At 70.4% G+C, this 54,282-nt stretch carries 66 protein-coding genes (2 of these 66 running past the window's edge); 54 read left to right on the forward strand and 12 right to left on the reverse strand.

Going from position 1 to position 54,282, the window contains the following annotated elements; all coding sequences use genetic code 11:
• From WFI00_RS03995 to map, 30 genes are all read left to right on the forward strand, one after another.
• Positions 1-218: the final stretch of a DUF58 domain-containing protein gene (locus tag WFI00_RS03995; RefSeq protein WP_336630692.1), read on the forward strand. The gene continues 1,156 nt to the left of window position 1, outside the view; 218 of the gene's 1,374 nt are visible here — the last part of the coding sequence; its start codon lies off the left edge, out of view; its stop codon occupies positions 216-218.
• Positions 215-4,135 carry a transglutaminase domain-containing protein gene (locus WFI00_RS04000; protein ID WP_336630693.1) on the forward strand — a complete coding sequence of 1,307 codons (3,921 nt, stop codon included), beginning with the start codon at positions 215-217 and terminating at the stop codon, positions 4,133-4,135. Before WFI00_RS03995 ends, WFI00_RS04000 begins: the two co-directional genes overlap by 4 nt.
• A 273-nt stretch (positions 4,136-4,408) precedes the next feature.
• Complete coding sequence (rpsL, locus tag WFI00_RS04005; RefSeq protein ID WP_018187369.1) at positions 4,409-4,777, forward strand: 30S ribosomal protein S12; 369 nt, start codon at positions 4,409-4,411, stop codon at positions 4,775-4,777.
• A 5-nt stretch (positions 4,778-4,782) separates the two neighbouring features.
• Positions 4,783-5,253, forward strand: coding sequence for a 30S ribosomal protein S7 (gene rpsG / locus WFI00_RS04010; protein ID WP_018187368.1), 471 nt, complete (start codon positions 4,783-4,785; stop codon positions 5,251-5,253).
• A 78-nt stretch (positions 5,254-5,331) separates the two neighbouring features.
• Positions 5,332-7,446, forward strand: a complete 2,115-nt coding sequence (gene fusA / locus WFI00_RS04015) for an elongation factor G (RefSeq protein ID WP_336630694.1) — start codon at positions 5,332-5,334, stop codon at positions 7,444-7,446.
• A gap of 135 nt (positions 7,447-7,581) precedes the next feature.
• Positions 7,582-8,775 carry an elongation factor Tu gene (gene tuf / locus WFI00_RS04020; protein ID WP_204962786.1) on the forward strand — a complete coding sequence of 398 codons (1,194 nt, stop codon included), beginning with the start codon at positions 7,582-7,584 and terminating at the stop codon, positions 8,773-8,775.
• 135 nt (positions 8,776-8,910) lie between these two features.
• Positions 8,911-9,126 (forward strand): Rv0909 family putative TA system antitoxin, encoded by a 216-nt coding sequence (locus tag WFI00_RS04025; protein WP_336630695.1) that lies wholly within the window; start codon positions 8,911-8,913, stop codon positions 9,124-9,126.
• Positions 9,127-9,587: 461 nt separating this feature from the next.
• Positions 9,588-9,896, forward strand: a complete 309-nt coding sequence (gene rpsJ, locus WFI00_RS04030) for a 30S ribosomal protein S10 (RefSeq protein WP_005050520.1) — start codon at positions 9,588-9,590, stop codon at positions 9,894-9,896.
• 10 nt (positions 9,897-9,906) lie between these two features.
• Complete coding sequence (rplC, locus tag WFI00_RS04035) at positions 9,907-10,566, forward strand: 50S ribosomal protein L3 (protein WP_336630696.1); 660 nt, start codon at positions 9,907-9,909, stop codon at positions 10,564-10,566.
• 2 nt (positions 10,567-10,568) lie between these two features.
• Positions 10,569-11,231 (forward strand): 50S ribosomal protein L4, encoded by a 663-nt coding sequence (gene rplD / locus WFI00_RS04040; RefSeq protein WP_336630697.1) that lies wholly within the window; start codon positions 10,569-10,571, stop codon positions 11,229-11,231.
• The gene (rplW, locus tag WFI00_RS04045; protein WP_336630698.1) at positions 11,228-11,539 is read left to right on the forward strand and encodes a 50S ribosomal protein L23; all 312 of its coding nucleotides are present in this window, start codon (positions 11,228-11,230) and stop codon (positions 11,537-11,539) included. The genes rplD and rplW overlap by 4 nt, the downstream gene beginning before the upstream one ends.
• A gap of 25 nt (positions 11,540-11,564) precedes the next feature.
• Positions 11,565-12,404 carry a 50S ribosomal protein L2 gene (rplB, locus tag WFI00_RS04050; RefSeq protein WP_336630699.1) on the forward strand — a complete coding sequence of 280 codons (840 nt, stop codon included), beginning with the start codon at positions 11,565-11,567 and terminating at the stop codon, positions 12,402-12,404.
• A gap of 12 nt (positions 12,405-12,416) precedes the next feature.
• Positions 12,417-12,698, forward strand: coding sequence for a 30S ribosomal protein S19 (gene rpsS, locus WFI00_RS04055; RefSeq protein ID WP_336630700.1), 282 nt, complete (start codon positions 12,417-12,419; stop codon positions 12,696-12,698).
• A 39-nt stretch (positions 12,699-12,737) separates the two neighbouring features.
• Entirely contained in the window at positions 12,738-13,133 is a 396-nt protein-coding gene (gene rplV, locus WFI00_RS04060) for a 50S ribosomal protein L22 (protein ID WP_336630701.1), read from the forward strand.
• On the forward strand, positions 13,133-13,894 hold the full coding sequence (rpsC, locus tag WFI00_RS04065) for a 30S ribosomal protein S3 (RefSeq protein WP_292862949.1): 762 nt from the start codon (positions 13,133-13,135) through the stop codon (positions 13,892-13,894). The genes rplV and rpsC overlap by 1 nt, the downstream gene beginning before the upstream one ends.
• Positions 13,894-14,313, forward strand: a complete 420-nt coding sequence (rplP, locus tag WFI00_RS04070) for a 50S ribosomal protein L16 (protein WP_018171451.1) — start codon at positions 13,894-13,896, stop codon at positions 14,311-14,313. The genes rpsC and rplP overlap by 1 nt, the downstream gene beginning before the upstream one ends.
• Positions 14,313-14,627 (forward strand): 50S ribosomal protein L29, encoded by a 315-nt coding sequence (gene rpmC, locus WFI00_RS04075; RefSeq protein WP_336630702.1) that lies wholly within the window; start codon positions 14,313-14,315, stop codon positions 14,625-14,627. Before rplP ends, rpmC begins: the two co-directional genes overlap by 1 nt.
• Positions 14,627-14,971, forward strand: coding sequence for a 30S ribosomal protein S17 (rpsQ, locus tag WFI00_RS04080; protein ID WP_336630703.1), 345 nt, complete (start codon positions 14,627-14,629; stop codon positions 14,969-14,971). Before rpmC ends, rpsQ begins: the two co-directional genes overlap by 1 nt.
• A gap of 34 nt (positions 14,972-15,005) precedes the next feature.
• Positions 15,006-15,374, forward strand: coding sequence for a 50S ribosomal protein L14 (rplN, locus tag WFI00_RS04085; RefSeq protein WP_336630704.1), 369 nt, complete (start codon positions 15,006-15,008; stop codon positions 15,372-15,374).
• A 4-nt stretch (positions 15,375-15,378) separates the two neighbouring features.
• Positions 15,379-15,738, forward strand: coding sequence for a 50S ribosomal protein L24 (gene rplX / locus WFI00_RS04090; RefSeq protein WP_204962805.1), 360 nt, complete (start codon positions 15,379-15,381; stop codon positions 15,736-15,738).
• On the forward strand, positions 15,738-16,328 hold the full coding sequence (gene rplE, locus WFI00_RS04095) for a 50S ribosomal protein L5 (protein ID WP_336630705.1): 591 nt from the start codon (positions 15,738-15,740) through the stop codon (positions 16,326-16,328). Before rplX ends, rplE begins: the two co-directional genes overlap by 1 nt.
• 65 nt (positions 16,329-16,393) lie before the next feature.
• Positions 16,394-16,792 (forward strand): 30S ribosomal protein S8, encoded by a 399-nt coding sequence (gene rpsH, locus WFI00_RS04100; protein WP_336626668.1) that lies wholly within the window; start codon positions 16,394-16,396, stop codon positions 16,790-16,792.
• 6 nt (positions 16,793-16,798) lie between these two features.
• Positions 16,799-17,335 (forward strand): 50S ribosomal protein L6, encoded by a 537-nt coding sequence (gene rplF, locus WFI00_RS04105; protein WP_336630706.1) that lies wholly within the window; start codon positions 16,799-16,801, stop codon positions 17,333-17,335.
• 2 nt (positions 17,336-17,337) lie between these two features.
• A complete protein-coding gene (rplR, locus tag WFI00_RS04110; RefSeq protein WP_336630707.1) occupies positions 17,338-17,697 on the forward strand; it encodes a 50S ribosomal protein L18 in 360 nt (119 codons plus the stop codon).
• 32 nt (positions 17,698-17,729) lie between these two features.
• Positions 17,730-18,389 (forward strand): 30S ribosomal protein S5, encoded by a 660-nt coding sequence (rpsE, locus tag WFI00_RS04115; protein ID WP_336630708.1) that lies wholly within the window; start codon positions 17,730-17,732, stop codon positions 18,387-18,389.
• A complete protein-coding gene (gene rpmD, locus WFI00_RS04120; protein ID WP_023954062.1) occupies positions 18,389-18,574 on the forward strand; it encodes a 50S ribosomal protein L30 in 186 nt (61 codons plus the stop codon). Before rpsE ends, rpmD begins: the two co-directional genes overlap by 1 nt.
• Positions 18,574-19,119, forward strand: a complete 546-nt coding sequence (gene rplO, locus WFI00_RS04125; protein WP_336630709.1) for a 50S ribosomal protein L15 — start codon at positions 18,574-18,576, stop codon at positions 19,117-19,119. Before rpmD ends, rplO begins: the two co-directional genes overlap by 1 nt.
• Positions 19,120-19,229: 110 nt before the next feature.
• On the forward strand, positions 19,230-20,558 hold the full coding sequence (gene secY / locus WFI00_RS04130; protein WP_336630710.1) for a preprotein translocase subunit SecY: 1,329 nt from the start codon (positions 19,230-19,232) through the stop codon (positions 20,556-20,558).
• Complete coding sequence (locus tag WFI00_RS04135; protein WP_336630711.1) at positions 20,555-21,178, forward strand: adenylate kinase; 624 nt, start codon at positions 20,555-20,557, stop codon at positions 21,176-21,178. Before secY ends, WFI00_RS04135 begins: the two co-directional genes overlap by 4 nt.
• Before the next feature lie 16 nt (positions 21,179-21,194).
• Entirely contained in the window at positions 21,195-22,040 is an 846-nt protein-coding gene (map, locus tag WFI00_RS04140) for a type I methionyl aminopeptidase (RefSeq protein ID WP_336630712.1), read from the forward strand.
• A gap of 138 nt (positions 22,041-22,178) precedes the next feature.
• On the opposite strand, the gene WFI00_RS04145 is transcribed toward map, so the two are convergent.
• Positions 22,179-23,135, reverse strand: a complete 957-nt coding sequence (locus tag WFI00_RS04145) for a hypothetical protein (RefSeq protein WP_336630713.1) — start codon at positions 23,133-23,135, stop codon at positions 22,179-22,181.
• A gap of 275 nt (positions 23,136-23,410) precedes the next feature.
• Here WFI00_RS04145 and WFI00_RS04150 point away from each other — a divergent pair, with 275 nt between their 5' ends.
• From WFI00_RS04150 to WFI00_RS04185, 8 genes are all read left to right on the forward strand, one after another.
• Positions 23,411-24,097: a DsbA family protein gene (locus WFI00_RS04150; RefSeq protein WP_336630714.1), complete on the forward strand. Its 687-nt coding sequence runs from the start codon at positions 23,411-23,413 to the stop codon at positions 24,095-24,097.
• Positions 24,098-24,254: 157 nt separating this feature from the next.
• On the forward strand, positions 24,255-24,476 hold the full coding sequence (gene infA, locus WFI00_RS04155; RefSeq protein WP_028496510.1) for a translation initiation factor IF-1: 222 nt from the start codon (positions 24,255-24,257) through the stop codon (positions 24,474-24,476).
• A gap of 76 nt (positions 24,477-24,552) precedes the next feature.
• Positions 24,553-24,669, forward strand: a complete 117-nt coding sequence (gene rpmJ / locus WFI00_RS04160; RefSeq protein WP_005050492.1) for a 50S ribosomal protein L36 — start codon at positions 24,553-24,555, stop codon at positions 24,667-24,669.
• Between the two features lie 163 nt (positions 24,670-24,832).
• Positions 24,833-25,207 (forward strand): 30S ribosomal protein S13, encoded by a 375-nt coding sequence (gene rpsM / locus WFI00_RS04165; protein ID WP_045249906.1) that lies wholly within the window; start codon positions 24,833-24,835, stop codon positions 25,205-25,207.
• A 30-nt stretch (positions 25,208-25,237) separates the two neighbouring features.
• Positions 25,238-25,636 (forward strand): 30S ribosomal protein S11, encoded by a 399-nt coding sequence (gene rpsK / locus WFI00_RS04170; protein ID WP_204962817.1) that lies wholly within the window; start codon positions 25,238-25,240, stop codon positions 25,634-25,636.
• 129 nt (positions 25,637-25,765) lie between these two features.
• Entirely contained in the window at positions 25,766-26,755 is a 990-nt protein-coding gene (locus tag WFI00_RS04175) for a DNA-directed RNA polymerase subunit alpha (RefSeq protein WP_204962818.1), read from the forward strand.
• Between the two features lie 47 nt (positions 26,756-26,802).
• Positions 26,803-27,360 (forward strand): 50S ribosomal protein L17, encoded by a 558-nt coding sequence (rplQ, locus tag WFI00_RS04180; protein ID WP_336630715.1) that lies wholly within the window; start codon positions 26,803-26,805, stop codon positions 27,358-27,360.
• Between the two features lie 105 nt (positions 27,361-27,465).
• On the forward strand, positions 27,466-28,632 hold the full coding sequence (locus WFI00_RS04185; RefSeq protein ID WP_336630716.1) for a DUF998 domain-containing protein: 1,167 nt from the start codon (positions 27,466-27,468) through the stop codon (positions 28,630-28,632).
• Here WFI00_RS04185 and WFI00_RS04190 read toward each other — a convergent pair.
• On the reverse strand, positions 28,605-29,828 hold the full coding sequence (locus tag WFI00_RS04190; protein ID WP_336630717.1) for an ROK family protein: 1,224 nt from the start codon (positions 29,826-29,828) through the stop codon (positions 28,605-28,607). The genes WFI00_RS04185 and WFI00_RS04190 overlap by 28 nt on opposite strands.
• A 109-nt stretch (positions 29,829-29,937) precedes the next feature.
• On the opposite strand from WFI00_RS04190, the gene WFI00_RS04195 reads away from it, so the two are divergent.
• The 4 genes from WFI00_RS04195 (at position 29,938) to WFI00_RS04210 (ending at position 34,821) form a co-directional block, all read left to right on the forward strand.
• Positions 29,938-31,254, forward strand: coding sequence for an ABC transporter substrate-binding protein (locus WFI00_RS04195; RefSeq protein WP_336642274.1), 1,317 nt, complete (start codon positions 29,938-29,940; stop codon positions 31,252-31,254).
• The gene (locus WFI00_RS04200) at positions 31,251-32,159 is read left to right on the forward strand and encodes a carbohydrate ABC transporter permease (protein WP_336630719.1); all 909 of its coding nucleotides are present in this window, start codon (positions 31,251-31,253) and stop codon (positions 32,157-32,159) included. The genes WFI00_RS04195 and WFI00_RS04200 overlap by 4 nt, the downstream gene beginning before the upstream one ends.
• Positions 32,159-33,067 (forward strand): carbohydrate ABC transporter permease, encoded by a 909-nt coding sequence (locus tag WFI00_RS04205; protein WP_336630720.1) that lies wholly within the window; start codon positions 32,159-32,161, stop codon positions 33,065-33,067. Before WFI00_RS04200 ends, WFI00_RS04205 begins: the two co-directional genes overlap by 1 nt.
• A gap of 74 nt (positions 33,068-33,141) precedes the next feature.
• On the forward strand, positions 33,142-34,821 hold the full coding sequence (locus WFI00_RS04210; protein WP_336630721.1) for a glycoside hydrolase family 13 protein: 1,680 nt from the start codon (positions 33,142-33,144) through the stop codon (positions 34,819-34,821).
• 22 nt (positions 34,822-34,843) lie between these two features.
• Here the strand turns inward: WFI00_RS04210 and WFI00_RS04215 are convergent, their stop codons facing one another.
• Positions 34,844-37,363 carry an MMPL family transporter gene (locus WFI00_RS04215; RefSeq protein ID WP_336630722.1) on the reverse strand — a complete coding sequence of 840 codons (2,520 nt, stop codon included), beginning with the start codon at positions 37,361-37,363 and terminating at the stop codon, positions 34,844-34,846.
• Positions 37,364-37,473: 110 nt separating this feature from the next.
• On the opposite strand from WFI00_RS04215, the gene WFI00_RS04220 reads away from it, so the two are divergent.
• Entirely contained in the window at positions 37,474-38,046 is a 573-nt protein-coding gene (locus WFI00_RS04220; RefSeq protein WP_336630723.1) for a TetR/AcrR family transcriptional regulator, read from the forward strand.
• Between the two features lie 11 nt (positions 38,047-38,057).
• Here the strand turns inward: WFI00_RS04220 and WFI00_RS04225 are convergent, their stop codons facing one another.
• From WFI00_RS04225 to WFI00_RS04235, 3 genes are read right to left on the reverse strand one after another with little or no spacing between them, the layout of a single operon-like run.
• Entirely contained in the window at positions 38,058-38,936 is an 879-nt protein-coding gene (locus WFI00_RS04225; RefSeq protein ID WP_336630724.1) for a PhzF family phenazine biosynthesis protein, read from the reverse strand.
• 20 nt (positions 38,937-38,956) lie between these two features.
• Complete coding sequence (locus WFI00_RS04230) at positions 38,957-39,901, reverse strand: PDR/VanB family oxidoreductase (RefSeq protein ID WP_336630725.1); 945 nt, start codon at positions 39,899-39,901, stop codon at positions 38,957-38,959.
• 40 nt (positions 39,902-39,941) lie between these two features.
• Positions 39,942-41,033 carry an aromatic ring-hydroxylating dioxygenase subunit alpha gene (locus WFI00_RS04235; protein WP_336630726.1) on the reverse strand — a complete coding sequence of 364 codons (1,092 nt, stop codon included), beginning with the start codon at positions 41,031-41,033 and terminating at the stop codon, positions 39,942-39,944.
• A gap of 101 nt (positions 41,034-41,134) precedes the next feature.
• On the opposite strand from WFI00_RS04235, the gene WFI00_RS04240 reads away from it, so the two are divergent.
• Positions 41,135-41,725: a PadR family transcriptional regulator gene (locus WFI00_RS04240; protein WP_336630727.1), complete on the forward strand. Its 591-nt coding sequence runs from the start codon at positions 41,135-41,137 to the stop codon at positions 41,723-41,725.
• 6 nt (positions 41,726-41,731) lie between these two features.
• Here WFI00_RS04240 and WFI00_RS04245 read toward each other — a convergent pair whose 3' ends face one another.
• The gene (locus WFI00_RS04245) at positions 41,732-42,151 is read right to left on the reverse strand and encodes a MarR family winged helix-turn-helix transcriptional regulator (protein ID WP_336630728.1); all 420 of its coding nucleotides are present in this window, start codon (positions 42,149-42,151) and stop codon (positions 41,732-41,734) included.
• Between the two features lie 90 nt (positions 42,152-42,241).
• Between WFI00_RS04245 and WFI00_RS04250 the strand changes: the two genes are divergently transcribed.
• The 5 genes from WFI00_RS04250 to WFI00_RS04270 all read left to right on the forward strand — a co-directional run bounded on the left by WFI00_RS04250 (position 42,242) and on the right by WFI00_RS04270 (position 47,333).
• Positions 42,242-43,183 carry an SDR family NAD(P)-dependent oxidoreductase gene (locus WFI00_RS04250; protein ID WP_336630729.1) on the forward strand — a complete coding sequence of 314 codons (942 nt, stop codon included), beginning with the start codon at positions 42,242-42,244 and terminating at the stop codon, positions 43,181-43,183.
• Positions 43,180-44,070, forward strand: a complete 891-nt coding sequence (locus WFI00_RS04255) for an amidohydrolase family protein (RefSeq protein ID WP_336630730.1) — start codon at positions 43,180-43,182, stop codon at positions 44,068-44,070. The genes WFI00_RS04250 and WFI00_RS04255 overlap by 4 nt, the downstream gene beginning before the upstream one ends.
• A gap of 4 nt (positions 44,071-44,074) precedes the next feature.
• Positions 44,075-45,259: an acyl-CoA dehydrogenase family protein gene (locus tag WFI00_RS04260; protein WP_442928291.1), complete on the forward strand. Its 1,185-nt coding sequence runs from the start codon at positions 44,075-44,077 to the stop codon at positions 45,257-45,259.
• Positions 45,260-45,292: 33 nt separating this feature from the next.
• Positions 45,293-45,745, forward strand: a complete 453-nt coding sequence (locus tag WFI00_RS04265; RefSeq protein ID WP_336630731.1) for a MaoC family dehydratase — start codon at positions 45,293-45,295, stop codon at positions 45,743-45,745.
• A 61-nt stretch (positions 45,746-45,806) separates the two neighbouring features.
• Positions 45,807-47,333: an acyl-CoA synthetase gene (locus WFI00_RS04270; RefSeq protein ID WP_336630732.1), complete on the forward strand. Its 1,527-nt coding sequence runs from the start codon at positions 45,807-45,809 to the stop codon at positions 47,331-47,333.
• A gap of 20 nt (positions 47,334-47,353) precedes the next feature.
• On the opposite strand, the gene WFI00_RS04275 is transcribed toward WFI00_RS04270, so the two are convergent.
• A complete protein-coding gene (locus WFI00_RS04275; RefSeq protein ID WP_336630733.1) occupies positions 47,354-47,953 on the reverse strand; it encodes a short chain dehydrogenase in 600 nt (199 codons plus the stop codon).
• An 8-nt stretch (positions 47,954-47,961) separates the two neighbouring features.
• Positions 47,962-48,879, reverse strand: coding sequence for an ROK family protein (locus WFI00_RS04280; RefSeq protein WP_336630734.1), 918 nt, complete (start codon positions 48,877-48,879; stop codon positions 47,962-47,964).
• Positions 48,880-49,021: 142 nt separating this feature from the next.
• Between WFI00_RS04280 and WFI00_RS04285 the strand changes: the two genes are divergently transcribed.
• Complete coding sequence (locus WFI00_RS04285) at positions 49,022-50,125, forward strand: fatty acid desaturase family protein (RefSeq protein WP_336630735.1); 1,104 nt, start codon at positions 49,022-49,024, stop codon at positions 50,123-50,125.
• An 8-nt stretch (positions 50,126-50,133) separates the two neighbouring features.
• Here WFI00_RS04285 and WFI00_RS04290 read toward each other — a convergent pair whose 3' ends face one another.
• Entirely contained in the window at positions 50,134-50,289 is a 156-nt protein-coding gene (locus tag WFI00_RS04290) for a hypothetical protein (RefSeq protein WP_336630736.1), read from the reverse strand.
• A gap of 137 nt (positions 50,290-50,426) precedes the next feature.
• On the opposite strand from WFI00_RS04290, the gene WFI00_RS04295 reads away from it, so the two are divergent.
• Together WFI00_RS04295 and WFI00_RS04300 are read left to right on the forward strand one after the other, a co-directional pair.
• Positions 50,427-50,702, forward strand: a complete 276-nt coding sequence (locus tag WFI00_RS04295) for a hypothetical protein (protein WP_336630737.1) — start codon at positions 50,427-50,429, stop codon at positions 50,700-50,702.
• 4 nt (positions 50,703-50,706) lie between these two features.
• On the forward strand, positions 50,707-51,033 hold the full coding sequence (locus WFI00_RS04300) for a DUF7882 family protein (protein WP_336630738.1): 327 nt from the start codon (positions 50,707-50,709) through the stop codon (positions 51,031-51,033).
• Between the two features lie 6 nt (positions 51,034-51,039).
• On the opposite strand, the gene WFI00_RS04305 is transcribed toward WFI00_RS04300, so the two are convergent.
• Positions 51,040-51,396 carry a DUF7882 family protein gene (locus tag WFI00_RS04305; protein WP_336630739.1) on the reverse strand — a complete coding sequence of 119 codons (357 nt, stop codon included), beginning with the start codon at positions 51,394-51,396 and terminating at the stop codon, positions 51,040-51,042.
• Positions 51,397-51,449: 53 nt separating this feature from the next.
• Entirely contained in the window at positions 51,450-52,028 is a 579-nt protein-coding gene (locus WFI00_RS04310) for a flavin reductase family protein (RefSeq protein ID WP_336630740.1), read from the reverse strand.
• A 99-nt stretch (positions 52,029-52,127) separates the two neighbouring features.
• On the opposite strand from WFI00_RS04310, the gene WFI00_RS04315 reads away from it, so the two are divergent.
• Positions 52,128-53,462, forward strand: coding sequence for an O-acetylhomoserine aminocarboxypropyltransferase/cysteine synthase family protein (locus tag WFI00_RS04315; protein ID WP_336630741.1), 1,335 nt, complete (start codon positions 52,128-52,130; stop codon positions 53,460-53,462).
• Positions 53,463-53,613: 151 nt separating this feature from the next.
• Positions 53,614-54,282: the 5' portion of a PLP-dependent cysteine synthase family protein gene (locus WFI00_RS04320; protein WP_336630742.1), read on the forward strand. 318 nt of this gene lie beyond the right edge of the window; 669 of the gene's 987 nt are visible here — the first part of the coding sequence; its start codon is at positions 53,614-53,616; its stop codon lies off the right edge, out of view.

A 54,282-nucleotide genomic window follows, 5' to 3' on the forward strand; every position in this document is an offset into this window, starting at 1 on the left:
ACCGGCTCTCCGTCGCCGTGCTCGTGACCGGCTCGCACACGGGCATCGCCCGGTTGCGGCAGGCCGCGCTCGCCTTCCCCGCCGACGTCGCCGTGGTCGCCGTGGTGTGCGACGAGCGCGCGCACCCGCGGACCCGGGTGCTGGGTGGCCTCGCCGTCGTGACGGTCGGCACGCTCGAGGATCTGTCCGGACTGATGCTGCGCGGAGCCGCCGAGTGAGCAGGACGATCGCGGGCTCCCTCTACGTCGCGGTGAGCGTCGCGCTCGCCGCGCTCGCGGCGTGGCCGATCTACCGCTCGGCGGAGTTCCTCCTGCTCGTTGCGGCGTCGACCGCCCTCGGCGCGGCGATCGCCGGCCTCGTCGCGTGGCGGCGGGGCGGCGGGTGGATGGCGGCCGGACTCCTGACCGCGGTCATCCTGCTCGCCGGGCCGCCTCTCGCCGTGCCGTCCCGCGGGGACGCCGTCACCGTCGACGGGATCGTCCGCGGTCTCGGCGAGCTCGCCGCCGGTCTCGTCGTCGGGTGGAAGGACCTCCTGACGGTCTCGCTCCCCGTCGGGACCTATCGGAACCTCCTCGTCCCCGCGCTCGTCGTCTTCCTCGTCGGCACGACGAGCGCCCTCCTGCTGACGTGGCGCCGCGGCGGCGCGTCCGCGTGGGCGGTCGCGGTGGGGGTCGCGATGACGGGCTTCGGTCTGCTGTTCGGTCGCACCGCGGTCAGCGCCCCCCTCCCGATCGGCCCGGCGGGATCCGGCCTCGCCCTGTCCGCGCCGGTCGAGACCGCGGTCGGCCTCGGGACCCTCGCCGCCGGCGTGCTGTGGTTGTCGTGGCGAACGCGTCAGTCGCGGCGCGAGGCCCTGCGAGCCGCGGCGGACGCCAGCGGCGTGCGCCTGCGCCGGCGCCGCGGGATGGATGTGCGCCGCGCCGGCATCGGCGTCGGCATGGTCGTCGTCGCCGCCCTGGCGGCCCTCGCCGTCGTGCCCGCGGCGGCGTCCGCGCCGCGCACGGTGCTGCGGGAGGCGACCGGGCCCCGTGTCGAGATCTCCCGGGCGGTCAGCCCGCTCGCGGCCTATCGGGCGTCCTTCACGGACGCGCGACACGACCGGGTGCTGTTCCGCCTCGACGGCGACCGCGTGCCCGAACGGATCCGCCTGGCCGTGCTCGACGACTACGACGGCGCCGTGTATCGCACCGCGTCGGGATCGGCCGCGTCGGGGTTCGTGCGCCTCGCGGCTCCCCGTGCCCCGGGACCGGGTGCGCGTGTCGACGTCCTGGTGAGCATCGACGCCCTGGACGGGATATGGATGCCCTCGGCGGGGACGATCGCCGCGGTGGCCTTCGAGGGAGCCCGCGCCGCGGCGCTCGCCGACGGGTTCTACGTCGACGACACCCGGTCGGCGGCGGTGCAGACGACGCCCTGGACGGCGGGGGACGCGTACCGGCTCGAGGCGTCCGAGGCGCAGGCCCCCGCGCTCGGGGAGGCCGAGGCGCCGGGAGTGCCGGACCGCTCGCCCGAGGCGCCGGCGAGCCTGCGCGCGTGGATGGGTGCGCACACCACCGGCTCGGGCGGCGCGGCCCTCGCGCAGCTGGTGACGCTGCTGCGCGAGCGGGGATACCTCAGCCACGCCCTCACCGACGCGCAGTCCGCCTGGATGGCGGATGCCGGCGTCCCGGTGTTCGCGCCGAGTCCCGCCGGTCACTCCCTCGCCCGCATCGACCGGATGTTCGCGGCGCTCCTCGAGCGCGAGCAGGACCCGCGGGCCGCGGCCACGGGAGACGTCGTCGCGGCCGTGGGCGACGACGAGCAGTTCGCCGTCGCGACGGCGCTGATGGCGCGGGAGCTCGGATTCCCCGCCCGGATCGTCGTGGGGATGCGCACCCGGGCGGCGGACGCCGATCTCTCCCGGTGCTCCGACGGCGTCTGCCGTGCGGGCGATCTGTCCGCCTGGGTGGAGGTGCAGGCGTCGACGGGTGCCTGGATCCCGGTCGACGTCACGCCGCAGCACCTCGAGCCGCCGAGCCGCGACGTGACGGCGCAGCCCGACCCGACGATCGGCACCGGGGTCGACCCGCGCGGGGTGGACGAGGTCGATCCGCCGCGCCCCGCCCAGGAGGACACCGCCGACACGCCGGACCGGCCCGGCCCCGTGGACCTCTCCTGGCTGTGGGCGGCGCTGCGCGGGGGCGCCCTCTCGCTGGGCGTGCTGCTCGCGCTCGCCGGACCGTTCCTGTCCGTCGCGCTGGTCAAGGCGCTCCGCCGGCGCCGGCGTCGCGAGCGCGGGGAGCCCCGGGACCGCGTCGCGGCGGGGTGGGAGGAGTACCTGGACGCCGCCGCCGACGCGGGGCGCGACCGGACACCGCGCGCGACCCGCCTCGAGATCGCCGGCCGGCTGGGCGCCCCGGGTGCCGCGGAGCTCGCCCGCGCCGCCGATGAGGCCGTCTTCTCGCCGGCGACCGTCACGGACGACGACGCGCTCGCGTTCTGGCGCATCGTCGACGCCGAGCGCGGCGCGCTCACGCCGACCCTCTGGCGGCGACTGCGTGCGGCCGTATCGTTGAGATCGTTCGTCCCGGGGCGTCGTCGCCGGCCCCCGTCCCGTACCGAGAGGGGGAGCCGCGACCGGCGAGGCGCGGCGCACCGCATGAGCACAGCAGCCGTCGACGAGTCTCTGGCGTCCCTCGTGTCCCTCATGGGACTGATCTCCGCGATCCTCGGGGTCGTCCTCTACGTCTGGACCGCGCTCGCCCTCTCGGCGGTGTTCCGCAAGATGGGCGAGGAGCAGTGGAAGGCCTGGGTGCCGTTCGTGAACCTCGCCACCCTGCTGCGCTGGGGCGGCTTCAGCCCGTGGCTCGTGCTGCTCGTGGTCGTCCCGATCGCCCAGATCGTCGTCTTCGTGCTGCTGATCGTGTCTGCGCACCGGATCAACGCCGGGTTCGGCTACGGGACGGGGATGACGGTGCTCGCCGCCCTCGTGTTCGTCGTGTGGGCGAGTGTGCTCGGCTTCGGGCCCGCGCGCTGGCTCGGGGCGCGTCCCGTCGGCTCTCGTGCGCGCGGCTCGGCCGGACCCGGCGGTGCGGCGACGCCGGAGGACACCGTCGCGGCGCCGCCGACCGTCTCCCTCGCCGTCTCTCCCGACGCGGAGGGACCCTTCCAGGCCGAGGCGGCCGCGGCGGGGATGCCGCTGGCACCGGATCCGGACGGCGCGGCGCCCGAGGCGGACGCGACGAGCTTCGCCCCGCCCGCCGGAGTCGCCGCGCCGTGGACGCCTCCCGACACGTCGCCGCCGGCCGGCGCGTGGCCGGAGATCGACGACGTGTCGGCCATCCACCCCTCGCCCTTCCCGCCGAGTTCGGCGGGCGGGAGGCCCTACGTGCCGCCGCTCACCGAGGGCGTGGGAGCGTCGGTCGAGTCGTCCGACGGGCGGCGCCGTGCCGCGGGGGAGGCCGGCCCGATCGCCGCGGTGCCCGGCGTGCGGCACGAGCCCGACGGTCCGCTCCCGGCCGCGCGCGTGACCCGCGTCCCCGCGGCGTCCGAGCATCCGACGGACCCCGATGCGCGGCGCGTGGACACCGACGACGCGGATGTGTTCCCGGAGCTGTCCGGGGAGGTCTCGGCGGTCGTCGGCGCCCCCCGCGCCGGCGCACCGAGATCGGCCGGGGGCGCCGTTCCCGCCCAGCACCGCCGCATCGAGGACCCCGAGGAGGACCCCGGCGTGCGCCGGGGTCGCGCGCGGGCCGCCGACGAGGCCGCCGAGGACGACGACGACGTGGCCGACATGACCGTCGTCGCGCGGCGGACCCACCGCCCGACATGGGAGCTGGTGCCGGCGACGGGTGCGCCCGTCGCCCTCTCCTCGCCCGTCGTCATCCTGGGCCGGCGCCCGTCGGGCGATGCGGCCTATCCGACCGCGCAGCTGGTCGCCGTCCCGGATCGGGCGCGCACCGTCTCGAAGACCCACGCCCGTCTGGAGCTGCGGGGCGACGCGTGGACCGTGACCGATCTGGGCTCGACGAACGGTGTCCTGGTGCGCACGCTCCTGGGCGACGAGGTCGAGGTCGAGCCCGGAGCACGGCTGGATGCGGGGGAGAGGTTCTTCCTCGGCGACGAGGAGTTCCACCTGCGCCGGACCGCACCCTGACGAGGGGCGTCCCCGTTTGCCCGGCTTCGTCATACGGCGTATCATTGACCGGGTGTGCGCTCTCGCGCGCCTTGCGTCGTGCCTCGGCACGCCGGAGGGCGAGCCGGGCGCCGCATCCGGATTCGATCTGCGAACAGGTCGCCCCCACGGCATATCCACCACCCCAAGCCCGACGGTTCGTCGTGCGGTGGATCTGTGGTGAAACCACGAACGCTGTCACCGTGCAGCACCTGTGCGGCCCGAGAGGATCGCACAGCACGACAAGGAGAGAACGTGCCAACCATTCAGCAGTTGGTTCGCAAGGGTCGCTCGCCCAAGGTCACCAAGACCAAGGCGCCCGCCCTGAAGGCGAACCCGCAGCAGGCGGGTGTCTGCACCCGCGTGTACACCACCACGCCCAAGAAGCCGAACTCGGCGATGCGCAAGGTCGCCCGTGTGAAGCTCCGCAACGGCACCGAGGTCACCGCCTACATCCCCGGCGAGGGTCACAACCTGCAGGAGCACTCGCTCGTGCTCGTCCGTGGAGGCCGTGTCAAGGACCTCCCCGGTGTCCGTTACAAGATCGTTCGCGGCGCCCTGGACACCCAGGCCGTCAAGAACCGCAAGCAGGCCCGTAGTCGCTACGGCGCCAAGAAGGGCTGAGTGAGATGCCTCGCAAGGGACCCGCACCCCGCCGCGTCGTCGTCAACGACCCGGTCTACGGTGCTCCGATCGTCACCCAGCTGGTGAACAAGATCCTCGTCGACGGCAAGAAGTCGATCGCCGAGGCCATCGTCTACAACGCCCTCAAGGGCGTCGAGGCCAAGAACGGCCAGGACGCCGTCGCGACGCTCAAGAAGGCGCTCGACAACGTCCGCCCGACCCTCGAGGTCAAGAGCCGCCGCGTCGGCGGCTCGACCTACCAGGTTCCCGTCGAGGTCAAGCCGCACCGCGCCAACACGCTCGCGCTGCGCTGGCTCGTCTCCTACGCGAAGGGCCGTCGTGAGAAGACGATGACCGAGCGTCTGCAGAACGAGATCCTGGACGCGTCGAACGGCCTGGGCGCCGCGGTCAAGCGCCGCGAGGACACCCACAAGATGGCCGAGTCCAACCGCGCCTTCGCGCACTACCGCTGGTAAACAGCGTCTCGGCGACCGGCCGGGCACACCCCGGCCGGTCGCCCCGCGACATCCGTCACTACACGTAAAGGACACCCCGTGGCACAAGAAGTGCTCACCGACCTCAACAAGGTCCGCAACATCGGCATCATGGCGCACATCGATGCCGGCAAGACGACGACGACCGAGCGCATCCTCTTCTACACGGGTGTCAACCACAAGCTCGGCGAGACGCACGACGGTGCGTCCACGACCGACTGGATGGAGCAGGAGAAGGAGCGCGGCATCACGATCACGTCCGCCGCCGTGACCTGCTTCTGGAACAAGCACCAGATCAACATCATCGACACCCCCGGGCACGTCGACTTCACGGTCGAGGTCGAGCGGTCGCTCCGCGTCCTCGACGGCGCGGTGGCCGTGTTCGACGGCAAGGAGGGCGTCGAGCCCCAGTCCGAGACCGTCTGGCGTCAGGCCGACAAGTACGACGTCCCCCGCATCTGCTTCGTCAACAAGATGGACAAGCTGGGTGCCGACTTCTACTTCACCGTCGACACGATCGTGAACCGCCTGGGCGCGAAGCCCCTCGTGCTGCAGCTGCCCATCGGCGCCGAGAACGACTTCATCGGCGTCATCGACCTCGTCGAGATGCGCGCGCTCGTGTGGCCCGGCGACGCCAAGGGTGATGTCACCATGGGCGCCAAGTACGAGGTCCAGGAGATCCCCGCCGACCTCGCCGACCTCGCGGCCGAGTACCGCGAGAAGCTCCTCGAGACGGTCGCCGAGACCGACGAGGCGCTGCTCGAGAAGTACTTCGGCGGCGAGGAGCTCACTCTCGCCGAGATCAAGGGCGCGATCCGCAAGCTCACCGTCGGCGGCGAGCTGTACCCCGTGCTCTGCGGCTCGGCGTTCAAGAACCGCGGCGTGCAGCCCATGCTGGACGCGGTCGTCGACTACCTCCCCTCGCCCCTGGACGTCCCCGCCATCGAGGCGCACGACCCCAAGGACGAAGAGGTCGTCATCGAGCGTCACCCCGACGCCAACGACCCGTTCGCCGCGCTCGCCTTCAAGGTCGCGGTCCACCCGTTCTTCGGTCGCCTGACCTACATCCGCGTCTACTCGGGTCACCTCGACTCCGGCGCGCAGGTCATCAACTCGACCAAGGGCAAGAAGGAGCGCATCGGGAAGATCTTCCAGATGCACGCCAACAAGGAGAACCCGGTCGACTCGGTCACCGCGGGCAACATCTACGCGGTCATCGGCCTGAAGGACACCACCACCGGTGACACCCTCGCCGACCCGAACGAGCCCGTCGTCCTCGAGTCGATGACCTTCCCCGAGCCCGTCATCGAGGTCGCCATCGAGCCGAAGACCAAGGCCGACCAGGAGAAGCTGGGCACCGCGATCCAGAAGCTCGCCGAAGAGGACCCGACCTTCCGCACCGAGCTCAACCCCGAGACCGGCCAGACGGTCATCAAGGGCATGGGCGAGCTGCACCTCGACATCCTCGTGGACCGCATGAAGCGCGAGTTCAAGGTCGAGGCCAACGTCGGCAAGCCCCAGGTGGCGTACCGCGAGACGATCAAGAAGGCCGTCGAGCGTCACGACTACACCCACAAGAAGCAGACCGGTGGTTCGGGTCAGTTCGCGAAGATCCAGTTCGCGCTCGAGCCCCTCGAGGTCACGGCCGACAAGACGTACGAGTTCGAGAACAAGGTCACCGGTGGCCGCATCCCGCGCGAGTACATCGAGCCGACCAACCAGGGCTTCCAGGACGCCATGAACGTCGGCGTGCTCGCCGGCTACCCCATCGTGGGCGTCAAGGCGATCCTGCTCGACGGTGCGAGCCACGACGTGGACTCCTCCGAGATGGCGTTCAAGATCGCCGGATCGATGGGCTTCAAGGAGGCCGTCCGCAAGGCGAGCCCCGCGATCCTCGAGCCGCTCATGGCGGTCGAGGTGCGCACGCCCGAGGAGTACATGGGCGACGTCATCGGCGACCTGAACTCGCGTCGCGGTCAGATCCAGTCGATGGAGGACGGGTCGGGCATCAAGATCGTCCGCGCCCTCGTTCCCCTGTCGGAGATGTTCGGCTACATCGGCGACCTGCGCTCGAAGACCTCGGGCCGGGCCGTGTACTCGATGGAGTTCGACTCGTACGCCGAGGTCCCGCGGGCCGTCGCCGACGAGATCGTCCAGAAGAACAAGGGCGAGTGATCGTCCTCCGGGATGCCGCTGCTGCGGCATCCCGGTGACACACAACTTCATACGCATAGACTAGAAACATCCCCGTAGAGACTCGGTCGCAATCCAGCGCCCGAACCCCTACACGAATGTCCTGAGGAGGACCCAGTGGCCAAGGCCAAGTTCGAGCGGACCAAGCCGCACGTCAACATCGGAACCATCGGGCACGTCGACCACGGTAAGACGACGCTCACCGCCGCGATCTCGAAGGTGCTCGCCGACAAGTACCCGTCGGCCACCAACGTGCAGCGTGACTTCGCGTCGATCGACTCGGCTCCCGAAGAGCGCCAGCGTGGTATCACGATCAACATCTCGCATGTCGAGTACGAGACCCCGAAGCGCCACTACGCGCACGTCGACGCCCCGGGTCACGCCGACTACATCAAGAACATGATCACCGGTGCCGCCCAGATGGACGGCGCGATCCTCGTGGTCGCCGCGACCGACGGTCCCATGGCGCAGACGCGTGAGCACGTGCTCCTCGCCAAGCAGGTCGGCGTGCCGTACCTGCTCGTCGCCCTCAACAAGAGCGACATGGTCGACGACGAGGAGATCCTGGAGCTCGTCGAGCTCGAGGTCCGCGAGCTGCTCTCGTCGCAGGACTTCGACGGCGACAACGCGCCCGTCGTCCGCGTCTCGGGCCTCAAGGCTCTCGAGGGCGACGCCGAGTGGGTCGAGAAGATCGTCGAGCTGATGGACGCGGTCGACGAGTCGATCCCGGACCCGGTGCGCGACAAGGACAAGCCGTTCCTCATGCCCATCGAGGACGTCTTCACCATCACCGGTCGTGGCACGGTCGTCACGGGCCGCGCCGAGCGCGGTACCCTCGCGATCAACTCCGAGGTCGAGATCGTCGGCATCCGCCCGACGCAGAAGACCACGGTCACGGGTATCGAGATGTTCCACAAGCAGCTCGACGAGGCCTGGGCCGGCGAGAACTGTGGTCTGCTCCTGCGCGGCACCAAGCGTGACGACGTCGAGCGCGGCCAGGTCGTCGTCAAGCCCGGCTCCGTGACCCCGCACACCAACTTCGAGGGCACGGCGTACATCCTGTCCAAGGAGGAGGGTGGCCGTCACAACCCGTTCTTCACGAACTACCGCCCGCAGTTCTACTTCCGCACCACCGACGTCACCGGCGTCATCACGCTGCCCGAGGGCACCGAGATGGTCATGCCCGGCGACACCACGGAGATGTCGGTCGAGCTCATCCAGCCGATCGCCATGGAAGAGGGCCTCGGCTTCGCGATCCGTGAGGGTGGCCGCACCGTCGGTGCCGGTACCGTCACCAAGATCCTGAAGTAATCTCGCTTCACCACGAAGGCCCCTCGGCTCCGCCGGGGGGCCTTCGTCATGCCGGCCGCAGATCCGGTGGCGCGCCGGCGGGGGCACCGCCACAATGGAGGGGATTCGCCCACGGGGGGCGACGAAGGAGGCGGTATGGGCATCGAGGATCTCGTGAACCAGGGCAAGCAGTTCCTGGAGCAGAACAAGGACAAGATCGACGAGGCGCTGCACAGCGAGCAGGCCGAGCAGGTCAGCGACACGGTGCTCGACGCCGCCGCCGACTTCGTCAAGAAGGTCGCGCCGGAGAGCGCGCACGGACAGGTCGACAGCGTCCGCGACAACATCGACAAGGCCGTCGGCACCGAGTGAGCTGAGCCCCGCCGCGAGACCGCGCAGATGTCCGCTTCTCACGCCGTGAGCGCGACATCTGCGCGGTCTCGCGCTGTGGGCTGGGTGTCGGCTGAGCGCGACACGCCGCGCGACACGCCCGGGTTTGCGACACGCCCGGGCGACACGTAGACTAGTCAGGTTCCACATTCCTGCGCGGCTTCGGCGTGCGCGGGATCACTGCCAGGGCAGTGCATAGGCGGCGCCACCCCGAGGGGTCCGGTGCAGGGTCCTAGGCCGCGGGCAGCAGAACGACACAATCCACCCCTTCCGCCTGGACTCAGGTGTCGCGCGTGCGCGACGAGGTGGGCTTGACATCAGAACAGTGGTGCAAGTCCCTCGAAGGCCTGGCGACAGGTTCGAGGAGGAAGTGCCCCGGCGCCACAAGCGCCCCGTGCGTCCAATGCCCGCGAGGTATGACGCGAGAAGAGAGAGAGCAGACAATGGCGGGACAGAAGATCCGCATTCGCCTGAAGTCGTACGACCACGAGGTCATCGACACGTCGGCGCGCAAGATCGTCGACACGGTGACCCGCGCGGGCGCCACGGTCGTCGGCCCCGTGCCGCTTCCGACCGAGAAGAACGTCGTGTGCGTCATCCGGTCGCCCCACAAGTACAAGGACAGCCGCGAGCACTTCGAGATGCGCACCCACAAGCGCCTCATCGACATCATCGACCCGACGCCCAAGGCCGTCGACTCGCTGATGCGCCTCGACCTCCCGGCCGACGTCAACATCGAGATCAAGCTCTGAGGTCCCGGTCATGGCACACATCAACGACAAGGTTTCCAAGGGCCTGCTCGGCACGAAGCTCGGCATGACCCAGGTCTGGGACGAGAACGGCAAGCTCGTTCCCGTCACCGTGATCGAGGTCGCGCCGAACGTCGTGACCCAGGTCCGCACCCCCGAGCGCGACGGCTACAACGCCGTGCAGATCGGCTACGGCCAGATCGACCCGCGCAAGGTCAACCAGCCCCTCACGGCCCACTTCGAGGCCGCCGGAGTCACCCCGCGCCGCCACCTCACCGAGGTGCGCACCGCGGACGCCTCCGACTACACGCTCGGCCAGGAGCTCACGGTCGACGCGACCTTCGAGGCCGGCCAGCTGGTCGACGTCGTCGGCACCAGCAAGGGCAAGGGCACCGCGGGTGTCATGAAGCGCCACAACTTCAAGGGCGTCTCCGCCTCGCACGGTGCGCACCGCAACCACCGCAAGCCCGGCTCCATCGGTGCCTCCTCGACGCCCAGCCGCGTCTTCAAGGGCATGCGCATGGCCGGTCGCATGGGTGGCGAGCGCGTCACCGTCCTCAACCTCACGGTGCACGCCGTCGACGCCGAGAAGGGTCTGCTGCTCGTCAAGGGCGCCGTCCCCGGTGCGCGCGGCCGCATCGTCTATGTCCGCAACGCAGTGAAGGGTGCCTGATCATGGCTGACGCCACTCTCGCGCTCGACGTCGTGAAGGCCGACGGCAAGAAGGCCGGCTCCGTGGAGCTGCCCGCCGCGATCTTCGACGTCAAGACGAACATCCCGCTCATCCACCAGGTCGTCGTCGCGCAGCTCGCCGCGGCTCGCCAGGGCACCCACTCGACCAAGCGTCGCGGTGAGGTCTCCGGCGCCGGCCGCAAGCCCTTCAAGCAGAAGGGCACCGGTAACGCCCGCCAGGGCTCGATCCGCGCGCCGCACATGACCGGCGGTGGCATCGTCCACGGCCCGAAGCCGCGCGACTACTCGCAGCGCACCCCCAAGAAGATGATCGCCGCCGCGCTCCTCGGAGCCCTCAGCGACCGCGCCCGGGGTGCACGTCTGCACGTCGTCGACTCGTTCGGCATCGAGGGCGCGCCCTCGACCAAGGCCGCCGCGGCGGTCCTCGCCCAGCTCGCGCCGACCAAGAACGTCCTGGTCGTCATCGAGCGCGGCGACGAGCTGACCCTCAAGAGCGTCCGCAACCTGGGGTACGTCCACGTGCTCGAGGTCGGCCAGCTCAACGCCTACGACGTGCTCGTCTCCGACGACATCGTCTTCACCAAGGCCGCCTACGACGCGTTCGTCGCTGCGAAGGCCGGCGCCACCGAGGAGGTCTCGGCATGACCACTGCGAACGTCTCCCTGAACAAGGACCCGCGCGACATCATCCTGAAGCCGGTGGTTTCGGAGAAGAGCTACGGTCTGATCGACGAGGGCAAGTACACCTTCCTCGTGGACCCGCGCGCCTCGAAGACGGAGATCAAGCTCGCCATCGAGAAGATCTTCGGCGTCAAGGTCGCCGCGGTCAACACGCTCAACCGCGCCGGCAAGGCCCGTCGCACCCGCTTCGGGATGGGCAAGCGCAAGGACACCAAGCGCGCCATCGTCACGCTGCGCTCGGGCACCATCGACATCTTCACGGCCGTCGGCTGACAGCTGGGATAGAGGACAACACACCATGGCTATTCGCAAGTACAAGCCCACGACCCCGGGTCGCCGCGGTTCGTCGGTGGCCGACTTCGCCGAGATCACGCGATCGACGCCCGAGAAGTCGCTGCTGCGCCCGCTGTCCAAGACCGGTGGTCGCAACAACCAGGGCCGCATCACCACCCGCCACATCGGCGGCGGTCACAAGCGCCAGTACCGTCTGATCGACTTCCGTCGCAACGACAAGGACGGCGTGGACGCCAAGGTCGCTCACATCGAGTACGACCCCAACCGCACGGCGCGCATCGCGCTGCTGCACTACGTCGACGGCGAGAAGCGCTACATCCTGGCGCCGAACAAGCTGCAGCAGGGCGACATCGTCGAGTCCGGTCCCTCGGCCGACATCAAGCCCGGCAACAACCTGCCGCTGAAGAACATCCCGACGGGTACCGTCATCCACGCCATCGAGCTCCGCCCCGGCGGCGGCGCGAAGATGGCGCGTTCGGCGGGCGCCTCGGTGCGCCTCGTCGCCAAGGACGGCCCCTACGCCCAGCTGCGTCTGCCCTCTGGCGAGATCCGCAACGTCGATGCGCGCTGCCGCGCGACCATCGGCGAGGTCGGCAACGCCGAGCAGTCGAACATCAACTGGGGCAAGGCCGGCCGCAAGCGCTGGAAGGGCGTGCGCCCGACGGTCCGTGGTGTCGCCATGAACCCGGTCGACCACCCGCACGGTGGTGGTGAGGGCAAGACGTCCGGTGGACGTCACCCCGTCACTCCTTGGGGTCAGGCGGAGGGTCGTACCCGCCACCCCAACAAGGAGAGCGACAAGTACATCGTCCGTCGTCGCAACGCCGGCAAGAAGCGCAAGTAGGAGTAGAGGAAGATGCCTCGCAGCCTGAAGAAGGGCCCCTTCGTCGACGAGCACCTGTTCCGCAAGGTCGCCTCGCAGAACGAAGCCGGCACGAAGAACGTCATCAAGACCTGGTCGCGCCGCTCGATGATCATCCCGGCGATGCTGGGTCACACGATCGCCGTGCACGACGGACGCAAGCACATCCCCGTGTTCGTGTCCGAGACCATGGTCGGCCACAAGCTGGGCGAGTTCGCGCCCACCCGCACCTTCCGCGGCCACGTGAAGGACGACAAGAAGGGCCGCCGCCGCTGACGCGGTGGTGATCCTGGAGAGGACTAGAGGAGGAGAGACATGGTGGATTCCATCGCACGCGTCAAGCACATTCGCGTGACCCCTCAGAAGGCTCGTCGTGTCGTCGCGCTGATCAAGGGCAAGCAGGCTCAGGAGGCACTCGCCATCCTGAAGTTCGCCCCGCAGAGCGCCAGCGAGCCGATCTACAAGCTCGTCGAGTCGGCCGTCGCCAACGCCCGCGTGAAGGCGGACAAGGACGGCGAGTACCTGGACGAGCAGGACCTGTACGTGCGCAACGCGTACGTCGATGAGGGGACCACGCTCAAGCGTTTCCGTCCCCGTGCTCAGGGTCGCGCGTTCCAGATCAAGAAGCGCACGAGCCACATCACCGTCGAGCTCGCGACCCCCGAGGTCGAGGGCGCAACCGGCAGCACCAGCAAGAAGGCGAGCAAGTAATGGGACAGAAGGTCAACCCGTACGGCTTCCGCCTCGGCATCACCACGGACCACGTGTCGCGTTGGTTCTCGGACTCCACGAAGCCCGGCCAGCGTTACGCCGACTACGTGGCCGAGGACATCAAGATCCGCAAGCTCCTGCAGACGCAGCTCGACCGCGCCGGCGTGTCCGGCATCGAGATCGAGCGCACCCGTGACCGCGTCCGCGTCGACATCCACACCGCCCGCCCGGGCATCGTGATCGGTCGCCGTGGCGCCGAGGCCGAGCGTATCCGCGCCGACCTCGAGAAGCTCACCGGCAAGCAGATCCAGCTGAACATCCTCGAGGTGAAGAACCCCGAGGCCGACGCCCAGCTGGTCGCGCAGGGCATCGCCGAGCAGCTCTCCGCACGTGTGGCGTTCCGCCGCGCGATGCGCAAGGGTCTGCAGGGCGCGCAGCGCGCCGGCGCCAAGGGCATCCGGATCCAGGTCTCGGGCCGCCTCGGCGGCGCGGAGATGAGCCGGTCGGAGTTCTACCGCGACGGTCGTGTGCCCCTGCACACGCTGCGCGCGAACATCGACTACGGCTTCTACGAGGCCAAGACCACCTTCGGCCGCATCGGCGTGAAGGTGTGGATCTACAAGGGCGACCTGACGGCCAAGGAGCTCGCGCGCGAGCAGGCCAACGCCCCCAAGCCGCCCCGTGGTCGTGACGACCGTGGTGGCGACCGTCGTCGTGGCCCCCGCAACGAGGCCCCCGTCGCAGAAGGAGCGTCTGCCTGATGCTTATCCCCCGCAAGGTCAAGTACCGCAAGCAGCACCACCCCGGCCGTTCCGGCCAGGCGACCGGTGGCACGAAGGTCTCCTTCGGCGAGTTCGGCATCCAGGCCCTGACGCCCGCGTACGTGACGAACCGTCAGATCGAGTCCGCTCGTATCGCCATGACCCGTCACATCAAGCGTGGCGGCAAGGTGTGGATCAACATCTACCCCGACCGTCCGCTCACCAAGAAGCCGGCCGAGACCCGCATGGGTTCCGGTAAGGGCTCGCCGGAGTGGTGGGTCGCCAACGTCAAGCCGGGTCGCGTCCTCTTCGAGGTCGCGGGCGTCAACGAGGAGCTCGCTCGCGAGGCCCTCACCCGGGCAATCCACAAGCTGCCGCTGAAGGCACGCATCATCAAGCGCGAGGAGGGCGACGCGTAATGGCCGTCGGTACCAAGACGCTCGCCCCGAGCGAGCTCGACACGTTCGAGGACCAGCGCCTCGTCGAGGAGCTGCGCAAGGCCAAGGAGGAGCTGTTCAACCTGCGCTTCCAGTCGGCCACCGGCCAGCTCGAGAGCCACGGCCGCATCCGTGCGGTCAAGCGCGACATCGCGCGGCTCTACACCGTGATCCGTGAGCGCGAGCTCGGCATCCGTGCCACGCCCGCGCCCGTCGAGGTCCAGGCGAAGGCGAAGAAGACGAAGGCCAAGAAGGCGGATGCCGCCGACGAGGCCGTGAAGGAAGAGGCTGAGTAATGGCCACCACGAAGAAGACCGCCGAGGCGGTCGTCGAGGCGACCGAGCAGGCCGGTCACGAGCACGGCGCGCACGACGTGCGCGACGAGAACGCCCGTGGCTACCGCAAGGCCCGTCGCGGCTACGTCGTCAGCGACAAGATGGACAAGACCATCGTCGTCGAGGTCGAGGACCGCGTGAAGCACCCGCTGTACGGCAAGGTCATCCGTCGTACGTCGAAGGTGAAGGCCCACGACGAGCAGAACTCCGCCGGCATCGGCGACCTCGTGCTCATCAACGAGACCCGCCCGCTGAGCGCCACCAAGCGCTGGCGTCTGGTCGAGATCCTCGAGAAGGCCAAGTAAGGCCTCGGCCTTCTTGGAACCCAAGGAGTAACAAGTGATTCAGACAGAGTCCCGCCTCAAGGTCGCCGACAACACCGGCGCCAAGGAGCTGCTCACGATCCGCGTGCTCGGTGGCTCGAACCGCCGCTACGCGGGCCTGGGCGACATCATCGTGGCGACCGTCAAGGACGCGATCCCCGGCGGCAACGTCAAGAAGGGCGACGTGGTCAAGGCCGTCGTCGTCCGCACCGTCAAGCAGACCCGTCGTGCCGACGGGTCCTACATCAAGTTCGACGAGAACGCCGCCGTCATCCTGAAGGGCGACGGGGAGCCGCGTGGCACCCGCATCTTCGGACCGGTCGGCCGTGAGCTTCGCGACAAGAAGTTCATGAAGATCGTCTCGCTCGCCCCGGAGGTGATCTGACCGCATGGCCAAGATCAAGAAGGGTGACCTCGTTCAGGTCATCACTGGCAAGAAGCAGGACAAGGGCGGCGACCGCGGCAAGCAGGGCAAGGTCCTCGACGTTCTCGTCGAGCAGAACCGTGTCATCGTCGAGGGCGTCAACTACGTCACCAAGCACACCCGTGTGGGCCAGACCCAGCGCGGGACCAAGACGGGCGGCATCGAGACGATGGAAGCCCCGATCCACATCTCCAACGTCGCCGTCGTCGACCCCTCGACCAAGAAGCCGACCCGCGTCGGTCACCGTGTCGAGGAGCAGACGAAGGACGGCGTGAAGCGCACCGTCCGCGTGCGCTACGCGAAGAAGAGCGGTAAGGACCTCTGATGAGCACCACCACTGCCGCGCCCGCTGGCAAAATCCAGCCGCGCCTGAAGCAGAAGTACCAGGCCGAGATCCGCAAGGCCCTGCAGGACGAGTTCGGCTACGAGAACGTCATGCAGATCCCGGGGATCCTCAAGGTCGTCGTCAACACCGGTGTCGGTGAGGCGGCTCGCGACTCCAAGGTGATCGATGGTGCGGTCGACGACCTCACCAAGATCACGGGTCAGAAGCCGATCGTCACCAAGGCCCGCAAGTCCATCGCGCAGTTCAAGCTGCGCGAGGGCCAGCCCATCGGTGCGCACGTCACCCTCCGCGGCGACCGTGCCTGGGAGTTCCTCGACCGTCTCGTGACGCTCGCGCTGCCCCGCATCCGCGACTTCCGCGGCCTGTCGCCCAAGCAGTTCGACGGCAACGGCAACTACACGTTCGGTCTCCAGGAGCAGTCCGTGTTCCACGAGATCAACCAGGACAAGATCGACCGCGTCCGCGGTTTCGACATCACCGTCGTCACGACGGCGAAGTCGGACGCCGAGGGCCGCTCGCTCCTGCGCCAGATCGGATTCCCCTTCCAGTCCGAGGACGCGAAGGCGTAATCACCTCAAGAAGGTCGGATGTCGCGTAACGGCATCCGAAACCACGTGAACAAAGGAAACATCACATGACGATGACAGACCCGGTCGCAGACATGCTGACCCGTCTGCGCAACGCGAACTCGGCGCACCACGACACCGTCGCGCTGCCGAGCTCCAAGCTCAAGACCAACATCGCCGAGATCCTCAAGCAGGAGGGCTACATCTCCTCCTGGGAGGTCTCGGACGCCCGCGTCGGCCAGACGCTCACCCTGACGCTGAAGTACGGCCCGAACCGCGAGCGGTCGATCGCCGGCATCAAGCGCGTCTCCAAGCCGGGTCTGCGCGTGTACGCGCGCTCGACCGAGATCCCCACCGTCCTCGGTGGCCTCGGCGTCGCGATCCTGTCCACCTCCTCCGGTCTTCTCACCGACCGTCAGGCCGAGCAGAAGGGCGTGGGTGGGGAAGTCCTCGCCTACGTGTGGTGATCTGACATGTCGCGTATCGGACGCCTTCCCATCGACATCCCCGCCGGCGTCACCGTCTCGGTGGACGGCCAGGATGTCTCCGTCACGGGCCCCAAGGGCGAGCTCGCGCTCACCGTGGCCAAGCCCATCGAGGTCACGGTCGAGGAGGGCCAGGTCCTGGTCTCCCGCCCCGACGACGAGCGCGAGTCGCGCTCGCTGCACGGTCTCACCCGCACCCTGATCAGCAACAACATCATCGGGGTCACCCAGGGCTACACCAAGGGCCTCGAGGTCGTCGGCACCGGCTACCGCGTCGCCCAGAAGGGCGCTGCCGTCGAGTTCGCGCTCGGCTTCTCGCACCCGGTGCTCGTCGAGCCCCCGGCCGGCATCACGCTGACCGTCGAGGGCAACAACAAGGTCACCGTCAGCGGTATCTCGAAGCAGGCGGTCGGCGAGGCCGCCGCCAACATCCGCAAGATCCGCAAGCCCGAGCCCTACAAGGGCAAGGGTGTGCGGTACGCCGGCGAGGTCGTTCGCCGCAAGGCCGGAAAGAGTGGTAAGTGATCATGGCTGTCACATCGAAGAGCGACGCCCGTACGCGTCGTCACCTGCGCCTGCGCAAGAAGATCGTGGGCACCGAGGCGCGTCCGCGCCTGGTCGTCACCCGCTCGGCCCGCCACGTGTTCGTGCAGCTCGTGGACGACAGCAAGGGCCACACCGTGGCCTCTGCCTCGACCCTCGAGGCCGACCTGCGCGGCTTCGACGGCGACAAGACCGCCAAGGCCCGCAAGGTCGGCGAGCTCGTCGCTGAGCGTGCGAAGGCGGCCGGCGTGTCCGACGTCGTGTTCGACCGCGGCGGCAACCGCTACGCGGGTCGTGTCGCGGCGATCGCCGAGGGCGCCCGCGAAGGAGGTCTGAACCTGTGAGCGATGCAACTACTCAGAATGTGGAGAACGAAGTGACCGGAGAGACGGCAGCCGCCGAGGCGCCTGCTGCCGAGGCGCAGCAGGAGCGCGAGCGCGAGCCCCGTCGGGGCGGCCGCGAGCGCAGCCAGACGCGCGACCGCGGTGGTCGCGACGCCGAGAAGAGCCAGTTCCTCGAGCGCGTCGTCACCATCAACCGCGTGTCGAAGGTCGTCAAGGGCGGTCGCCGGTTCAGCTTCACGGCGCTCGTCGTCGTGGGCGACGGCAACGGTCTCGTCGGTGTCGGCTACGGCAAGGCGCGTGAGGTCCCCCTCGCCATCTCGAAGGGTGTCGAAGAGGCCAAGCGCAACTTCTTCCGCGTGCCCCGCTCCGGCTCGACCATCCCGCACCCCGTGCAGGGTGAGGCGGCCGCCGGTGTCGTGCTGCTGCGTCCCGCCGCTGCCGGTACCGGTGTCATCGCCGGTGGTCCCGTCCGCGCCGTGCTCGAGTGCGCCGGCATCCACGACGTCCTGTCGAAGTCCCTCGGCTCGTCGAACACGATCAACATCGTGCACGCGACCGTCGAGGCGCTGAAGCAGCTCGAGGAGCCCCGTGCCGTCGCCGCCCGTCGTGGTCTCGACTTCGACCAGGTGGCTCCGGCCCGTCTGATCCGTGCCGAGGCCGACGCCCTGGCCGCTGCAAAGGGAGGTGCCTGATGGCCGCGCGCCTCAAGGTGACCCAGGTCAAGTCCAAGGTGAGCGAGAAGCAGAACCAGCGCGACACGCTGCGTTCGCTCGGTCTGAAGCGGATCGGCGACTCCGTCGTCCGTCCCGACGACGCGCAGACGCGCGGCTACGTCAAGACCGTCGCGCACCTCGTCAAGGTTGAGGAGATCGACTGATGGCCGAGAAGGCTGAGAAGGCGACCGACGAGGTCGTCGACACGAAGAAGGCCGCCAAGCCGGCCGCCAAGAAGCCCGCCGCGAAGAAGGCGGAGTCCGCCACGCGTCCCGGCGTGCTGAAGGTGCACCACCTGCGTCCGGTCCCCGGCGCCAACACCGCGAAGACCCGTGTCGGTCGCGGTGAGGGCTCCAAGGGCAAGACCGCTGGTCGCGGCACCAAGGGCACGAAGGCCCGCTACCAGGTCAAGATCGGCTTCGAGGGCGGGCAGATGCCCCTCCACATGCGGACGCCGAAGCTGCGCGGGTTCAAGAACCCGTTCCGCGTCGAGTACCAGGTGGTCAACCTCGACAAGCTCGCGGAGCTCTACCCGAACGGCGGTGACGTCACCGTCGGCGACCTCGTCGCGAAGGGCGCCGTGCGCAAGAACGAGAAGGTCAAGGTGCTCGGCACCGGCGACATCTCGGTCAAGCTCACGGTCGACGTCGACAAGGTCTCGGGTTCGGCCGAGCAGAAGATCGTCGCCGCTGGCGGGTCGATCAAGTAAGTCCACGGCAGGGGCCGGAGGGGAACCTCCGGCCCCTCTTGCCGTACTCTGGGAGACGGTGTCCCCGGTCCCGATCGGCTGGAACCGTCCGACCACTGGAGGAAATCCCTTTGTTCAGCGCCATCGCGCGGGTCTTCCGCACTCCGGATCTCCGGAGGAAGATCGCCTTCACCCTCGGCATCATCGCCATCTACCGCCTCGGTGCGCACGTCCCGACGCCGTTCGTGAACTATCCGAACGTCCAGAGCTGTCTGCGTGAGACCGGGTCGGCCAGCGAGGGTCTGCTGTCGCTCGTGAACCTCTTCTCCGGCGGCGCGCTGCTGCAGCTGTCGATCTTCGCGCTCGGCGTCATGCCGTACATCACGGCGACCATCATCGTGCAGCTGCTGCGCGTGGTCATCCCGCACTTCGAGACCCTCTACAAGGAGGGCCAGGCCGGCCAGGCCAAGCTGACGCAGTACACGCGCTACCTGACGATCGCGCTCGCGCTCCTCCAGTCGACGACCCTCGTCACGGTCGCCCGCTCCGGCCAGCTCTTCGGCACCACCTCGATCGCATCCTGCAACAGCCTGCTGACCAACGACGCCTGGTGGGCGCAGCTGCTGATGATCATCACGCTGACCGCCGGCACCGGCCTCATCATGTGGTTCGCCGAGCTCGTCACCGAGCGCGGCGTGGGCAACGGCATGTCGATCCTGATCTTCACCTCGATCGCGGCGACCTTCCCGGTCGCGATGTGGTCGATCGCGCAGTCGCGCGGCTTCGAGGTCTTCCTCCTCGTCCTCGCCGTCGGCATCGTGGTGATGGGGCTCGTCGTCTTCGTCGAGCAGTCGCAGCGACGCATCCCCGTGCAGTACGCCAAGCGGATGGTCGGGCGGCGCACGCTCGGCGGCACCAACACCTACATCCCGATCAAGGTGAACATGGCGGGCGTCGTGCCGGTCATCTTCGCCTCGTCGCTGCTGTACATCCCGGCGCTCGTCGCGCAGTTCAACCAGACGCCGGATGCCAACGGGAACGTGCCCGGCTGGGTGACCTGGATCCAGTCCTACCTCACCAAGGGCGACCACCCGCTGTACATGCTGCTGTACTTCCTGCTGATCGTCGGGTTCACGTACTTCTACGTCGCCATCACGTTCAACCCCGTCGAGGTCGCCGACAACATGAAGAAGTACGGCGGCTTCATCCCGGGCATCCGTGCCGGCCGTCCGACCGCCGAGTACCTCGACTACGTGCTCACCCGCATCACGCTGCCCGGTGCGATCTATCTCGGTCTGATCGCGCTGCTCCCGCTGATCGCGCTCGCCACGGTCAGCGCGAACCAGAACTTCCCGTTCGGCGGCGCCTCGATCCTCATCATCGTCGGCGTCGGCCTCGAGACGGTCAAGCAGATCGACGCGCAGCTGCAGCAGCGACACTACGAAGGGCTCCTGAGATGACGAATCCCGCTTCGCACGACGACGCGCCGGTCGCCCCGCGTCTGCTGATCGTCGGGCCCCAGGGCTCCGGCAAGGGGACGCAGGGTGCGCGCATCGCGGAGGCGTTCGGCATCCCCGCGATCTCCACCGGCGACGTGTTCCGCTCGCACATCAAGAACCAGACCGAGCTGGGCGCCCAGGTCAAGAGCGTCATCGACGCGGGCGACCTGGTCTCCGACGAGCTGACGTTCGCGCTGCTGCGCGACCGCCTGAACGAGGGCGACACGGGCGCGGGATTCCTCATCGACGGCTTCCCCCGCAACATCGCGCAGGTCGGGCTCCTCGACGGGTTCCTGGCGCCCCGCGACGAGGCGCTGACCGCGGTGATCGCGCTCGACGTGCCGCGCGAGGTGAGCATCAGCCGCATCGCGGAGCGTGCCCGGCTCGAGGGTCGCTCGGACGACACGGACGAGGCCATCTCCCGCCGGCTGGAGATCTACGAGCGCGAGACCGCGCCGCTGCTGCAGGTCTACCGCGACCACGGGATCGTCGCCGACGTCGACGGCGTCGGCTCGCTCGACACCGTGACCCACCGCATCCTCGCCGCTCTCGCCGAGCGCGGGATCGCCGCCGCATCCTGACCGTGGGCGGTCGGGCGTGAGAGGGCTGCGGCGTTCCCTGTACAAGTCGCCGGCGCAGCTGCGGGCGATGGTCGAGCCCGGCGCGATCACGGCGGCGGCGCTCGACGCGGTGCGGGCGCTGGTGGCGCCGGGCGTGACGACGGCGGCGCTGGATGCCGCGGCGTCCGCCGTGATCACGGCGCGCGGGGCCGAGTCGAACTTCCAGCTGGTGCGCGGCTACCGCCACACCACGTGCATCTCGGTCAACGACCAGGTCGTGCACGGCATCCCCGGCGAGCGGGTGCTCGAGCCGGGCGACATCGTCTCGATCGACGCGGGCGCGCAGTACGAGGGATGGAACGGCGACTCGGCGATCACCCTGGTCGTCCCGGGCGGGGATCCGGCCGTCGCCGCGGCGCGGACGCGGCTGTCCGAGGTGACCGAGGGGTCGCTGTGGGCGGGGATCGCGGCGCTGGCCTCTGCCCGCCGCGTCGGCGAGGTCGGTGATGCGGTGCAGGGCTTCATCGAGCGGGCCGCCGCCGAGGACGGCGGCGAGTACGGCATCCTGCGCGACTACGTCGGGCACGGCATCGGGCGGAAGATGCACGAGGGGCCCACGGTCTTCAACTACCGCGTCTCCGATCTCGGGCCCGAGGTGCGGCCGGGGCTGTGCCTCGCGATCGAGCCGATGGTGACCGCGGGGTCGGATGCCACGTTCGTGGAGGACGACGACTGGACCGTCACGACCGTCGACGGCTCCGACGGGGCGCACTGGGAGCACAGCGTCGCCGTGCACGAGGGCGGCATCTGGGTGCTGACCTCCGCCGACGGTGGCGCCGCCGCCCTCGCCCCCTGGGGCGTGACGCCCGTTCCCGTCGCGTAGCCCGCGCGCTCGCCCCCGGGTGGCGCGCCGGCCTGCCCCGGAAGTGTGGCGCAATCCGTCGCTGCGCGTGGGTGATTCCGACGGTTGCTGACACATCTGCGCGGGGGATGGTGGCGCGGATGCCCGCGGGCGGGGGAGTCAAGGCGTGCGGAGGGCGGCGCGGACGCGCGCGACGGCGAGGGAGGCGTCGGGGTACAGCTCGCGACGGGTGATCTCGACCACGGTGTAGCCCGCCTCACGCGCGCGCTGACGCTTCGCGATGTCGCGCGCCCAGGCATCCGGAGACAGGCGGTGGTAGTCGCCCTGGTACTCCGCCAGCACGCGGCGCTCGGGGAAGGCGAGGTCGAAGATGCCGATGAGGTGCCCCGCCGCGTCGCGGACGGGCAGATCGAATACCGGCTCCGGGAGCCCCGCGCGGACGAGCGCGAGCCACAGATGCACCTCGGTGCGGCTGCGCGCGCCGGGGCGGACGAGCTCCACGGCCCGCCGCGCGGCGGCGACGCCGGTCCGCGGTGCGACGGTCGACGCGCGCAGCTCCTCCACGGTGGCGAGCGGGGGACCGGCCGGCCGACCGCCGGGCCCGCGCGGAGGGGTGACCAGGAGCGCGCCGACGGCGACGAGATCTCGGAAGGGGAGCACGGGGGCGAGCACGACCCAGGTGGATGCGGGCGAGCTCACCCGCACGCCGTCGTGCGCGCGGACCGACACCAGGTGGGGCGCGAACTGACGCCCGCGCACGCCGGCACCGCGCGGAGCCCGATGGGGGAGCAGGGTGCCGACCTCGACCCGGTGCGCGGGCACCGGCAGCATCCCGCACCAGACGACGAGGGCCGACAGGCCGGTGAAGAAGCGGTGCTCGGGCATCCGCTCGGCGTAGGCGTCGACGAGGGCGCGGTGTGCGAGGGCATCCCGGTCCTGCAGTCCGTCGTGCTCGGCCGCCTCCTCCGCGACGGAGGCGCGCGAGCGGACGCCCCAGAAGGGGGCCCCGAGGTCCGAGGCCCGAAGCCGTCGCTCGGTCGCGCCCGCGTCGAGAGCCGCGCCGACCGAGAACGCCGCTCCGAGCTTCCCGGGGAGAGGGGCGGGCCGCCGTGTCATCCCCCGAGGATGCCGTGTGTGCCGCCCCCGCCGCGCCGATACCCCCCCAATCCGTGGACAGTCACCCGCATCCGCCCCCTGTGCAGGCGTGGGCGCCTCGACATCCGTGGCGCATTCCGACGTTCTCGGGGCTGCTGAGCGACGGATTGCGCCATGTTTGCGGCGGGGGGGTGCAGGGCGCGCAGGGCAGCGGGGCTCACGGGGAATGCAAAGGGCGGGTGCGGGAGGATGGAAGGCGGTGCGGCGGAGGCCGTGTCCACAGAGAGGCAGAGCACATGGCACAGGCAGCAGCGGGAAAGACCAACTGGTTCGCGATCTGGGTGAGCGTGGCGGTCGTCGCCGTGGTCGCGGTCGTGATCGCACTGGTGGTGTGGATGAACAACAGCGCGACCGACCCCGGGACGGCGCCGAGCGGATCGGGCATCGACCAGTCGACCGGCGCCATCGTCGTCGGCAACGGCTCGCAGACCCTCGACACCTACATCGACTTCATGTGCCCCATCTGCGGCGCGTTCGAGAAGACCTACGGCGGCGAGATCCTCGACCTCGCCAACGCCGGCACCATCACCCTCAACATCCACCCGATCTCGATCCTCGACCGCGCGTCGCAGGGCACGCAGTTCTCGACCCGCGCGGCCAACGCGATGTACTGCGTCGCCGAGAAGGACCCGGATGCCGTCGTGCCGTTCATGCAGGCGATGTTCGCCCAGCAGCCCGCGGAGGGGTCGGCCGGTCTCACCGACCAGCAGATGATCGACATCGCCACGAGCGTCGGCGTCGAGGGCATCGACACCTGCGTCACGGAGGGCACGTACAAGAAGTTCGTCACCTCGATGACGGAGAAGACGCCGCTCGCCCCGGGCGCCAGCAGCATCGGCACGCCGACCATCGCGGTCAACGGCACCGTGATCGACAACAAGTCGATCCCGCCGAAGGGGCAGTTCGCCTCGCTCTTCCAGTGATCTGCGGGGGCGTGCGGCACACCGTTCGGGTTTGCCGCACGCCCCACTATCACGTACACTAGATCTTTGGTGTCTTGCGCCTTCTCTGGCGTGTCTCGACACCGCATCCCATCCAACCACCGCAGACCGACCGGTCTGCTCATCGTGAGATAGGCGAATGGCGAAAAAAGACGGAGTAATCGAGATCGAGGGTGTGATCTCCGAGGCGCTGCCCAACGCGATGTTCCGCGTCGAGCTGACCAACGGGCACAAGGTCCTCGCGACGATCTCCGGCAAGATGCGGCAGAACTACATCCGCATCATCCCCGAGGACCGCGTCGTCGTGGAGCTCTCGCCCTACGACCTCACGCGCGGTCGCATCGTCTACCGCTACCGCTGAGCCGGTCGAGAAGTAACGAGCGGACGGGCGCCCCCGGGCCTCCGTCCGACTCGAAGACAGCGAGCAAGGAAACATCATGAAGGTCAACCCCTCCGTCAAGCCGATCTGCGACCACTGCAAGGTGATCCGCCGCCACGGCCGCGTGATGGTCATCTGCAAGTCGAACCCGCGCCACAAGCAGCGCCAGGGCTGACGAGGAGCGGATGCCCGGCATCCGCGCCCGCAGACGCACGACAGAACACCACAACTGAACACACAGACAGGCAGGATCAGAACCCCGAGAGGGGGGACACCCCGGGTGGAGGCCCGGGCACCGATCCTGCTCCACACCTCCACTCACTCCTAGGAGACATCGCATGGCACGTCTTGCCGGCGTCGACATCCCGCGCGACAAGCGCGTGGTGATCGCCCTCACCTACATCTACGGCATCGGCCGTACCCGTTCGGTCGAGATCCTGAAGGCCACCGAGATCGACGAGTCGATCCGCGTCAAGGACCTCTCCGACGACCAGCTCGTCGCCCTGCGCGACTACATCGAAGGCACCTACAAGGTGGAGGGTGACCTGCGCCGCGAGGTCGCCGCCGACATCCGCCGCAAGGTCGAGATCGGCTCGTACGAAGGCCTCCGTCACCGCCGCGGCCTGCCCGTGCGCGGCCAGCGCACCAAGACCAACGCGCGCACGCGCAAGGGTCCCAAGCGCACCGTCGCCGGCAAGAAGAAGGCGCGCTAAGGCGCGGCCCGGGATTAGGAGAACCTGAACATGGCACAGGCCAAGACCGCTGCGCGCAAGCCGCGCCGCAAGGAGAAGAAGAACATCGCGCTGGGCCAGGCCCACATCAAGTCGACGTTCAACAACACGATCGTCTCGATCACGGACCCCTCGGGCGCCGTCATCAGCTGGGCGTCGTCGGGCGGCGTGGGCTTCAAGGGCTCGCGCAAGTCCACCCCGTACGCCGCAGGCATGGCCGCCGAGTCGGCCGCCCGCCAGGCCGCCGAGCACGGCGTCAAGAAGGTCGACGTCTTCGTGAAGGGTCCGGGCTCGGGCCGCGAGACCGCGATCCGTTCGCTGCAGGCCGCCGGCCTCGAGGTCGGCTCGATCAACGACGTGACGCCGCAGGCCCACAACGGCTGCCGTCCGCCGAAGCGCCGCCGCGTCTGATCCTGGAGCCGGATGCCTCCGCCCGCACGTCGGGCGGGGCATCCGGCATCCGGCGTTCTTCCACACAACTCCATACCTCTTGCAATCGCACGTGTCATATAGCGGGCACGTGACGGAAAGGAACACATAGTGCTCATCGCACAGCGTCCCACTCTGACCGAGGAGAAGATCGGCGAGTTCCGCAGCCGGTTCGTCATCGAGCCCCTGGAGCCCGGTTTCGGGTACACGATCGGCAACGCGCTGCGTCGCAGCCTGCTCTCGTCGATCCCCGGTGCCGCGGTCACCAGCATCCGCATCGACGGCGTGCTGCACGAGTTCAGCACCATCCCGGGCGTGAAGGAGGATGTCACCGAGATCATCCTCAACATCAAGCAGCTGGTCGTCTCCTCGGAGCGCGACGAGCCCATCACGGCGTACCTGCGCAAGACCGGCGCCGGTGAGGTCACCGCCGCCGACATCTCCGCTCCCGCCGGTGTCGAGGTGCACAACCCCGAGCTGGTCATCGCCACGCTCAACGACTCGGCCCGCTTCGAGCTCGAGCTGACGATCGAGCGCGGCCGCGGCTACGTCTCGGCGACCCAGAACCGCAACGAGTACGCCGAGGCCGGCCAGATCCCGATCGACTCGATCTACTCGCCCGTCCTGAAGGTGTCGTACCGCGTCGACGCGACCCGTGCCGGTGAGCGCACCGACTTCGACAAGCTGGTGCTCGACGTCGAGTCGAAGCCCTCGATCACGCCCCGCGACGCCGTCGCGTCGGCCGGTCGTACGCTCACCGAGCTGTTCGGCCTCGCCCGCGAGCTGAACGTCGAGGCCGAGGGCATCGAGATCGGCCCCGCGCCGGTCGCCGAGGTGCTCACGAACGAGCTGTCGATGCCGATCGAGGACCTCGATCTGTCGGTCCGTTCGTACAACTGCCTGAAGCGCGAGGGCATCAACACGGTGTCCGAGCTGGTCGCCCTCTCGGAGACGCAGCTCATGAACATCCGCAACTTCGGTCAGAAGTCGGTCGACGAGGTGCGCGACAAGCTCGTCTCGCTCGGCCTGTCGCTGAAGGACTCGGTCCCCGGGTTCGACGGCGCGCACTTCTACGGCGGCTACGACGACGAGACCATCTGACCGGCGCCCGACCGGTTCTGTGACACTTTCCACCTGGAGTAACTGACATGCCCAAGCCCACCAAGGGTCCCCGCCTCGGAGGCGGCCCCGCCCACGAGCGCCTGCTGCTTGCGAACCTCGCCGCGGCGCTGTTCACGCACAAGTCGATCACGACGACCGAGACCAAGGCCAAGCGCCTGCGTCCGCTCGCCGAGCGCCTGGTCACCTTCGCCAAGCGCGGCGACCTGCACGCCCGTCGCCGGGTGCTGTCGGTCATCGGCAACAAGGACGCGACGCACGTGCTGTTCGCCGAGATCGCGCCGCTCGTCGCCGAGCGCGAGGGCGGCTACACCCGCATCACGAAGATCGGCAACCGCAAGGGCGACAACGCCCCCATGGCCGTCATCGAGCTCGTCCTCGAGCCGGTGAACCCGAAGCCGAAGTCGGCGAAGAAGACGGCCGCCGCGGCCGCTCCCGTCGCCGAGGAGGCTCCGGCCGCCGAGGAGGCTCCCGCCGTCGACGAGACCGCCGCCGAGGCCGGTGCCGAGTCGCAGGCCGAGGGCGAGGCCGCCGAGGCCGCCGCTGCGGACGCCGTCGAGGCGCCCGCGGAGGAGAAGTCCGAGTAAGGCGCTCCCGCATGACCTGAGAAGGCCCGCTCCCCTCCGGGGGTGCGGGTCTTCTCACGTCGGCGCCCCCGGCCGACGCTGCGGGCGCGCAGTAGGCTCCGAGGTGTGAACAGGTCGAAGCCGCCTCTCATCGCGGCGGGCGGCCCTCCCTCGCGACCCCCGCTGACCGGGCTCTCCCCGCGCGTCGAGGCGCTCGCGACGCGCTGGGCGCTGGCCTCGGCGGTCGTCGGCGCGATCGTCGCCGCCGTGGCCATGGGCGGCGCGCGCCTGCCGCTGGGCGGCCCGCTGTCGGTCGGCAGCCTCGCGGCCCTACTCGCCGCCCTCGCCGCGGCGTCGGCGTTCGCCACGTCGTTCGTCCTGGAGCGCCGTGAGGGGCACCTCCTGTGGCGCCGAGCCCTGCCGTGGCCGAAGCGGGCGGCCGACCTCGCGAGCCTGTGCGCGGCGATGATGATGCTCGCGGCGCTGCTCGTGATCGCCGTCGCGGAGCTGTTCCAGCTCGGGTTCCGCGGACTGACGATCGACCCGTTCGGCGCCGGCGCGCTCGCGGGTGCGGCGTGCGGGGTCATGGCCTACGCGGCATCCGTCTTCGGCGCGCGCGTCACCTCGAGCGGGATCGCCACGCTCGCGACCCTCGTCCTGTTCCTCGGCACGCTGGCCAGCATGGTCAGCTCGCCGGACGCGGAGTGGTGGCAGTTCCACTTCTCCCGGCTCGGGAACGAGTCGGGGTACGCCGGGTACCAGTTCAACCTCGCGCTCATCACCACGGGTGCCGTGGTGACCGTGCTCGCGAACTTCGTCGCCCACGACCTGGAGACCGGGCTGCGTCCGCGCGTCGCGAGCGGCGCATCCCGCGCGCGCGTGTTCGCGTGGCTGCTCGCCGGGATCGGGCTGTGCCTGATGGTGGCCGGGCTCGTCCCGGATGCGGTCGCCTTCCCCGTGCACGTGGGAGCGGCATCGGGCATGGTCGTTCTGTTCGGCGTGCTGGTGGGGTGTCTCGCCGCGCTCGTGCCGGGGATCAGTCACGAGGTGTCGGCCTTCTCGGTCGTGGCCGTGACGGGCATCCTGGTGGCGGTCGCCCTGTGGGTGCCGATCGGGTACTACAACCTCACCGGCGCGGAGTTCGTCATCGCGGGGCTGCTCTTCGCGTGGCTCGTCGTGTTCGTCCGGGGGGCGCGGGCGTACGCGGACTCCAGCCTCCGCGCCCACCCCGACGCAGCCGACGCGCCCGGGGTCCGAGGCGCCGATCAGGCGGGTCGTACGTCCAGCGCGTGATCGCGGGCGAGGGCGGAGGCGGCGGCGACCGCCCCGATGACCACCACGTCATCGCCGAGGTCCGAGGCGACCAGCGCCGGCGCGGGGAGGTCCAGGTCGGTCGGCAGGGCCGCGCGCGCGGCGTCCACGACGATCTCGGCGCCGCGGGACAGGGGTCCGGACAGGATGATGCGCCGCGGGTCGAACATGCTCCCCAGAACGCTCACCACCCGCCCCAGGGTGGCGCCCGCGCGGGCGGTCAGGGCGCGTGCGTCCGCATCCCCGTCGGCGGCGAGCGTCAGGACCGCGGCGGCATCGAGCCGATCGGAGGGCACCGCCGCGAGGGCACTCCCCGGGGCGGCACCGCCCGTCGCGACGAGCTCGGCGGCCCACGTCGACAGGCGTGCGCCGAGCCCGTCCGCCGAGGCGACCCCCTCGACGTGGTCGAACGCCACCATCTCGCCCACGCCGCCGTGCGCGCCGTGCAGCAGGCGCCCGTCGATCACCACGCCGGCGCCCATCCGCACTCCGGCGAGGAGCGTCACGTAGTCGCGGCAGCCGACGGCGGCGCCCACGCTGCCCTCCGCGATCGCCGCGAGAGAGGCGTCGTTGTGCACTCTGACCAGAGGTATGCCGTCGAAGGCATGGATCAGACCCGGGTTCGTGCGCTGCCAGAAGCCGGTCGGATGGCGGGGTGACACCCCGTCCTTGTTGACGGGGGCGGGAACCCCGACGGCGAGGGCGAGGACGTCGGCCGCCGTGCAGCCGACGGCGGTGAGCGTCGAGCGCACGGCGGCCACGATGACGGCGCGGCGCTCGGCGGGATCGACGTCCGCGTCCCCGCCGAGCGCGGGATCGACGTCGACTCGGCGGGTCGTGAGCTCGCGCGAGCGCAGGTCGGTGACACGGACGGTGATCAGCTCGCTGCCGGCGTCGACCCCGACGAGGACGGCCGCGTCCTCACGCAGGCAGAACCGCCGGGCCGGCCTGCCCTTGCGGTAATCGCCGACCGCCCGTGCGTTCGGCAGCTCTCGCAGCAGTCCGCGCGCGATCAGCTCCTCGGTCGTCTCGATCGCCGTGGAGCGGGTGAGCCCGGTCGCCTCGATGGCGTCCGTCGCCGTGAACGCGTCGACGTCCCACGCATAGGCCAGGACGGCGTCGAGGCTCGCGGGTCGCGCGGCGCCCGCCAGGCTCGTCGTGGCCGTGGCCCCGATCATCGTCGACATGGTGGTTGACGTCCTCCTTCTCCCGGTGCCATACTGCCGGAAGAACATTGATTCGGCGAGTAAATCTACTCGGAGTCGAATCAGAATCAGGAGGACGAGGGTGTCTGAACGTACACGTCGCGCACGACGATGGATCGCGGTCGCCGCCGCCGCGGGTGTGGCAGCTGCACTGCTGGCCGGCTGCTCCGCCGACGGCCGTGAGACGATCCGCTTCACCTTCAGCAAGCGCGAGGCGCTCGATTTCATGAATCAGCTCGTCGCCGACTACAACGCCTCTCAGGACCGGGTGACGGTCCAGATGGACACGTCGGGCGTCGATGTCGTCTCGGCGAGCTTCGTGCGGGGAAATCCCCCCGACATCATGCTCGCGAACTACAACTTCGAGGTCGCGCGGTTCGTCGAGCGCTGCGCACTCACCGACCTCGCGGGCACCGAGGCGGCGGCGAGCACGCGCGAGGACCTCCAGCCGTTGATGGACCAGTACGGCGCCTGCCCGGGACGCATCAGCGCCCTGCCCTACTCCGTCATGGCCGCATCGGTGATCTACAACAAGGATCTCTTCGCCCAGTACGGGCTGGACGTCCCGACGACCTGGGACGAGCTGATCGCCGTGTGCGACACGCTGAAGGCGAACGGCGTCACCCCGTTCTACGCCACCTTCAAGGACGACTGGACGATCGGCCAGGGGTGGTACGACTACTCCGTCGGCGGCTCGATGGACGTCGTGCGCTTCTTCGACGACCTCCGCGCGCAGGGGGCCGATTCCGGCCCGGACGCGCCGGTGTCGTTCTCGACGGACTTCGCCGAGCCGATGGACAAGATGCTGCAGCTCGCGAGCGCCTACACGAACGAGGACGCCGACAGCCGGGGCTACCGGGACGGCAACCTCGCCTTCGCACAGGGGAAGGCGGCGATGTACCTGCAGGGTCCGTGGGCGTTCAGCGAGATCGCCAAGACGTCGCCCGATCTGGCGCTGGGGACCTTCCCGCTGCCCATGACCGACGACCCGGGCGACCTCGCGGTGCGCGTCAACATGGACCTCGCCGCGATGATCCCCGAGGGCTCGCACCACCAGGAGGCCGCCCGCGACTTCCTCGAGTACCTCTACCAGCCCGAGCACATCGAGGCGTACAACGCCTCGCAGCTCGGCTTCACCCCGACCACGGATGCCGCGCCGCCGGACGATCCGCGCATCGCCGGAATGATCCCGTACTACGACGAGGGCAAGGTCTACCAGGGGCCGTCCGTCCTCGTGCCCAAGACGATCCCGGTCTTCAACTACGCGCAGGCGATGGTGTTCGGAGCGAAGCCGGGCGACATCCTCCGCACGATGGACCAGGACTGGGAGCGGATCGCCTTCCGCCAGGCCGCGAGCGGCCAACCCGACGCCAGCCAGACGAAGGAGTCCGGACGATGACCACCTCGACGATCGTCACGAACGGGAAGGCGACCGCACCCCGCAGTCGTCGCCGCGTGGAGCCGATCTACTACCTGTTCCTGCTGCCGAGCCTCGTGCTGTTCACGCTGGCGATCACCGTGCCCGGGGTGATCGGCATCTTCTTCAGCTTCACCGACTCGATCGGGATCGGCGACTGGAACTTCATCGGTCTCACGAACTACATCGCCCTCTTCAGCGACCCGGCGGTGCTGCAGAGCTACCTGTTCACGTTCGGCTTCTCGATCGCCACCGTGATCGTCGTCAACGTCGTGGCGTTCCTGCTGGCGGTGGGGCTCACGGCGCGCATCCGCTTCAAGACGGGTCTGCGGGCGATCTTCGTCATCCCGATGGTGATCTCCGGCATCATCATCGCCTACGTCTTCAACTTCCTGTTCTCCAACTCGCTGCCCGCCGCGGGCGCCGCCCTCGGCCTGCCCGGACTCGAGTCGAGTCTGCTCGCGAATCCCGACCTCGCCTGGGTCGCGATCGTGATCGTCACCGCCTGGCAGGCGATCCCCGGCACCCTGCTCATCTACATCGCGGGCCTGCTCTCGGTGCCCGGCGACGTCTACGAGGCCGCGGACCTGGACGGCGCGTCGAAGACCCAGCAGCTGCTGCGGATCACCGTCCCGCTGGTGGCCGGCTACGTCGTCATCAACGTGATCCTCGGCTTCAAGAACTTCCTCAACGCCTACGACATCATCGTGGGCCTCACCAACGGGGGCCCCGGAACGGCCACCCGCAGCATCGCGATGACGATCATCGCGGGCTTCAACGGCGGCGACTACGCCTACCAGATGGCCAACGCGACCCTCTTCTTCATCGTCGCCGTCGTCATCTCCCTTGTTCAGCTCTCGCTGACGCGTGGAAGGAACCAGTTCTGATGTCCAGCCAGCCCGCCCTCGCCTTCGAGGCGTCCGAGGTCGCCGTCCCCCGATCGTCCCGCACGCGCCGCACGGCGCGCCCCGGCATGGAGCGCATCTCGTGGTCGACGACGATCATCCTGATCCTGTGCGCCGTCACCGTGCTCCTGCCGCTGTACGTGACGCTGTCGATGGCGTTCAAGACCACCGGCCAGGCCGTCGACGGGAACGCCTTCTCGCTGCCGGCGCCGTTCAGCCTCGACGGGTTCGTCCAGGCGTGGAACCTGACGAAGTTCCCCGTCGGCGTGACGATCTCGTTCCTCGTCACGGCGGGCACCGTCGTCCTGACCATCGTGCTCGCCGCGTTCGCGTCGTACGCGATCGTCCGCAACTGGGACCGGCGCCTGTTCCGCTACTCGTTCTTCTACCTGCTCGCGGCGATGTTCATCCCCTTCCCGGTCGTGGCGCTGCCGCAGATCCAGCTGACCGGTCGCGTGGGGCTGGACAACCCGTTCGGCGTCGTCATCCTCGCCACGATGTTCCAGCTGAGCTTCAGCGTGCTGCTGTTCACCGCGTTCCTGCGCTCGATCCCGCTCGAGCTCGAGGAGAGTGCCCGCATCGACGGCGCGACGACGTGGCAGACCTTCTGGCGCCTCATCTTCCCGCTCCTGGCCCCGATGAGCGCGACGGTCGGCATCTTCGCGTTCCTCTACGCCTGGAACGACTTCATGATGCCCTCGTTGATCATCTCGGACCCGGCCCTGCAGACCCTCCCGGTGCGGCAGAACCTCTTCCAGACGCAGTTCAGCAACAACTACAACGTGTCCTTCGCCTCGTACCTCATGGCGATGGCGCCCGCGATCGTGGTGTACCTGTTCACGCAGCGCTGGGTCATGGAGGGCGTCACCCAGGGCGCCGTCAAGGGCTGACCCGACCCGCCCACCGAACGCACCGATCGCCACGACACCCCGCACACGACACCACACACAGGAGAAACCCGTCGATGTCCCCGTTCCCGGCCACCGAGACCCGCACGACCGACACGTCCGCCGCCTGGTGGCGCCAGGCCGTCGTCTATCAGATCTATCCGCGCAGCTTCGCGGACGGTGACGGAGACGGGATCGGCGACATCCCGGGCATCCTGTCGCGTGTCGACTACCTCGCCGAGCTCGGCGTCGACGCGGTGTGGCTGAGCCCGTTCTACCCGTCGGCGCTCGCCGACGGCGGCTACGACGTCGCCGACTACCGCGACGTCGACCCGCGACTGGGGACGCTCGCCGACATGGACGCCCTCATCGCGGCGCTGCACGCGCGGGGCATCCGGATCGTCATCGACATCGTCCCCAACCACACGTCGGACCTGCACGCGTGGTTCCAGGAGGCCCTGGCGGCGGGCCGCGGCTCGGCGGAGCGCGACCGGTACATCTTCCGCGAGGGCTCGGGGCCGGACGGCGCCGAGCCGCCGACCGACTGGGTCGCCGCCTTCGGCGGCTCGACGTGGGAGCGCGTGGCGGACGGGCAGTGGTACCTGCACAGCTTCGCGACCGAGCAGCCCGACCTGAACTGGAGCAACCCCGACGTGCGCGCGGACTTCCTGCGCACCCTCCGCTTCTGGTCCGACCGCGGCGTCGACGGGTTCCGCATCGACGTCGCCCACATGCTCACGAAGGACCTCACCGAGCCGCTCCCGTCCGCCGCGGAACTCGCCGTGCTCCCCGTGGACGGAAGTCACCCCCTCCTCGACCGCGACGACGTCCACGAGATCTACGCCGAGTGGCGGCGCGTGTTCGACTCCTACGACCCGCCGCGCACGGCGGTCGCGGAGGCCTGGGTCGCCTCGGACCGGGTGCCGAAGTACGCGAGCCCGGAGAGCCTCGGACAGTCGTTCAACTTCGACCTGCTGCGGGCCGACTTCGACGCGGCTCAGTTCCGTGAGATCGTCACCGACAACATCGCGCTCGCCGCCCGGTCGGGGTCGTCGAGCACGTGGGTGCTCTCCAACCACGACGTCTTCCGCCACGCCACGAGGTATGCCCTGCCCCGCGTCGAGGAGGTCGCCGGCGCGGTGCCGAACCGCCACGGCGGAGGCTGGCTGGAATCCGGCGCGCCCGAGTCCGCCATCGACCGGGCGGGGGGCGTGCGTCGCGCCCGCGCGGCGAGCCTCTTCCTGCTCGGCCTGCCCGGATCGGCCTACCTCTACCAGGGGGAGGAGCTCGGTCTCCACGAGGTCGCCGAGATCCCCGCGGACGAGCGTCAGGATCCCACGTTCCTGCGGACGAACCGCGAGCAGTTCGGTCGCGACGGGTGCCGCGTGCCGCTGCCGTGGTCGGCGTCGGGGCCGTCCTTCGGGTTCGGCGACGGGGGAGCGCACCTGCCGCAGCCGGACTGGTTCGCCGAGGTCGCGGTCGAGGTGGAGGAGGACGATCCCGACTCCACGCTGTGGCTGTACCGGCGTGCCCTGGCGCTGCGCGCCGGGCTGCAGGGTGCGGAACGCCTGGAGTGGATCGAGACGGGACGTGCCGACGTGCTGCACGTCGTGCGCCCCGGCGGCTGGCACGTGGTCACCGTCTTCGGCCGGGAGCCCTACCCGACCCCGGCGGGGACGGTCGTGCTCTCCAGCTCGCCGCAGGACGATCCCGCCGTCGTCGCCGGCGAGACGACCGTCTGGCTGCGGATGGACTGACCCCGTCCGGACGGGGCCGTCCTCACACCCCGTGCGCCGCGTGGTGCACGGGGTGTCGCCGCTCGAGCGCCGACCCCTCGACGTCGACGTTCGGCACGATCCGGTCGAGCCAGCGGGGCAGCCACCACGCCGAGCGGCCCAGCAGGTGCATGATCGCGGGCATGAGCAGCATCCGCACGACGAAGGCGTCGAAGAGCACGCCGAGCGCGAGGCCGAGACCCATCGACTTGATGATGACCGACTCCGACGTGATGAATCCCGAGAAGACGGCGACCATGATGAGCGCGGCCGCGATGACGACCGTCCGCCCGGCGCGGAAGCCCTGGGCGACGGCGAGCCGGGCCGGCGCGCCGTGCGCCCATGCCTCGCGCATCCCGGTCGCGAGGAAGAGCTGGTAGTCCATCGCGAGGCCGAAGAGGATGCCGACGAGGATGACCGGCAGGAAGCTCAGGATCGGACCGGGGTTGTGGACGCCGAACAGTCCGCCCAGCCATCCCCACTGGAACACCGCGGTCACCGCGCCGTAGGTGGCGAACAGCGACAGGACGAACCCGCCCGTCGCCACGAGCGGCACGAGGAGCGAGCGGAAGACCATCACCATGATGAGGAAGGAGAGCCCGACCACGACCACGAGGTAGAGCGGCAGGACGTTCGCGAGCCCCTCCGAGATGTCGATGTTGATGGCGGCCTGGCCCGCGACGCCGAGCGTCATGTCGCCGTCGACCGGGGGGAGGGCCCGCAGGTCCCGCACGAGGGCCTCGGTCGAGACGCTGTTCGGGCCCTCGGCGGGCACGACCTGGAACGCCGCGAGGCGGTGGTCGTCCGACACGGCGACCGGTGCCACGGCGACCACGTCGTTCTGGGCCGCGAGCTCCCGCGCGACGGAGAGCTGCGCCGCGCGCACGCCGTCGTCGTCGAGTCCCTCGGGGAGCGTCGCGGTCACCAGCAGCGGGCCGTTGACGCCTTCGCCGAACGCCTGCTGGGTCAGGGTGTACGCGCGGTAGCCTGTCGAGTCCTCCGCCTCGGAGCCGCCGTCCGGAAGGCCCAGTCGCATCGACAGCGACGGGATGGCGATCACGAGCAGCGCCGCGATCGCGACCACCGCGGTCAGCACGGCGCGCACGGTGGACATCGGGCGTACTCCGGCGGTGGCTGCCGGCGCGACCTCGTCGGACGCGGCCGCGGCCTCCGCACGCGCCCGGGCGCGCCGGCTCAGGATGCGGGTCCCCGCGAGGCCGAGGAGGGCGGGCGTCAGGGTGATCGCGATGAGGACGGCGATCGCCACGCTGACGGCGCCCGCCGTGCCCATGAGCCCGAGGAAGGGGATGCCCGTGACGTTGAGGGCCAGCAGGGCCACGATCACGGTCGTTCCCGCGAACACGACCGCGTTGCCGGCGGTGCCGTTGGCGAGGCCGATCGACTCGACGACGTCGCCGCCGGCGAGGAGCTGCTTGCGGTGCCGGTAGAGGATGAACAGCGAGTAGTCGATGCCGACGGCGAGGCCGAGCATGACGCCGAGGATCGGGGTGACGGAGGCCATCTGCACGATCCCCGAGAAGGACAGCAGCCCCATCGCGCCGATCGCGACGCCGAGCAGGGCGGTGACGATGGGGAAGGCCGCGGCGAGGAGCGAGCCGAGCACGACGACCAGGACGACCGCGGCCAGGGCGACGCCGACCGCCTCGCCGACGCCGAGGATCTGCGGTACGCCCTGCGAGATCTCCGTCGAGAACGCGACCTCGGTGCCGGCGACCGGCGAGTCCTCGAAGTGCGCGACGACGGCCTTCTTCGAGCTGTCGGCGAGCTCCAGGCGCGGCACCGTGAACTGCACGTTGACGATCGCGGTCGATCCGTCCGCGGAGACGACGCGGATGGCATCCGCGTAGGAGAGGAGCTCGGCGCCCTCGTCGAGCTGCGTCTGCTGCGTCTCGAGGGTGGCGCGCCCCTCGGTGAGCTTGGTCTGCTGCGCGTCGAGCGCGGCGCGCTGCGCGTCGAGCTGCGCCTGCTGCGCGTCGAGCTGGTCGGTCGGGAACCCGGCGGCCTGCGCCTGCGCGCGGCCGGCGTCGAGCTGCTGCTGCGCCGCCTGGAGCTGGGCGGCCCCGGCGTCGAGCTGGCTCTGCCCGGCGTCCAGCTGTTCCCGGGCGGCGGCGATCTTCGTGCGGCCGTCCTCGACCTGGGTGCGCTGCTGGGCGAGCTGCGCCTCGGTCTGGAAGGGGTCGATGACGTCGGACACGTCCGGCAGGCTCCGGGCGGAGGCCGCGAGGGCGGCGATCTCGCTGCGCTGCTCGTCGGTGAGGGCCGCGCCGTCCGTCGTGTGGAACACGACGGTCCCGGAGGCGCCGCTGAAGTTCGGCAGCTTCTGCTGGAGCTCCTCGATGACCGCGCCCGAGGCGGTGCCGGGGATGTCGAAGCTCGACACCAGCCCGCCGAAGCCGGCCAGGAATCCGCCCACGGCGACGGCGAGGACGACCACCCATCCGACGATCACCGTCCAGGCGCGTCGGGCGGCGAATGTCCCCCAGCGGTGCAGCAGCTCGGCCATGACTCTCCTCACTCGCGCGAGCGCGCCGACGGGGAGCGCCTCGTCGTCGACAGCTCGGATAAGATAACACGGTCCGTCTCGTCTTGTCCGATCGTCCGTCGGGAGCATCCATGGCCCTCGCCCGCAGCGGCCCCGTCCGCAGTGAAGCGGCCCGCCAGGCGATCCTGCACGCGACGGCCGACCTCCTCGCCGAGCGCGGGTACGAGAGCCTCGCGATCGAGCAGATCGCCGCCCGCGCGGGCGTCGGCAAGCAGACGATCTACCGCTGGTGGCCCTCGAAGGGCGCGATCCTGGCCGAGTGTCTGCTCGAGGGCACGATGCTGGACGGTCGCCTGGATCTGCCCGACACGGGGGACGTCCGCGCCGATCTGCGCGATTGGCTCGGACGCATCTTCGCCCTGCTCGAGCGCCCCGAGGGCGAGGGTCTCCTGCGGGCGCTGATCGCGGCCGCGGCCGACAATGCCGAGGTCGGGCGGCGCCTGCGCGACAGTCTGTCGGGGTCGCAGTCGGTGTCGGGGCGGCTCGAACGCGCCGCGGGGACGGTCCCGAACCTCGTTCCGGGGTCGCCCTTCGAGGAGATCGCGGAAGCGCTCATCGGCGCCGTCCTCCTGCGCGCGCTCAGTCGCACGCCGGTCGGCCCCGGCGATGCCGATCGGCTGATCGCCGCCGTCCTCGGCGGCTGAGCCCGTCCGCGTCAGTCCATCGGCACCGCGTGGCCGGAGACCCGGATGCCGCCGACGGCGGGGATGTCAACGGTGAGGATGCCGGGCCTGCCGACGTGCGCACCCTGCTCGATCTCGATCCGACCGGGAACGGGCACCGCCTCGAGCTCGCGCAGGTAGGCGCCGACGGAGGCCGCCGCCGAGCCGGTGGCGGGGTCCTCGGTGATCCGGCCGACGGGGAAGAGGTTCCGCGCCGCGAACCGGTGCGCGCCGAGCCGGTGGAGCACCGTGACCGTGGCGGGCCAGCCGCGATCGTCCATGAGTGCACGCACGCTCACCGGATCGAATCCGAAACCGTCGAACGTCGTCCGATCGGCGACCACCAGCACGGGGTGCGGATTGCCCGCGTGCGAGAGCCGCGGCGGCAGGTCGGGGTCCAGGTCGTCGGCGGAGAGCCCGAGCGCGTCGAGGAGTGCCTCGAGGTCGCGCGGCGGCAGATCCGCGACGCTCGGGTCGATGCTCGTGAACGACGCGCGGGTGCCGGTGTCGTCGCGCGTCACGGCGATCGGCACCACGCCGACGGGGGTCGCGAACACGATCTCGTCGACCGTGCCCGACCCGCCGGTGCGCCCGAGATCGGCGAGGGCGACGGCCGTCGCGATCGTGGCGTGGCCGCAGAAGGGCACCTCGGCGATGGGGGAGAAGTACCGGATCGTGACGGCGCCGTCCGCCGCCGTGCCGGTCACGAACGCCGTCTCGGCGAAGTCGACCTCGGCGGCGATGCGCTGCATGTCCGCCGCGGAGAGCGCGGAGGCGTCGAGCACGACGCCGGCGGGGTTGCCGCCGTCGGGGCGCGCGGAGAACGCGGCGAGTCTCAGGACGTCGACGCGGGGGAGGTCGGGCTCGGTCACGACACTCAGCGTAGGGGCGCTCAGCTCGTGACGATCGTCACGACCGCCTCGCGGCCCGCCGTCCCCACGACGCGGGAGACGCAGCAGCACATCTTCTCGCGCGCGTTGCGCTGGCGCTCGCTGTAGAAGACGTCCCGGTGGTCGATGTCGCCGTCGAGGCCCTCGACGCGGACCTCGCACAGTCCGCACTCGCCCTTGCGGCAGTCGTACATCATGTCCGCCCCGGCCGCCTCGAGTGCCTCGAGCATCGACTGGTTGGCGGGCACCCGGGTCTCCAGGCCGAGCGCGGGGATGCGCACCGTGAACTCCTGCGGGTCGAACCAGCCGCTGTTGCCGAACGTCTCCATGCGCAGGTTCGCGATCGGGAGGCCGGCCTGCAGCCACGACCGGCGGACGGCGTCCATCAGGCGGATCGGCCCGCACACGTACACCTCGGTGGCGTCGTCGATGCCGGCGACGACGTCCGGGACCGACATCGTCGTGCCCTCGTCGCGCACGTGCACGCCGAGCCGGTCCCCGTGCGTGCGGGAGAGGTCGTCGAGGTAGGCCATGAGGCCGCGGCTGCGGCCGGCGTAGACGAGACGGTAGTCCGCGCCGACCGCTCGCAGGCGCGCGGCCATCCCGGCCATCGCGGTGATGCCGACGCCCCCGGCGAGCAGGACGTAGCGCCGGGCGCCGAGGCGCAGCGGGAAGTCGTTGAGGGGCTGGGTGAGACGCACCCGGTCGCCCGGGACGAGCCCGTTCATCACGGCGGCGCCGCCGCGGCTCACGGGCGACGTGTAGACGCTGAGCGCGATCCGCCCGCCGTCGGGCGAGGCATCCACGATCGAGTAGGAGCGCTTCTCCTCCGCGCCGCCGATCTGCAGGCGGAGATCGACGTGGGCGCCGGGATCGACCCGCGCCGGGCGGTCGACGTCGATCTCGATGCGCCGGATCTCGGGGGTGAGGGGCGTGGTGGCCGCCACCGTCCCCTCCTGCCAGACCTCTTGGTGTGCCGACGCCACGTCAGGCCACCGGCTGCGGCACGCGGTCGCGCCCCTCGGCCAGCAGCATCCGTTCGAGGATGCGGCGCACCCACATGCCGCCCGCGTCGATGTTGAGGCTGTAGAACTCGTAGTCGGGGTTCGCGTCGATCGCGGCCTGCTGCGCCGCGAGCATCGCCTCGTCCTCGCCGAAGACGCCGTGCACGCCGTCGCGCAGCTGCGTCGTGATGAGCTGGCTGTCGAGGCGGTAGTTGCGCTGGAACGACCAGAAGTAGTGGCTCGTGCGATCGGTCTCGGGGGTGATCGTGTTCATGACGTAGCCGTTGACGCCCTGCGACCGGTCGCCCTCGGGCGCTCCGGTGCCCGCCTTCGCGACGCCGACGTCGATGTTGATCGTGCCGGGCGCCTCGTAGTGGATGATCTGCCAGCGGTCGACGCGGCCGTCGAAGTCCGGGAACTTGTCGCGCATGTTCTTCCGCCAGAACGGCGGCGCCTCGATGTCGTGCATCCAGCGCTCGACGGTGACGGTGTTCTCGGTGTGGCTCGTGACGAAGTCCGATTCGCTGAGCTCCTTCTGGCCGATGCTCGAGCTGTGCACGAACTCCTCGTGGGTGAGGTCCATGAGGTTGTCGAGGATCAGCTGGTAGTTGCACGGCGCGTGGATCGTCAGGCCGTCGCCCGTCCAGGCCGGATCGGTCATCTGGTGCATGTCGGGGATCGTCGCGGGATCGGCGAGGGCGGGATCGCCGACCCAGACCCACACGTAGCGGTAGCGGTCGACGACGGGGAACGACGGGACGAGCGCGCTCGGGTTGATCGTCTCCTGCGCGGGCATCGAGGTGCACCGCCCGGCGGAGTCGTAGGTGATGCCGTGGTACGGGCAGCGGATGTCCTCGGGGCCCATCAGCACGCCCTGCGACAGGGGTGCGAGGCGGTGCCAGCACGCGTCGGCGAGCGCGACGGGGCGTCCGTCCTCCGTGCGGTACAGGGCGAGCGGGCGGCCCGCGATCGTGCGCGCCAGGATCTTCTTGCGCCCCACCTCGTGGTCCCACGCCGCGACGTACCAGGCGTTGCGCGGGTAGTCGAGCAGCTTCGCGGCCATCGTCTCGAGCATCGGGACTCCTTCGTCCAATAACTATCGGCATAGATATTACGAGAAAGATAGTCTGAGCGGATGCGACGTGCAAACCCCGTTCCTGCGGACGAAGCGTCCTCGTGAGCCTGCGCTACGCGCTCCTCGCGCTGCTGACCGCCCAGCCGATGACGGGCTACGACCTCGCGAAGGCCTTCCACGTCTCGGTCGGGCACGTGTGGCACGCCCCCGACTCGCAGATCTATCCCGAGCTCAAGCGGATGGCCGCCGACGGCCTCGTCGACGGGGCGCCGGTCGCGTGGGGACCCCGCTCCACCAAGACGCAGTACGCGATCACGGATGCGGGCGTCGCGGCGCTCACCGACTGGATGGCCGAGCCGGTGGACTACGCCGCCGAGCGCGACCCGGCGCATCTGCGCGCCGCCTACTTCGAGTGGGCCGACCCGCAGGACGCGCGCGCACGGCTGCGCGACCACATCGCCCACTACGCCGAGCGTCGCGCGCAGTGGCAGGGCCAGCTCGACGCCATCCGCGATCGCACGCATCCCATCGTCGCGCGGCGCCTCGTCGCCGACACCCGGCACGACGCCGCGGCCATCGTCGCGTTCAAGGAGTTCACCTACGAGGGTTTCGTCGCGCGCGCCGAGCAGGAGATCGCATGGGCGGAACGCGGCCTGCGTCTGATCGACGACCTCGCCGCGCCTCCGGCCTGAGATCGCTCAGGCGAAGGCGGTCTTGCGCAGGAGATCGGCGAGCATCGTCCGCTCCGCGTCGGTGAGGTCCGCGCGCAGCTCGCGCTCGGCGCGGGCCAGCGCGCGCTGGGCATGCCGCTGCAGGTCGCGGCCGGCGAGCGTGACGCCGATGACGTTGGCGCGGCGGTCGCGGGGATCCGGCTCGCGTGTCGCGAGGCCCGCGCGCTGCAGCTCGTCGACGAGTGCGACCACCTGACTGGGGTCGAGCCGGAGGAATTCGGCGATCTCGCGCTGGGACGGCCTCGGCTCGGCGGCGGCCAGCGTCAGCACCGAGTACGAGCGCACCTTCAGGCCGAACTCGGCGAGTGCCGCGTTGCCCGCGGCGATCGACTGGGCATTGGCGCGCGCGATGAGGAAGCTCAGGTCGTCCATGAGCTCCTCGGTCATTCCTGCAGTCTAGCGCTATGTGTGCCATGTTCAATCATTGACAAGTTCAAGTATTCTGTGCTGAGATCGAGCCGAAACGAAGGAGTTCGCATGTCACAGCACGCCCCGCAGGACCGCACCCCGCTGGACGGCAAGGTCGCCATCGTCACCGGCTCCGGTCGCGGTCTGGGCCTCGCGTACGCTCAGGAGCTCGCCCGCCGCGGAGCGGCGGTCGTCGTCAACGACGTCGACGCGCAGACGGCGGCGGACGCCGTCGCCTCGATCGAGGCGGAGGGCGGCCGCGCGGTCGCGGTCGTCGCCCCGGTCGGCCCGACCGAGACCGCCCGCGAGCTCGTCCGCACCGCCGTGGACACCTTCGGCGGCCTCGACATCCTCGTCACGAACGCGGGCGTCCTCCGCGACACGGTGTTGTGGAAGATGAGCGACGACGACTTCGACCTCGTCGTGAACGTCCACCTGCGCGGCACGTTCACGTGCGTGCGCGAGGCGGCGGGCTGGATGCGGGAGAACCAGGTCGCCGGGCGCATCATCTGCATCGGCTCCCCGACGGGTCAGCGCGGCAACTTCGGCCAGACCAACTACGCCGCCGCCAAGGCGGGGATCGTGGGCATGGTCCGCACCTGGGCGCTCGAGCTGAAGCGCGCCGGCATCACGGCCAACGCGGTCGTCCCCGTCGCCGCGACCGCGATGACCGCGACCGTCCCCTACTTCGCCGCCGCGGTCGAGGCGGAGGCCGCGGGGGATCCCATGCCCGCCTTCTTCCGTCACGACCTCGGCTTCGGCACCTCGGACGACGTCGCCGGGCTCATCGCCTACCTCGCCTCCGACGCGGCGGCCTCCGTCACCGGCCAGGCGATCGGTGTCGGCGGCGACCGCATCCAGGTGTGGAGTCACCCCGAGCCGGTCGTGACGGCCTACCACGACGGCGGGTGGAGCTTCGAGGCGCTCGCTGCCGACGGCGACCTCCTCGCGGGCAGCGCGCAGTCGGTCGGCGAGAGCTTCCCGCCCCTCCCCGAGGAGCTCCAGCGGTGACCACCCGCTACGAGCCCGCGATCGACGTGGAGGCGATCGTCGCCCTCGACGTGCACGTCCACGTCGAGGTCGACGACCACGGTCACTCCTCGCTTCCCGCAGACCTGGCCGACGCCGCGTCGGCGTACTTCGCGACCGGAGCGGGCCGGCCCGACCTCGACTCGATCGCCGCGTACTACCGGGAGCGGACGATGGCGGCGGTCGTCTTCACGGTCGACGCGGAGACCCGCCTGGGCCAGCCGCCCCTGTCCAGCGAGGAGATCGCGGCGGGCGCCGCGCGCCACAACGACGTCCTGATCCCCTTCGGGTCGGTGGACCCGCACCGAGCGGACGCGGTGGACCGCATCCGCCGGCTCGTCGAGGACCACGGCGTGCGCGGGTTCAAGTTCCACCCGACGGTGCAGGGGTTCGACCCGAGCGAGGCGCGCTGGGAGCCGATCTACGCGGCCCTGCAGGACGCCGGGGTCGTCGCCCTCTTCCACACCGGCCAGACCGGCATCGGCGCGGGCCTGCCGGGCGGGCGGGGTCTGCGCCTCGGCCTGTCGAACCCGATGCTCCTCGACGGCGTCGCCGCCGACTTCCCCGACCTGCAGATCGTCATGGCGCACCCGTCGGTCCCCTGGCAGGACGAGGCTCTCGCCGTCGCGACGCACAAGCACAACACCTGGATCGACCTCTCCGGGTGGAGCCCGAAGTACTTCCCGGACTCGCTCGTCCGTGCGGCGAACACCTACCTCCGCGGCCGGGTGCTCTTCGGATCGGACTACCCCCTGCTCACGCCGGACCGGTGGATGCGCGATGCCGAGACCGCCGCATCCTTCCGCGCGGAGGCGCGCCCGGGGATCGTCAAGGACAACGCGGTGCGGCTGCTCGGTCTGGGGGGATGACGCCGTGTCCTTCCCGTCCTCCGCGATCGGCCTCGACCCCTACGGCGTGGCGGCGGCGCACCTGAGCCCGGCGGCGGCCGCGGCGCTGACCGGGCTGCGCGAGGTGCTCGACCGCGACGTGCGGCCGGTGCTGGCCGGGGCCTGGGAGAGCGCCACGATGCCCGCCGCGGTCCTGGACGCGCTCGTCCCGCTCGCGCTCATGCGCCCCGACGGCGTGGACGAGGCCGAGGCGGACTCGAGCATGTTCTCCGGGCTGCGCAACTACGTCCTCGCGCGCGCCGACGTGTCCGTCGCGACGCTGTACAACGCCCAGTCCGGGCTCTTCCGCACCACGGTGCGTCACGGCGGCTCGCCCGACCAGGTCGCCGCGATGGACGAGCGCATCCGCGACTTCGGCCTCACCGGCGTGTTCGCCCTCACCGAGCCCGACCACGGCTCCGACATCGCGGGAGGCCTCGCGACGTCGGCGCGACGCGACGGCGACGGATGGGTCCTCGACGGCGTCAAACGGTGGATCGGGGGAGCGGCGGCGGCCGACGTCCTCGCGGTCTTCGCCCGGGCCGAGGACGACGGCGAGGTCAGGGCGTTCCTCGTGCCGCGCGAGGCCCCCGGCGTCACGATCGAGGCGATGACGGGCAAGATCGCGCTGCGCCCCATGCAGAACGCCGTCATCACCCTCGACGGGGTGCGGGTCTCCGAGTCGGAGCGGCTGCAGCGCGTGTCCTCGTGGCGGGACGTCGCGCGGCTTCTGCGCGCGATGCGCTCCGACGTCGCCTGGATCGCCACCGGGCTGCAGGCCGGCGCACTCGACGCCGCCGTCCGCTACGTCACGGAGCGTCGGCAGTTCGGTCGTCCCGTCGGCGGGTTCCAGCTCGTGCAGGAGCGCCTCGCCCGCATGCTCGGCAACCTCACCGCCTCCCTCGGCATGGTCGTGCAGCTGTCGGCCGCGCAGGATCGCGGCGACTGGGCGGACGAGAACTCCGCACTGGCCAAGATGCAGACGGCCCGCCTGGCCCGCGAGACGGTCGCGCTCGGCCGCGAGGTCGCGGGCGGCAACGGCATCCTCCTCGAGCACGACGTCGCGCGCTTCTTCGCCGACGCCGAGGCCGTCTACTCCTACGAGGGCACGCACGACATCACCGCCCTCATCGTCGCCCGTGCCCTCACCGGCTCGTCCGCCTTCGTCTGAGACGCCCCCGATCGACCGACAGTAAGGAACGACATGACCACCACCGCCGCTTACACCGACGCCCTCTCGCTGACGGGCACGGACCTCGGGACCACCGAGTGGCTCGAGATCACGCAGGACCGCATCGACACCTTCGCCGACGCCGTCGACGACCACCAGTGGATCCACGTCGACCCCGAGCGGGCCGCATCGGGGCCCTTCGGCGCCCCGATCGCGCACGGCTTCCTCTCGCTGTCGCTCGCGACACGCTTCTGGAGCGAGCTGTTCGAGCTCGACGGCGTCGCGACGAAGGTCAACTACGGCCTCGACAAGGTGCGGTTCGTCTCGCCCGTGACGGTCGGCTCGCGCGTCCGGATGGGCGCCGTCATCGCGGAGGTCACCGAGGTGCCCGGCGGGTACCAGTTCGCCGTCGACCAGACGGTCGAGATCGAGGGCGGCGCGAAGCCCGCACTCGTCGCGCGCGGGATCTACCGCTTCTACGCCTGAGCGCGCGTCACCGGGTCGGCACCGCGCCGATCGTCCGATCGACACCTCGAAGGAGAGGCAGATGAACAACCAGGGGCTCGGGACGTGGATCGCGCGGCGTCGCGCGAAGTCGGAGGGCGAGACGGCGATCGTCCACGGCGGGCGGGAGGTCACCTACGACGACCTCGCGGATCGCATCGACCGCTTCGCCGCGGCGCTCCACGCCCGAGGGGTGCGCAAGGGCGACCGCGTGGCGGTGCTGAGCAACAACCATCCCGACTTCCTCACGACGTTCTTCGCGAGCGGGATGCTCGGCGCGATCTTCGTGCCGCTCAACACGCGGCTCGCGCCGCGCGAGCTGGAGTTCATGATCGAGGACTCCGGCGCGCGCACGCTCGTGCTCCACGAGGAGCTGCGCGAGCTCGCCCGCGCCGCCGCCTGGTCGAGCGGGGTGACCTCGCGCATCGTCATCGACGGGCCGGCGGAGGTCCCCGCGGTCGAATCGCTCGGCGACGTGATCGCGCAGGCGTCCGTGCCGCCCCCGGTCGTCGACGTCGCGCTCGACGACCCCGCCATGATCCTCTACACGTCCGGCACGACGGGGCGGCCCAAGGGCGCCGTGCTCACCCACGGCAACCTCACCTGGAACGCGCTCAACGTGCTCGTCGACTACGACGTGACCAGCGACGAGCGGGCGCTCATGATCGCGCCGATGTTCCACGTCGCCTCGCTCGGGATGGGCGCGTTGCCCACGCTGCTCAAAGGCGGGGCGATCATCCTGCAGCAGAAGGTCGACCCCGCCGCCGTCCTCGCGGCCATCGCGGCGCACCGCATCACGAGCCTGTCCGGCGTGCCGACGACCTTCCAGATGCTCGCCGAGCATCCGGACTGGGCGTCGACGGATCTGAGCTCGCTGCACAAGCTCACGTGCGGCGGATCGAGCGTGCCGCTCCGCGTGATCGAGGCCTACGAAGAGCGCGGACTGCACTTCTCCAGCGGCTACGGCATGACCGAGACCTGCCCCGGCGCGACCTCGCTGCCGTACCGCAAGGCGCGCACGCACGTGGGCTCCTCGGGCATCGCGCACTTCTTCACCGACGTGCGGGTCGTGGACGCGGACGGCGAGCCCCTGCCCGCGGGTGAGGCGGGGGAGATCGAGATCTCGGGGCCGAACGTCATGAAGGAGTACTGGCTGCGGCCCGATGCGACGCGCGATGCGCGGCACGGCGACTGGTTCCGCTCCGGCGACATCGGCTCGCTCGACCCGCAGGGCTACCTGACGATCAGCGACCGCCTCAAGGACATGATCATCTCCGGCGGCGAGAACATCTACCCCGCGGAGATCGAGCAGATCATCATGGAGCTGCCCGAGATCGATTCCGTCGCCCTCATCGGCGTGCCGCACGAGCGCTGGGGCGAAGTGCCGCTCGCGATCGCCGTGCAGCGCTCGGAGATCACCGCGGAGGAGGTCCTGCAGCACGTCGCGGCCCGCATCGCCAAGTACAAGGTGCCCAAGGGGGTCGTCTTCGTCGACGAGCTGCCGCGCACGGCGAGCGGCAAGATCCGCAAGACCGATCTGCGGGGGCGCTTCGAGCTGCCGGCCTCCTGAGACCGCTCGACCCGTCGCGGTCAGACGCGGAAGACCTTGCCGGTCTCGACGCCCTCGATCGAACGCAGGTAGCTCTGGGCGACGTCGGACGCGGCGACCGGGATGAGCCCGGGGAAGCTCCGGTGCAGGGCGGGCGACTCGGCGAGCACGTTCGGGCTCACCGTGTTGATGCGGATGCCGCGGGGCAGTCCGGTCGCCGCCGCCATCGTGAAGGCCTCCAGCGCGCCGTTGGCGACGGATGCCGCGGTGCCCCCGGCGACCGGGACCGCGCCGAGGATGCCGCTGGTCAGGGTGAACGAGCCGCCGTCGGCGACCGCCGCCACCCCGCGCAGCACGACGCCGATCTGGCCCAGGGTCTTGTTCTCGAGGCCGGCGCGGTAATCCTCGAGGGCGAGCTCGGCGAACGGCTTGAACGGCACGCTCCCCGCGGCGCAGACGACGGCGTCGACGGTGCCGATCGCGGAGAACAGGGCGTCGACGGATGCCGCATCGGTCAGGTCGACGCTCGGCGATCCCGAGCGGGACGCGGCGACGATCTCGTGCCCGAGCTCGGCGGCCGCGGCCGCCACGGCCCGCCCGACGGTCCCGCCGGCGCCGATGATGAGGATGCGCAGTGCCATGGTGTCTCCTAGAGCAGGTCGCGCCGGTGCACGAGTGCGGCGGCGCCGATCAGGGGGGCGTCGCCGCCCAGGGCCGCGCGCACGACCCGCAGGCCGGACGCGTACGGGTTGACGGCGGCGGCACGCGCGGCCGCCTGGATCTGCGCGGTGAAGTCCTCCGCGACGAAGGAGAAGCCCCCGCCGACGACGGCGAGGTCGAGGTCGAGCAGCGTGGCCGAGTCCGCCAGCCCGACGCCGATCGCGTGCGCCGAGCGGGCCACGGCGGCCCGGGCCAGCTCGTCCCCGGCGGCGTAGTCCGCGGCGAGGTCCTCGCCGGTGCGGCCGGCCCACCCCCGAGACCTCGCCCAGGCGACGATGTGCGGCCCGGACGCGAGACGCTCGACGGTGGAGTCGGCGGGGTCGCCCTCGATCGCGGCGACCACGACCTGGCCGAGGTGCCCGGCGTTGCCCGAGGCTCCCGCGAGCAGCCGGCCGCCCGAGACGATGCCGCCGCCGATGCCGGTCGACACGACGAAGACGATGGCGTTCTCGGCGCCCTGCGCGGCGCCGAGCCACAGCTCGGCGAGGGCGATGCAGGTGCCGTCGAGGCGGAGCGAGACGTCGTCCAGGCCCGTGGCGCGCGCGACCCGGGCGACGAGCGGGAAGCCGTGTGCGGCGGGGAGGTTCACGGGGGCGATCGTTCCCGCCGAGAGGTCGACGGGCCCCGCCGACCCGATGCCCGCCGCCGTCACCCGCGTCCATCCGGGATGCTCCGCGCACCGCGAGATCACCGCGTCGAGGGCCCGTTCGAGGACCGCCCGGTCGGTGGCCGCCGCGGCACCGGTGCCCTCACGGGTGCGCGAGCCGGGCACGATCCGGCCGTCGGCGTCGACCAGCGCGGCCTCGACCTTGGTGCCGCCGAGGTCGATCGCGAGAGCGAGAGTCATCCGGGATCCTTCCGCATCCTCCGGGTATGCCGGCGTCGGCATGCCTCTCAGCGTAGTGTCGCGGACAGCGATCGGCACCTGCCTTTGGCTTCGCCCGGCGGGTGAGCATGCGGACCCGCGTCGATCGTCTGGAGCACCCTCCATGACCGCACCCGTCGTCTCCACGCTGGGACCGATCCGGCAGACGTACGCCACCGAGAAGACCTTCCCGCCGGTCGCCCGGGCGTACACGCAGGTGTCTCAGGTCGCCAAGGAACTGGGGCTGCTGCGTCGTGCGCCGGGGTTCTACGCGCTCGTCGGCGCCGCGCTCGTCCTCGCCTTCGCCGGCTGCGTCGCCGGGTTCGTGCTCCTGGGGGACAGCTGGTTCCAGCTGCTCATCGCCGCGGCGCTGGGCATCGTGTTCACGCAGGTCGCCTTCCTGGCCCACGAGGCCGCGCATCGCCAGATCCTCGGCTCGGGGCCGTCGAACGACCGCCTCGCGCGCATCCTCGCCGCCGGCGTCGTGGGCATCAGCTACGCGTGGTGGGACGCCAAGCACTCCCGGCACCACGCCAACCCGAACCGCGTCGGCAAGGACCCCGACATCGAGGTCGACACCATCTCGTTCCTCGAACCGGATGCGGCGCGGGCGCGCGGCCTGCGCCGACTGATCACGCGTCGTCAGGGCTGGCTGTTCTTCCCGCTGCTGACCCTGGAGGGACTGAACCTGCACGTGCTCGGCGTCCGGCACCTGCTCTCTCGCCAGCCGGTGAAGCGGCGCGGTCTCGAGCTCGCACTGATCGCCACGAGGTTCGCGCTCGTCCTGACGCCGCTGTTCCTCCTGCTGCCGGTGGGGATCGCGTTCGCCTTCCTCGGGGTGCAGCTCGCCGTCTTCGGCGTCTACATGGGGGCGTCGTTCGCGCCGAACCACAAGGGGATGCCGGTGATCGCCGAGGGGGCACGCCTCGACTTCTTCAGCAAGCAGGTGCGCACCTCCCGCAACGTGCGCGGCGGGTGGTGGGCCACGATCCTGATGGGCGGGCTCAACTATCAGGTCGAGCACCACCTCTTCCCCAGCATGGCGCGCCCGTACCTCGCGCGCGTGCGCCCGATCGTGCGGGACTTCTGCGACACGCACGACGTGCCGTACACGGAGACGAGCCTGTGGCGCTCGTACGCGATCGTGATCGACTACCTCAACCGCGTGGGCCTGGCCGCACGCGACCCGTTCGACTGCCCGATGGTCTCCGAGTACCGGCGCGCCTGACCGACGCGTCAGGCGTTGCGCTTGACGACCTTCATGAGCCACGCGATGATCGCGACGAGCAGGATCACCAGGCCGATCCACAGCAGGAACTTCGCCGCCTCGACGAACACGCCCAGAAGGATCAGCACGATGGCGACGGCCAGGAGGATGAGTGCGAGAGTCATGTCCCCAGTGTCGTGCTCCGCGCGCCGGTGCACGCAGGGGTTGACAGTGACGACGCCGTCTGTCAACCCCTCGTCCCACGCGCGGACGTGCGCTTCAGTGGAGGCATCGGACCGACGACACATCGCGAGGCGACGCCATGAAGGACATCCTGATCGAAGGCCACCGCATCCTGACCACGGATGAGGTGGCGGACGCGGTGCTCACCTATGCGCGGGCGCTTCTGCAGCACGGCAGCACGGACATCGTCGAGTTCCCGAGCATCCACGACGGCAACCCGACACTGTGCTCCCTGCTGATCGGGGGCTCGGGGCTGATGGCCGTCGTCGACGCCCCGATGGATCTGCCGGCGCCCGTCGGGGGCGCGGACCTCGCGCGCGACGAGATCACCCGCCGCGCCGAGGCGTTACGGTAGGGGCGTGGGCAGGTTCAGCTATGACGGCAGTGTCAAGGTCGATTTCGACGATCGCGTCCTCGCGCATCTCCAGGTCGTGATCACGCAGAAGCTGCGCCGCGGCGAGCCGTTCCCCTTCACGTGGCGCAACGAGCCGAGCGCGGGCGACGGCCGCACGACGGTGTGGCTGCATCCGAACGCATCGCTCGTGTACAAGTACCACGGCAGCCGTCAGCCGGCGCTCAACCGGGTCTGGCTCGAGGCGCTGACCCACGCCGCGAACTCCACCGCGGGTCTGTACGTCGTCCCCGAGCCCGAGGGCGCGGCGACCGGCGAGGTCCTGACGGGCTGAGCGCGGTCAGTCCGCGACGTCGACGGTCTGCGGCGCGTTGTCGGCGGGCTCCGCGGGGGCGGATTCGATCTGCTCGGAGACGAGCATGATGCCGCCGGACGAGTTGGCCGACTGCGCGAGCGCCTCGATGAACGACCGGTTCAGCTCGGACGGTTCCGGGTCGTCGAAGACGAAGCGCAGCGCGATGGAGGGATGCAGCCAGATGGTGCTGCGGCCGCCCGGCTCGTCGTCGGGATGCGGCCACGAGACGGTGAAGCTCTCGCCGCGGCGGAGCTTGGTGGCGACCACGACCTTCAGATGTGCCAGCGCGCGGTCTTCGATGTGGATCGGAGTGGCGGAGCCGCCGTAGTAGATCGTGCCCATGTCAGCAGTGTAGATCGGCGCGAGGTCGCAGCCCCCTGCGCGCGCGGACGAGCTCAGGGGGTGAGACGGGAGTGGTCGCCGAGGCGGTGCCAGGTGCGGTTGTGGTAGACGAGTGCGTCGGCGGCCTCGCCCGGGGCGGCGTCCCGCTCGACCTGCGCCTGCAGCGCGTGCGCCGCGATCACGGTCGACCCGCCCGCGTCCATCCGCTGGATGATCGCGCAGCGCACCCACGCCCGCACGTCGTGGTAGACGACCTCTCCGGTCACGAGTCGCGACCAGGGCCGGCTGCCGTCGAAGCGGTCCACGCCGCTCGTGGCGCCCAGGCGCGCGAGGTCGAGGTCCTGCGCGTCGAGCAGGTGCACGACGACGGTCTCCGCGCGAGCGAGCACCGCCGCCGACGACGACAGCGAGGAGACGGAGAAGATCAGCAGCGGCGGGTCCGCGCTCACGCTCGCGACGCTCGTGGCGGTGAGCGCGACCGGGCCGTCGCCCGCGTCGGCGGTGATGACGGCGACTCCGCCGGGGTGCCCGCGGAACACCGTCTTGAACTCGTCCGCCGACAGGGACGAGGTGAATCCCGATGCGGGCTCGGCGCCCGACGCGTCCGACGACGGCACGGCGAAAGAAGTCATACCCTCCACCGTAAGCGCTCTGGGGGCGGCGGGATCGGTCCACGCAACACGACGACACACGGTGGAGCCGCAGGCGTGACGTCGGGTGGAATGGATGCCATGAGCGCCGTCGATCCCGCCCCCGCCGCTGCATCCGATCACGGCTTCGCGACGCGGCAGGTGCAGCGCGGCTACACGCCGGGCACCCCGCAGAACGCCGTCGCCCCGCCGATCTACCAGACGACGGCGTACGAGTTCTCCTCCCTGCAGGATGCCGCCGACATCTTCGCGCTGCGCAAGGTCGGCAACCTCTACAGCCGGGCGGCCAACCCCACCCAGCTCGTCCTCGAGGAGCGCGTCGCCGCCCTCGAGGGCGGGACGGCCGCCGTCGCGGTCGCCTCGGGGCAGGCCGCCGTCGCGATCGCCCTGCTCGCCCTCGCCAAGAGCGGAGAGCACCTCGTCGCCGCGCAGCAGCTCTACGGCGGGACGGTCGATCTTCTGCAGGAGACCTTCGCCGACTGGGGGATCGAGGTCGACTTCGTCGATCAGGACGACCCCGACGCGTGGCGCGCCGCGATCCGCCCGACGACCCGCGCCCTGTTCGCGGAGTCCGTCACCAATCCCACCGCGCGCGTGCTGGACGTGCGCGCCGTCGCCGGGATCGCGCACGCCGCGGGCGTCCCGCTCGTCGTCGACAACACGGTCGCGACGCCGTATCTGCAGCGCCCGGGGGAGCACGGCGCCGACATCGTCGTGCATTCCGCGACCAAGTACCTCGGCGGTCACGGCACGTCGATGGGCGGCGTCGTGGTCGACCTCGGCTCGTTCGACTTCGGCGCCGACCCGGAGCGCTGGCCGCAGCTGACCCGGCCGTACGCCCGGATCCCCGGTGTGACGCTCTGGGACCGGTTCGGCGCGGCAGGCCAGGCGCTCGCTGTCCTGATCAAGACCAAGTACGTGCACGACCTCGGGCCGTCGCTGTCGCCGTTCAACGCGTTCCAGCTGCTGCAGGGGCTGGAGACCCTCGATCTGCGGATGGCGCGGCATGCGTCCTCCGCGCTCGAGGTCGCGCGGTTCCTCGCCGCGCACCCCGGCGTCGCTGCGGTACACCATCCGGGACTCGAGGCCAACCCCTGGGCGGGCGCGGCGCGCGCCTATCTGCCGAAGGGCGTCCCTGCCGTCTTCGCCTTCGACCTCGCCGCGACGGCCGACCCGGAGCTCGATCGTGCGCGCGTCCACCGGGTGGTCGACGGCCTGCGACTCGTGAAGCTCGTGGCCAACATCGGCGACGCCCGTTCGCTGGTCGCCCACCCCGCGTCGATGACCCACAGTCATCTGACCGACGCCCAGCGGGCCGAGGCGGACATCACCGAAACGACCCTCCGGCTCTCGATCGGCCTCGAAGACCCCGCCGACATCGTCGCCGACCTCGCGCAGGCCCTCGCCCGAGCCTGATGTCGCCACCACGGCCCGCAGGGGGTAGCATCGGGGTGTGTCCCTGACCTGTCGCTGTTGTCGCTGAGCGCCCCGCGCTCTCCTCGACGACCCGACAGCCCGCCGCGTCCGCGCCCTCCCGGCGCCGCGGCCCCACCCTCAGGACCCTCTCATGCGCTACGCGTCGCACATCGCCGACCTGGTCGGCTCCACCCCGCTCGTCCGACTGGGCTCGGTGACGGACGGCCTCGCCGCCACCGTCCTGGCCAAGGTCGAGTACTTCAACCCCGGCGGATCGGCGAAGGACCGCATCGCCCGCAACATCGTCGAGGCCGCCGAGCGCGACGGGCTGCTCCGGCCGGGCGGAACGATCGTCGAGCCGACCAGCGGCAACACCGGCGTGGGGCTCGCCCTCGTCGCCCTGCAGCGCGGCTACCGGATGGTCTTCGTCGTGCCCGACAAGTTCACCGGCGAGAAGACCGCGGTCCTGCGCGCCTACGGCGCGGAGGTCGTCGAGGTGCCCACGAACGTGCCCCCGGAGCACCCCGATTCCTACTACAGCGTGTCGGATCGGCTCGCGCGCGAGATCCCCGGGGCGTTCAAGCCGAACCAGTTCGCCAATCCGCACGGCCCCCGCGCGCACTACGAGACGACGGGCCCCGAGATCTGGCGCGACACCGAGGGACGCGTCACGCACCTGGTGGCCGGCATCGGCACCGGCGGGACGATCAGCGGGACGGGACGCTTCCTGAAGGAGGCGAGCGCGGGGGAGGTCGTCGTGATCGGCGCGGACCCCGAGGGCTCCATCTACTCGGGCGGACCCGTCCACGGCTACGCCGTC

Origin of the sequence: Microbacterium sp. MMO-56, from assembly GCF_037146215.1 — a bacterium.
Lineage (GTDB): Bacteria > Actinomycetota > Actinomycetes > Actinomycetales > Microbacteriaceae > Microbacterium.

Excerpts from the sequence above, each read along its gene's own strand:
- rpsM (WP_045249906.1), top strand. The coding sequence starts at position 24,833 with ATGGCACGTCTTGCCGGCGTCGACATCCCGCGCGACAAGCGCGTGGTG.
- rplV (WP_336630701.1), top strand. The coding sequence starts at position 12,738 with ATGGTGGATTCCATCGCACGCGTCAAGCACATTCGCGTGACCCCTCAG.
- WFI00_RS04200 (WP_336630719.1), top strand. The coding sequence starts at position 31,251 with ATGACCACCTCGACGATCGTCACGAACGGGAAGGCGACCGCACCCCGC.
- rpsH (WP_336626668.1), top strand. The coding sequence starts at position 16,394 with ATGACGATGACAGACCCGGTCGCAGACATGCTGACCCGTCTGCGCAAC.
- WFI00_RS04190 (WP_336630717.1), bottom strand. The coding sequence starts at position 29,828 with ATGATCGGGGCCACGGCCACGACGAGCCTGGCGGGCGCCGCGCGACCC.
- rplO (WP_336630709.1), top strand. The coding sequence starts at position 18,574 with ATGGCCGAGAAGGCTGAGAAGGCGACCGACGAGGTCGTCGACACGAAG.
- WFI00_RS04215 (WP_336630722.1), bottom strand. The coding sequence starts at position 37,363 with ATGGCCGAGCTGCTGCACCGCTGGGGGACATTCGCCGCCCGACGCGCC.
- infA (WP_028496510.1), top strand. The coding sequence starts at position 24,255 with ATGGCGAAAAAAGACGGAGTAATCGAGATCGAGGGTGTGATCTCCGAG.
- rpsK (WP_204962817.1), top strand. The coding sequence starts at position 25,238 with ATGGCACAGGCCAAGACCGCTGCGCGCAAGCCGCGCCGCAAGGAGAAG.
- WFI00_RS04235 (WP_336630726.1), bottom strand. The coding sequence starts at position 41,033 with ATGCTCGAGACGATGGCCGCGAAGCTGCTCGACTACCCGCGCAACGCC.
- WFI00_RS04135 (WP_336630711.1), top strand. The coding sequence starts at position 20,555 with ATGACGAATCCCGCTTCGCACGACGACGCGCCGGTCGCCCCGCGTCTG.
- WFI00_RS04210 (WP_336630721.1), top strand. The coding sequence starts at position 33,142 with ATGTCCCCGTTCCCGGCCACCGAGACCCGCACGACCGACACGTCCGCC.
- rplW (WP_336630698.1), top strand. The coding sequence starts at position 11,228 with ATGACCACTGCGAACGTCTCCCTGAACAAGGACCCGCGCGACATCATC.
- WFI00_RS04290 (WP_336630736.1), bottom strand. The coding sequence starts at position 50,289 with ATGACTCTCGCACTCATCCTCCTGGCCGTCGCCATCGTGCTGATCCTT.
- WFI00_RS04295 (WP_336630737.1), top strand. The coding sequence starts at position 50,427 with ATGAAGGACATCCTGATCGAAGGCCACCGCATCCTGACCACGGATGAG.
- WFI00_RS04305 (WP_336630739.1), bottom strand. The coding sequence starts at position 51,396 with ATGGGCACGATCTACTACGGCGGCTCCGCCACTCCGATCCACATCGAA.
- WFI00_RS04205 (WP_336630720.1), top strand. The coding sequence starts at position 32,159 with ATGTCCAGCCAGCCCGCCCTCGCCTTCGAGGCGTCCGAGGTCGCCGTC.
- rpmD (WP_023954062.1), top strand. The coding sequence starts at position 18,389 with ATGGCCGCGCGCCTCAAGGTGACCCAGGTCAAGTCCAAGGTGAGCGAG.
- rplF (WP_336630706.1), top strand. The coding sequence starts at position 16,799 with ATGTCGCGTATCGGACGCCTTCCCATCGACATCCCCGCCGGCGTCACC.
- rplQ (WP_336630715.1), top strand. The coding sequence starts at position 26,803 with ATGCCCAAGCCCACCAAGGGTCCCCGCCTCGGAGGCGGCCCCGCCCAC.
- rpsS (WP_336630700.1), top strand. The coding sequence starts at position 12,417 with ATGCCTCGCAGCCTGAAGAAGGGCCCCTTCGTCGACGAGCACCTGTTC.
- rplR (WP_336630707.1), top strand. The coding sequence starts at position 17,338 with ATGGCTGTCACATCGAAGAGCGACGCCCGTACGCGTCGTCACCTGCGC.
- rplX (WP_204962805.1), top strand. The coding sequence starts at position 15,379 with ATGGCCAAGATCAAGAAGGGTGACCTCGTTCAGGTCATCACTGGCAAG.
- WFI00_RS04275 (WP_336630733.1), bottom strand. The coding sequence starts at position 47,953 with ATGGCACTGCGCATCCTCATCATCGGCGCCGGCGGGACCGTCGGGCGG.
- WFI00_RS04145 (WP_336630713.1), bottom strand. The coding sequence starts at position 23,135 with ATGACACGGCGGCCCGCCCCTCTCCCCGGGAAGCTCGGAGCGGCGTTC.
- WFI00_RS04285 (WP_336630735.1), top strand. The coding sequence starts at position 49,022 with ATGACCGCACCCGTCGTCTCCACGCTGGGACCGATCCGGCAGACGTAC.
- WFI00_RS04025 (WP_336630695.1), top strand. The coding sequence starts at position 8,911 with ATGGGCATCGAGGATCTCGTGAACCAGGGCAAGCAGTTCCTGGAGCAG.
- WFI00_RS04265 (WP_336630731.1), top strand. The coding sequence starts at position 45,293 with ATGACCACCACCGCCGCTTACACCGACGCCCTCTCGCTGACGGGCACG.
- WFI00_RS04280 (WP_336630734.1), bottom strand. The coding sequence starts at position 48,879 with ATGACTCTCGCTCTCGCGATCGACCTCGGCGGCACCAAGGTCGAGGCC.
- rplE (WP_336630705.1), top strand. The coding sequence starts at position 15,738 with ATGAGCACCACCACTGCCGCGCCCGCTGGCAAAATCCAGCCGCGCCTG.
- WFI00_RS04270 (WP_336630732.1), top strand. The coding sequence starts at position 45,807 with ATGAACAACCAGGGGCTCGGGACGTGGATCGCGCGGCGTCGCGCGAAG.
- rpmC (WP_336630702.1), top strand. The coding sequence starts at position 14,313 with ATGGCCGTCGGTACCAAGACGCTCGCCCCGAGCGAGCTCGACACGTTC.
- rplP (WP_018171451.1), top strand. The coding sequence starts at position 13,894 with ATGCTTATCCCCCGCAAGGTCAAGTACCGCAAGCAGCACCACCCCGGC.
- rpsJ (WP_005050520.1), top strand. The coding sequence starts at position 9,588 with ATGGCGGGACAGAAGATCCGCATTCGCCTGAAGTCGTACGACCACGAG.
- WFI00_RS04250 (WP_336630729.1), top strand. The coding sequence starts at position 42,242 with ATGTCACAGCACGCCCCGCAGGACCGCACCCCGCTGGACGGCAAGGTC.
- rplD (WP_336630697.1), top strand. The coding sequence starts at position 10,569 with ATGGCTGACGCCACTCTCGCGCTCGACGTCGTGAAGGCCGACGGCAAG.
- rplB (WP_336630699.1), top strand. The coding sequence starts at position 11,565 with ATGGCTATTCGCAAGTACAAGCCCACGACCCCGGGTCGCCGCGGTTCG.
- rpmJ (WP_005050492.1), top strand. The coding sequence starts at position 24,553 with ATGAAGGTCAACCCCTCCGTCAAGCCGATCTGCGACCACTGCAAGGTG.
- rpsQ (WP_336630703.1), top strand. The coding sequence starts at position 14,627 with ATGGCCACCACGAAGAAGACCGCCGAGGCGGTCGTCGAGGCGACCGAG.
- rplC (WP_336630696.1), top strand. The coding sequence starts at position 9,907 with ATGGCACACATCAACGACAAGGTTTCCAAGGGCCTGCTCGGCACGAAG.
- WFI00_RS04150 (WP_336630714.1), top strand. The coding sequence starts at position 23,411 with ATGGCACAGGCAGCAGCGGGAAAGACCAACTGGTTCGCGATCTGGGTG.
- rpsG (WP_018187368.1), top strand. The coding sequence starts at position 4,783 with ATGCCTCGCAAGGGACCCGCACCCCGCCGCGTCGTCGTCAACGACCCG.
- WFI00_RS04315 (WP_336630741.1), top strand. The coding sequence starts at position 52,128 with ATGAGCGCCGTCGATCCCGCCCCCGCCGCTGCATCCGATCACGGCTTC.
- rpsC (WP_292862949.1), top strand. The coding sequence starts at position 13,133 with ATGGGACAGAAGGTCAACCCGTACGGCTTCCGCCTCGGCATCACCACG.
- WFI00_RS04310 (WP_336630740.1), bottom strand. The coding sequence starts at position 52,028 with ATGACTTCTTTCGCCGTGCCGTCGTCGGACGCGTCGGGCGCCGAGCCC.
- WFI00_RS04245 (WP_336630728.1), bottom strand. The coding sequence starts at position 42,151 with ATGACCGAGGAGCTCATGGACGACCTGAGCTTCCTCATCGCGCGCGCC.
- WFI00_RS04220 (WP_336630723.1), top strand. The coding sequence starts at position 37,474 with ATGGCCCTCGCCCGCAGCGGCCCCGTCCGCAGTGAAGCGGCCCGCCAG.